Below are 56,507 nucleotides of genomic sequence, written 5' to 3'. Positions count from 1 at the left end.
AAGGGCCCGGCAGCACGCCGTGCCGCATGGTGACGCGGCCGCTCCACACATCGAAGATCAGGTGACGGTGGCCGTAGCCTTCCACATGGGTTGCGCTGCACAGCAGGCGGTGCCGCTCCACCAGCCGCAGGGCCGCCTCCACGTTCTGGCGGCCCACCGACTTCGATGTGGCGCCGCTCACCACACCGGGGAACATGTCGCCGCCGCCAAAGAGCCGCACCCGCACGCCGCTGGTGTCCAGCCCCGCCCGGTGGATCTCGTCGAGCAGCAGCCCGAAGGCCTCGTCGCCGTAGCGCCCGTCGGGCCTGCGGCCGTGGCGCTCACCGCGGGTGGGCAGCATGAAGTGGCACATGCCACCCACCCGCGCCCCGGGATGCCAGAACACCGCCGACACGCAGGAGCCGAGCACGGTGCGGATGCGCGTGTGCCTGTCGCCGAAATACCATTCGCCCGGCTGCAGGAAGATCTCGACGACCCCGTCGGGCATGCGCATGGGTTCAGGCCGCCGGCTTGCGATAGATCGACGGGCGGACGGTCTTCAGCGCATCGGAGACGCCGTTGAGGTTCTCCGAATGGCTGAGCATGAAATAGCCCCCCGGCCGCAGCAGCGGCAGGATGCGCCGGATCACCTGACGCTTGGTTTCCAGGTCGAAATAGATCATCACGTTGCGCAGGAAGATCACGTCGAACTGGCCGATGTCCGGCAAGGCGGCGTTCAGGTTGATCTGGCGGAAGTTGATGCGCCCGCGCAGCTCGGGCTTCATCATGAAAGTGCCGTCCTGGCTGCCGATGCCCTTCAGGCAGTACTTCGCCAGCAGCGGCCGGGGGATGCCCGCCGCGTCGTCCATCGGGTAACGCCCCTCCCGCGCATGGGCCAGCACGCGGGTGGAGAGGTCCGACGCGACGATTTCCCACGGGCGCCCCGCCAGCACCTCGGCCATCACCATGGCGATGGTGTAGGGCTCCTCGCCGCTGGAGCAGGCGCCGCTCCACACCCGCACCGTGCTCTGCCCCTTCAGTTCGGGCAGGGCGTGGCTGCGCAGGAAGTCGAAATGCTTGGGCTCGCGGAAGAAGTAGGTCTCGTTGGTGGTCAGCAGATCCACCGCGACCTGGCGCTCATCGGAATCGGCCTGCACCCGCTTCAGGTAGCTGCCGTAGCCGTCCAGATCCAGCTGGCGCAGCCGGCGGGCCAGCCGCCCGGCCACCAGCTGCTTCTTGGCGTCGGACAGGCTAATCCCCGCCAGCGAGTACATCATCGCGCGGAACTGACCGAACTCCCGATCCGTCAGCTGGCCCTGCAGACCCATGACGTGGCCCCGGACGGCGGTCGTCGTCATGGCTTCAGACCACAACGCTGCTGGCAAGACGCGGCAAGGCGCCGGCGTCCACCGGCTGCCCGTGCCGCGACAGCTCGTCGAGCGCCGACAGCTCGTCCGTGGACAGCACCGCCTCCACGTTGAGCAGGATCACGAAGCCGCCGCCCACCTTGCCCATGCCGCGGATGAAATCCGCCCGGATGCGCGCGCCAAAGGCCGGCGGCGGCTCGATCTCGCCGGGCGGGATCTCCAGCACCTCGCTCACCGTATCCACCACGATGCCCAGCACCTGGCACTCGTCGCTGCCGCTCATCTCGATGATGACGATGCAGGTGCGCCGGGTGACCTCGGTGGGCTGGCCGCCGAAGCGCGCCTTCAGGTCGATCACCGGCACCACCGCGCCACGCAGGTTGATGACGCCGCGGATGCTCCGCGGCATCATCGGCACGGTGGTCACCTGACCGTACTCGATGATCTCCTTCACGCTGAGGGTCTCGACGGCGTACATCTCGCCGCCCAGGGTGAAGGTCAGGTACTGGCGGGGCTCCAAGGCCACCGCTGGCAGGTCTTTCCTGGCAAGCGTGGCCATCGCTCAGCCCTCGAACTGGACAAACTCGGTTTCAAAGATCGGCGCCCGACCGGACTGGCGACGGCTCTCGGCACGGCTGGCGGCCTCGGCGCGGGCGGGCCGTGCCCGATGGCCGCTGGCAAGCTTGAAGTAGGCCATCGCCTTGCTCAGCTGCTCGGCCTGGGCGCTCATCTCTTCGGCGGTGGCCGCAAGCTCCTCGGAGGCCGAGGCGTTCTGCTGGGTGGTCTGGGAGAGCTGGGCCATGGCCGAGTTGATCTGGCCGACACCGGAGCTCTGCTCGTCCGACGCGGAGGCGATCTCCTGGACCAGATCGGAGGTCTTGGTGATGCTCGGGATGATCCCTTCGAACAGCGTCCCGGCCCGTTCGGCCAGGGCCACGCTGCTCTTGGCAGTCTCGGAGATCTCCTGGGCCGCCACCTGGCTGCGCTCGGCCAGCTTGCGCACCTCGGCCGCCACCACCGCAAAACCCTTGCCGTGCTCGCCGGCCCGGGCCGCCTCGATGGCTGCATTGAGCGCCAGCAGATTGGTCTGGTAGGCGATGTCGTCGACGATGCCGATCTTGTCGGCGATGCTCTTCATGGCCTCGACGGTGGAGCGCACGGCCTCACCGCCCTCGATCGCCTCCTTGGCCGCCTTGGCCGCCATGCTGTCGGTAAGGGTGGCGTTCTCGCTGTTCTGGGTAACGGAGGCCGACATCTGCTCCATCGACGCCGAGGTCTCCTCGACGCTCGCTGCCTGCTCGCTGGACGACTGGGACAGGCTCTGGGCGGTGGCGCTCACCTCTTCCGATGCGCTGGAGAGCGAATCGGCCGAGCTGCGCACTTCGGTGATGATGGACGTGAGCCGCTCGTTCATGATCTTCACGTTGTAGAGCAGGCTGGTCGTGTCGCCGGCCTTGGTGTCGACGGTCAGCGTCATGTCGCCTTCGGCAATCTTCGACACCACCTGGGCCGCGTAACCCGGCTCGCCGCCCAGCTGCTGCATCAGGTTGCGGGTGATCAGCACACCGATGAGCGACACCGCAACCAGCGTGGCCGCACCAATCCCCATCGCCACCCAGCGGGCGCTGGCGATGCTGTGGGCAGCGTCCTCGGCGGTCTTCCGGCCCAGTTCGGCGTTGTACTGGCGGTGCTCCTCGAAGGCATCCCACAGGCGGGCCATCGTGGCCTGGTTGGCCATCAGCAGGTCCCGCGCCTCTTCCATCTTGTTCACCCGCGAGAGCACATAGACCCGATCGCGAAGCTGGTCGAACTCGGCGAGCGCAGCCCGGTCGGCCGCGAGCAGGCTCTTGTCCTTCTCGTCACTGAGGAGGCCTTCGTACTTCTTCAGGGCTTCGTCGATCTTGCGGTGGTTGGCGGCGATCTTCTCTTCGAGGCCGGTCATCACCGCCGTGTCGGACGCGGCGATGTGCTGCCACAGCTGGGTGCGGGCGGCAGCCATCGGTGCGAACGCCGCGTCCAGCGTGAGGACGCTGGGCACCACGATCTCATTGGCGTAGTTGGTGGTTTCATAGACCCGGCTCATCTGGGTCAGGCTGACGGTGGCCAGAAGGATGATCCCGAACGCAGCGGACAGGATCAGGGACAGCATTTTCTTGCTGACGGTCATGATGATTCTCCAAAGGGTGGCCGACGGCTCAAGCCGCCGACAGGGTGGAAGACAGGTGACGGGAGACGGGTTGGCGCTCGGTCACCTGCCGAACCAGCCCGGGAACATCGAGGATCAGGGCAACTTCTCCGCTGCCGAGAATGGTGGAACCGCCGATGCAGCGGATATGACTGAAAACCTTGCCGAGCGGCTTGATGACGGTCTGGAACTCGCCGAAGAGCTGATCGACCACCAGCCCGGCGCGCTCCCCGGCGTACTGCACTACCACCACGTTCTCGCGGCGGGGCGCTTCGCCCGGGATGTCGAACAGGTCGCGCAGGCGCACGAAGGGCAGCACCTCGCCGCGCAGGTTGAGGTAGCTCGCGCCCTGCTCGGGTTTGTCCTTTTCGGGCAGCTCGATGCACTCCAGCACCTGCTCCAGGGGCACCACGTAGGACGCGCTGCCGGCCCCGATGAGAAAGCCTTCGATGATGGCCAGCGTCAGCGGTAGGCGCAGGCGCACCGTGGTGCCCTGCCCTTCCACGCTGTCCAGATCCACGGTGCCCCGCAGCGCCAGGATGTTGCGCTTGACCACATCCATCCCCACACCACGCCCCGAAAGGTTGCTGACCTGCGCCGCGGTGGAGAAGCCGGGCTCGAAGACGAGGCCAAAGATCTCCTTGTCCGACAGCACCTGGCCTTCGCCCACCAGCCCGCGCTCGACCGCCTTCTGCAGGATGCGCTCCTTGCGCAGCCCGCCGCCGTCGTCGCTCACCTCGATGACGATGCTGCCCGACTCGTGATAGGCGTTCAGGCTGAGCCGGCCCTGCCGCGGCTTGCCGCGGGCGGCGCGCACGTCGGCCGGCTCGATGCCGTGGTCCAGGGCGTTGCGCACGATATGGGTGAGCGGATCGCCGATCTTCTCGACGACGGTCTTGTCCAGCTCGGTTTCGCCGCCGCGGATATCGAGCTGGATGTCCTTGCCCAGCTCGGCGGCCACGTCCCGGACGACCCGGCGGAAGCGGCTGAAGGTGGCGCCGATCTGCACCATGCGCAGGTTGAGCGCCGAATCGCGCACGTCCTCCACCAGCCGCGACAGCACGCCGGTGGCTTCTACCAGCGCGGGCACCTTGACCCGCCGCGCCACCAGCTGGGCGCCAGCCCCGGCGATGATGAGCTCGCCCACCAGGTTGATGAGCTGGTCGAGCTTGGCGGCGTCCACCCGGATCAGGGTCGGCTCGCCAGCCCGGGCCTTCCGGGCTTCCTGCTGGTGGTCGAGGGCCGCATCCACCAGCGGCGCATCCACCAGCTGCTGCTCGACGAGCACCTCGCCGATCAGCGGGGGAAGCTCGCCAGTGATCTGGCAGGCTTCGGCGCGGGCCTCCTGGGTGCGCAGGGCCAGGGCCAGCTCGTCGGCGGTGAGCGAACCGCAGCGGACGAGCATCTCGCCCAGCAGCAGCTTGTCGTCCGGCAGGTCGCGGACCAACGCCCGGTAATCGTCCAGCGGGCCGTAAGGCGGGATGATCCGGACCAGGCTGTCCTCCCGCACGAAATCGAAAGCGCCATTCACCGTGGCGGCGTCGGCCTGGCTGGCAAAGCTGAGGTCGAAGCCGAGATAGCAGGTTTCGGGATCAAGGGCCGACAGGGGCGGAACGCCACCGATCACGGTCTCGAGGCTGACGATCTCGCCGAGGGTGCCCAGGTAGTTCAGGATCGACAGCGGGTCCATGCCGTTACGCAGCAGGTCGGCACCCGGCCGCATCGACACGTGCCACAGGCCGCTGGCCACGGTGTCCGCGCCCGCAGCCATAAGATGCTCGGCCGGGTTCCCGGCGACGGCGGCGTCGGTCCCCGCCGACTGCGCACCCGGAGTGGCACCCCGGTCGAGGACCGCCTGCAGCCGGGCGGTGAGCGCCGTGCTCCGGGCGCTGATCGCGTCGTCTGGCGCCTCACCGGCGGCCAGGCCGTCGATCAATGCGCCCAGCTGGTCGCAGACTTCCAGAAACAGCGCCCCGAAGGCCGGCTCGAAGGCGAGCTGGTGGGCGCGGATCCGATCAAGCACGCTCTCCGCCACGTGGGTGAAGGCCACGATGTGGTCCAGCGAGAACAGCCCCGCCGAGCCCTTGATGGTGTGCGCCGCGCGAAAGATCGCGTTGATGGTTTCGGGGTCGTCGGCGTTGCCCTCGACTTCCAGCAGCGCGTCTTCCATCTGCTGGAGCAGTTCGCGGCTCTCGGCGATGAAGGTCTGGAGCGGATCTTCGAAATGGTCGGTCATGGTCGGCAGCTCCGCGTGTCAGGCCTGAGCCGCCGGCTCGAGCTCGAAGAATCTAAGCAGGCGACAGAACTCGAACGCCTCCAGAACCCGCTTGCTGGCGGCGCGCACATTGAAGCCCCGGTCGCCGTCGGCCGCCTCCAGGCGCAGCGAGACCAGCAGCTGAATGCCCGCCGCGTCGATGTCGCTGACGCCCGACAGGTCAAGCTCCACATCACCCGGCGCGGCCAGCGCGGCCAGCAACTCGTCACGCCATTCGCGGGCGGTGTAGATGGTCATCTCGCCAGTAATCACGACATGGCTGCTGCCAAGGTTCTTCAGATCGGATGCGTTCATGGTGTTCTCTCCTCCGGCAGGCGGATTCAGGGCAGGACCAGCTTGGCGACCGCGCCGAGCATCTGCTGCGGCTGGAAGGGCTTTACCACCCAGGCCTTGGCGCCAGCCGCCTGGCCCTCGCGCTTCTTGTCCTCGCCGGCCTCGGTGGTGAGCATGATCACCGGCGTGAAGCGGTAGGCCGGAAGCTGCTTAACCGCCTTCACGAAGCTGATGCCGTCCATGTTCGGCATGTTCACGTCGCTGATGATGAGATGCACCTTGCGGCCGTCCAGCTTGCCCAGGGCGTCCCGCCCGTCGCAGCCTTCCAGCACTTCGTAGCCTGCCCCGCGCAGCGCGATGGCGACGACCTGACGCAGGGACGCCGAGTCATCCACGATGAGGATGGTCTTTGCCATGTGTGTTTCCTTAAAAGAATGTGATGCCTGCTGCATCCTGGGCACGGGCCGCAGCCTCGCCCCGATGCAGGGAATGTTGTTCGGGTGTGGTGTAGGCGCGGGCCATCTCCACCATCCACATCCCGACGTCGATCGGTTGCGGGGCGATGCCGGATTGCTGGTCCGCACGCACACCGGCGAGGAGCCCCTTGAGCCGTCCCATGTCGGACTCCACATGCCCGAGCACCTGACTGACCCGGTCCTGGAACTGCAGCGCCACGAGCACCTCGCCGATCTCGCCCGCCACCATCTGCCCCTCGACAGTCAGCGACTGGGAGGCATCGACCAAATTTCCGGCTGCCGTGCGCAGGCGCTGTACCACCTGACCGATCTGCTGGCCGGATTCGCTCACCAGCAGCTGGTCGTCCCGGGCGTTGCGCTCGGAGACCGACAACACCTCATGGATAGCCCGCGTCGCTGAACTCACTGTCTCGCCGATCTTCCTGCCGGTATCGCCCGACGACGAAGACAGCTTGCGCACCTCGTCCGCCACCACCGCGAAACCTCGCCCCGCCTCGCCAGCCCGCGCTGCCTCGATGGCGGCGTTGAGCGCCAGCAGGTTGGTCTGCTTGGCCACATCGGCCACCTCGCCCGCCATCTGCTGCAGCGATTCGGTGATGCTGGCCAGCTGTGCCACCTGCTCGAGCAGCACCTCCTTGTGCGAGAGCGCATCCCGCAGGGCGGCAACAATCGTGTCGAGCTCCGTCTCGCTCATGTTGAGCAGTGCCACCAGATCCTCTCCGCTCGCCCCGCGCGACGTGGCCACCGCGGTCTCGACCCGCGTGGAGATGCCCGCAAAGCGGTTGGACAGCGCAGTGATGGCGTCTTCCGTCTGCTGACGGGCCTGAGCCACCTGCCCGCTCCACACGGGCAGCACTTCCTCGCACAGCGTGTCGAGCCCTTCCACTGGCGCCAGCATGGATTCCTGAGCCCGCAGCACATCGGCAAGCCGGGCCTCCGCCGCACTCAGCGCCTGCCAGTGGCGACGGGCTTGATGGCCACCGAGCAGCGCCACCGCGATCCACTGCAACACCGCCAGCGCCAGCACCTCCGGCCGCAGGCCCCCCACCACGACGAACAGCCCCGCACTCAATCCGCCCAGACCGATCCACGCCCATGGCAGACCGGGCCTTGCAACATTTGCCGCCTGCTCCCGGGCAATCCCTTGCGCCTGCATGTACGACTCCATCACCGCCCCTCCTCCAGACTCTGGCCAGTCCGTTCGTTTTCCCGCCGCCAATTGCGCAGAAATGCCTGCACCATGACCGTCAGCTCCGAGCTGTCGAGCGGGGTGCCCACTATCACCACCTCATCCGGCAGACGCTGGCGTACCCCCACCTTGTCCGCTTCCGATGCCACCAGCACCACCACCAGCATCGCGCGATCCCTGGCATGGGCGATCAGCGCATTGATCATCCGGAAGAAGTCCAGTCCGGTGACACCCAGATCGGTAATCAGCACCGTAGGCGCCATCTCGCCAATGCGGATCAGCCCTTCAAACCCATCCCCCACGCCAACCACGACACAGTCGGACAGCACCTCTTCCAGCCGGCGCTGCAAGGCCTGCCGCTCCTGCGGGTTCTCGCGAAGCACGAGTACGCCGAAGGGCGCATGGCGGGTCATGCCGGCCCGCTGCTGCTCGTCGAGCAGCCGTCCGACCGAACCCATCAGAATCCGGCGATGCCCGCCCGGCGTCTTCCATGCCTGCAACCGGCCGTCCTCGACCCAAAGCTGGGCCGTTCGCACACTGATGCCAAGCAAGCGGGCCGCTTCGCGGGTGGAACATGTCTGGGCGGAGAGAGCGTCTGTGGTCATAATCCTTACCTGTTTTATCGATATTATCATTTTTATTGTTTTAATCAATATTTTGTCGAATTTAACGTTTTTATGTTTCAGCGCAACCGCCGGCAGAACCGTAAAAGAGCGCAGGAATCGCGGTCAATTCAAATTTATCTTTATTTTTCAGTGCAATGCAAAGCCACACCGATCGGTACGACAATCTGACCCTAGGTGTCAGAATCCTGTTTCACAATCCAGGCCGGGGAAAGATGAATCGTTTTTGTTGTTTTTGTTATTAAAATCTTTTGTTTTTAGCGAATACCCCCCTCATCACAGCGAGGTCGCCCTGCCCACCTTGGGTATCAAGGGGCAACTGAAAGCCTTGAAGAACGGAATCTGAAGAAAGAAAAAGCCCCTGACCGGCATTCCGGACAGGGGCTTTGGGGATCACTCATGCGCACCGGCAGCTAACCGGCGGAAAGACAGTTCAACTCACAACGTCAACGAATGCGGCGCGCGGACCGACAGCACGGCATGCAGGAACAACGAACGGGGAACAGCTTCACCAGTCGGCACAACCGCCACCAGAGAATCCGCTGAGTTTGCGTCCGCCCGGGCTCATGGGCACCCGGAGGCCGACAAGCCTACGGGTTGCGCCAAGGTCGTGCGCTTGTGTTTCTGGAGCAGGCCCCAGACGAGGGCTGCCAGTTCGTGTCCGTCAATCGGCGGCTCCACCAGCACCACATCCCCGGGCAGACGGGCGCTCACCGCAGCCCTGTCAACGCCTGATGCCAGAAGAACCACGACCACCATCGGGTGCTCCCGGACATCGTCGAGCAGCGAATGAATCATCTGAAAGAAATCAAGGCCCGTGACGCCCAGATCCGTGATCAGCACATCCGGCCTGATCTCGCCGATCCGGATCAACCCTTCGAAGCCACTCGCCACCGCCCAGACCGTGCAGTCGGAGAGCACGCTGCCCAGCAACGCCTGCAGCGCACGCCGATCCCGGGCGTTTTCCTTGAGGATCAGCACACTTGAAGCATCAGGCCCGGATGTCGCTCCTGCGCGACGCTGCTCGTCCACCAGCCGCTCGACCGACTCGACCAGGATGCGGCGATGTCCTCCGGGCGTCTTCCATGCACGAAGCCGCCCATCCTCGACCCACAGCTGGGCCGTGCGGACGCTGACCCCGAGCAAGCGAGCGGCCTCGCGGGTGGAACAGGTCAGGGACGTCGAGGGGACTGGGTTCATGGGGGCGGACTGTTGTTTTCGTTATTATCGATTTTTATGTTTATTTGCGCAAATACGGCCATTTCACGCACATTCAACAAATACACAACTCAGTCGTCGCCCCTCCGCCAAACATCGGTACGTCGTGTCGTCCAGTCTGTCGGGTGCGCCCAAGAAAAAACCCCGCGCCCAGCAATGCTGGGACGCGGGGTTTGAATGCAGCAGCGCCTTGGGGCGCAGCGGCAGCTCTTACATCTCGACGGTATCCGCCACTTCAACGAAGGACGGGATCTGGTCGAAGTTCATGTAGCGGTAGATGTCGGCCGCCTTGGCGTTCACCACCTTGATGTTCTCCATGTACTCGGCCACGGTCGGGATCTTGCCGAGCAGCGCGCACATCGCGGACAGTTCGGCGGAACCCAGATACACGCGGGTGTCGATGCCGAGACGGTTCGGGAAGTTACGGGTGGAGGTGGACATGGCGGTCGAGCCCTTGCGGATCTGCGCCTGGTTGCCCATGCACAGGGAGCAGCCCGGCATTTCCATACGGGCGCCAGCCTTGCCGAGGACGCTGTAGTAGCCTTCTTCGGTCAGGATCAGGGCGTCCATCTTGGTCGGCGGGGCGATCCACAGACGGGTCGGGATGTCGGACTTGCCATCGAGCACCTTGCCAGCAGCACGGAAGTGACCGATGTTGGTCATGCACGAGCCGATGAACACTTCGTCGATCTTGTCGCCGGCGACTTCGGACAGCACCTTCACATCATCCGGGTCGTTCGGGCAGGCAACGATCGGCTCCTTGACGTCGGCCAGATCGATCTCGATCACGGCGGCGTACTGGGCGTTGGCATCGCCCTTTAGCAGGACGCCGTTGGCGATCCAGTCTTCCATGGCGTTGATTCGGCGCTTCAGGGTGCGGGCGTCTTCGTAGCCTTCGGCGATCATCCACTTCATCAGGGTGATGTTCGAACGCATGTACTCGACGATCGGCTCCTTGTTCAGGGCGATCGCGCAGGCGGCGGCAGAACGCTCGGCGGCGGCGTCGGACAGTTCGAAGGCCTGTTCGACCTTCAGATCCGGCAGACCTTCGATTTCGAGGATGCGGCCGGAGAAGACGTTCTTCTTGCCCTTCTTCTCGACAGTCAGCAGGCCGGCCTTGATGGCGTACAGCGGGATCGCGTTGACCAGGTCACGCAGGGTGATGCCCGGCTGCATCTGGCCCTTGAAGCGGACCAGCACGGATTCCGGCATGTCGAGCGGCATGACGCCGGTGGCGGCGGCAAAGGCGACCAGACCGGAACCGGCCGGGAAGGAGATGCCGATCGGGAAGCGGGTGTGGGAGTCACCACCGGTGCCGACGGTATCCGGCAGCAGCAGGCGGTTCAGCCAGGAGTGGATCACGCCGTCGCCCGGACGCAGCGCAACGCCGCCACGGGTGGAGATGAAGGACGGCAGCTCGCGGTGCATCTTGACGTCCACCAGCTTCGGGTAGGCGGCGGTGTGGCAGAAGGACTGCATCACCAGATCGGCGGAGAAGCCGAGGCAGGCCAGATCCTTCAGCTCGTCGCGGGTCATCGGGCCAGTGGTGTCCTGGGAGCCGACGGTGGTCATCTTGGGCTCGCAGTAGGTGCCCGGCAGGATGCCCTTGCCTTCCGGCAGGCCACAGGCGCGGCCGACCATCTTCTGGGCCAGGGAGTAGCCGGTGCCGGCGTCGGCCGGGTTCTGCGGCAGGCGGAACAGGGTGGACACCGGCAGGCCGAGGAATTCGCGGGCCTTGGTGGTCAGACCACGACCGATGATCAGCGGGATACGGCCGCCAGCGCGGACTTCGTCGAGGATGACGAGGGTCTTGAGCTGGGATTCGGCGATCACGGCACCGTTCTTGGTGGCGGTGACCTTGCCGGTGGCGCCGTCAACCTTCAGTTCGATCTCGTCGCCCATGTCCATCTGGCCGGCGTCGATTTCGATCGGCAGCGCGCCGGCATCTTCCATGGTGTTGAAGAAGATCGGGGCGATCTTGGAGCCCAGGCAGACGCCGCCAAAGCGCTTGTTCGGGACGAAGGGGATGTCTTCGCCGGTGAACCACAGCACGGAGTTGGTGGCGGACTTGCGGGAGGAACCGGTACCGACCACGTCACCGACGTAGGCGATCAGGTTGCCCTTGGCAGCCAGGGCTTCGAGCTGCTTGATCGGGCCACGGGAGCCCGGCTCGTCGGCTTCGATACCCGGACGCGGGTTCTTCAGCATGGCCAGGGCGTGCAGCGGGATGTCGGGGCGGGACCAGGCGTCCGGCGCGGGCGACAGGTCGTCGGTGTTGGTTTCGCCGGTGACCTTGAAGACGGTGAGCTTCTGGGAGGCCGGGACTTCCGGACGGGAGGTGAACCACTCGGCATCGGCCCAGGACTGGATCACGGCCTTGGCGTTGGCGTTGCCGCCCTTGGCCAGTTCGGCGACGTCGTGGAAGTAGTCGAAGACCAGAAGGGTCTTCTTGAGGCCTTCGGCGGCGGGGGCGCCACATTCGGCGTCGCCCAGCAGGTCGATCAGCGGCTTGACGTTGTAGCCGCCGAGCATGGTGCCCAGCAGTTCGGTGGCCTTGACCTTGGAAACCAGACCACAGGCCACTTCGCCCTTGGCGACCTTGGCCAGGAACTCGGCCTTGACCTTGGCGGCGTCATCCACGCCGGCGGGGACGCGGTAAGTCAGCAGATCTACCAGGAAAGCTTCTTCGCCGGCCGGCGGATTCTGCAGCAGTTCGACCAGAGCCTGGGTTTGCTGCTTCGACAGGGGCAGCGGCGGGATGCCGAGGGCGGCACGCTCGGCAACGTGCTGGCGGTAGGCTTCAAGCATGGGTAGATCCTTCCTAGACGATGGTTACATTACGGTGATGCTGTCTTGCGCGTTGGGCCGGGAAAACCCCGGGGCGCGTCTCCCTCACAGACCGGCCTTTGGTTTTTATAAGGCAGAGCCAAGTCTTATATATATTATATTTTAAAACTACCTCGATTGTGCGAACGCACAATCCAATTTTTCCAGCAAGTTCAACGGCTCCCGCACCATGCCGGTGCGTGCATCAAGCCTGGAGCACGCGCTCGACGGCGCCCAGCGTGATCGGCTTGATCAGCAGATCATCAAAACCCGCATCAATGAGCCGCTGCCTCTCTTCCGGGAGCGCATGGGCAGTATAGGCGATGACGCGCAGGCCGCCGAATCGGCCGTCGGCGCGGATGCGCGCGAGCACCTCTTCACCCGACATGCCGGGCATGCTGATATCCAGGAGCACGATGCTGAAGGACTCGGCATCCAGCTTGGCAAGCGCGTCCGGGCCATCCTCGGCCTGATCCGTGGTGTACCCGAGGCGGCTCACGAATGCGATCGCGAGGCGTCGGTTGATCACGTTGTCGTCTACAACGAGAACCCTTTTCAGGGAGGAGGACGAATCGCTCATGGAAAGTGCCTATCGGGACTGCGGGAGGGTGATCGGAAGGAACAGGGTGAATGTCGAGCCAACGCCCATGATCGACTGCACGACGAGATCGCCGCCCAGCAGATGCGCGAGCTCCCGCGCGAGGGCAAGACCAAGGCCGGTGCCACCGTGGTCACGGGTCAGGAATTGGTCCAACTGGCGGAATCTCTCGAAAATGACTTCCTGTGCCTCGGGCGGGATGCCCGGCCCGGTGTCGGAGACGGCGAAGGCAACCCGCTCGCCGTCCAGTGTCACGCGAAGGCCAATCCTGCCATTCTCTGTGAACTTGATCGCGTTGTTCAAGAGATTATTGAGAATCTGTCTTACCCGCTGGATGTCCATCGACAGCGACTCGGGCAGGTTGTCGGCCAGTTCGAGCTCCAGGGACAGCCCCTTGGCCTGCGCATGGGGGCGGTGGGCGCCAACAAGTTCGCGGGCAAGGCCGACCAGACCGTGGTTCGTCGACTTCAATTCGAGCCGCCCGGCCTCGATCTTCGCGAGGTCGAGCAGATCATTGACGATGTCCAGCAGGTGCTGGCCGGAGGACTGGATCGTGGTGGCGTACTCCAGATGGACCGGATCGGCCAGTTCGAGCTGCAGCAGTTCCGAATAGCCGAGGATGCCGTTGAGCGGCGTGCGCAGTTCGTGGGACATGCTGGCGAGGAAATCCGACTTGAGCTTGTTGGCCTCCTCCGCCCGGGTCCGGGCCTCCTCCGAGCGCTTGAACGATTCCTGCACCTCGTCGGCCATGCTGTTGAACGACTGGGCCAGTTGCCCCATCTCGTCGTCGGTCTGCACCTTCAGGCGATAGGACAACTCGCCCGCCTGGAAGCGCCCGAGGCCACCGATCATGGTGGTGATCCGGCGCGTGATGAACTGGGCCATCCAGATCGCCACGACGATCACCAGCGCCACCATCAGCAGCGTGGATAGCGTGAGCGCCCCGGCAGTCTGGGTCAGGTTCTCGGCGATGCCGTCCTGCAGCCCCTGGCGCTGGGCGAGGAGCGACTTGTCCATCTCGGCGATGCTCTGCCCGATGCGCTTGGCCGATTCGGTCGCCGCCCGGTGGAAGTCATCCACGTTGGCGCCGATGGTGACGATGCCGAAACCGCGCGGGGATTGGGCGTACTGGCCGGTGTAATACGGGATCGCCGCCGCGGTGGTCAGTTTCCAGAGGCCCGAGAAGAAGATCGCAAACGAGCCCGAGCCGCCCTTTTCGGTGAGCTGGTTCCAGCCCGCACACTGGGGCGAGAAGTTGAGGTAGCGACAGTCGAGCCCCACGGTGCCGGCCTTGATCAGTGCCACCGCCGGCTTCTTCTTGAGCGACTGCTCGTCGAAGGGTTTGACCGTCTCGAGGAAGTCCCGTGACGACTTGCCCGACGCCTGCCAGGCTTCGTAGAGCGACTGGTCCAGCCACGGCGTCACCGGCTCGCCGGTGGCCGGATCGTAACCGGGGATGAAGTAGTCCCGCGGGTGCGAGATCGCGCGGCTGCGGTGATCCCACATGAAGGCGTAGTTGCCGACGATGGCGTCGTTGATCGGGGTGTAGCGCGAATCGGTCGGGCTGATGTGGTCGGTGAACTCGCGGATGTGGTCGTGGTCGAGGGCGAGGGTCACGTAGCCGACGATCCTGCCGCCCCGCTGGACCGGCGTCGCCCACCGCACGATGCCGCGAAAGCGCTTGCCCACCGGGTTCTCGGTGCCCGCGTAGGCAGACTCCTCGGGCTTGAATTCGATGCCCGCCTTCTTGGCACTGGCCGGCAGATACGCGCCCACCACCTTGCTGCCCACGTAAGCGCCGATCACGTCAGAGACGAAGATCTCGCCCGGCTTGAGCTTCTTCAGCTCGGGCCAGTAGCGCTCGGCCTTCAGGAAGGTGTGGTGCGGATTGCTCACGTCACGCAGTTCGCCCGGCATGAGATCGCCGGTCACCACCTTCACCCGTTCCCTGCCCTGCAGGTCGACGAAGCTCATCTCCACAAACAGCGGACGGGGTTCCGCATGGCCAATGTATTCGGGCGGACGGGCGCTGAACGCCTTCGCGTTGTCGGCCAGCGCCTGGCGGGGGTCGGCCGCCAACGCCTCGTCCCATTCATCCGAAGCCGCGGGCTCCCAGCGGGTGCCGTCCTCGGCCAGCTGCCACTGCCCGTGGCGATGGATCGGCCGCAGCCGATACAGCAGGAAGTTGCGGTACGCGCCTTCGGAGGGCTCGATCAGGGATGCCTGGCGAATGTCCGAATCCCGGTCGTACAGAAAGCTGGCCACCGCCCGCGCGGTGTCGGTGGTGAGCCGCTCGATGGCGACCCGCGCCCGGTCGTCCAGGGCCTTGATCGAATCGTTGGTGGCGCCCTCGCCCACCTGTTTGACCGTCGCCAGCATCGACTCGGCCATTGCGCTCGCCCTGGCGCTCACCGTATCCCCGAGCCGCTGGGCCATCCCCCAGGCCAGCAGCGCCAACAGCAGCAACGGGAGCACCTTGATGACCACGAAGATCGCGATCAGTTTGCCCCGAATACCCATCCCCCGACTTTTCAATCCCATGCCTCCACCTCGCACCGTCCGGCCGGGCAAGCCACGCCCCGACTTCCAGCAACCGGAATGCTGATTATCTGCCCAAGATCGTTGACCTTGTCTCTAACGGCACCCATGCCGGAATCTCAAGGAATGGCATCGCGATTGCTTGCAGAGCCCACCCGCCTCATTCCAGAATGCCGCCTCCTGCTCCAACCGCTGCCCACCCATGGCCCATCCCTGCCCCTGCGGCAAGCCCGCCGAATATGCCGCCTGTTGTGGCCGGCACCTCGACGGCGGCGAACCGGCGCCCACCGCCGAGGCGCTGATGCGCTCCCGCTACACCGCCTTCACCCTCGGCCGGGACGACTACCTGCTGGCCACCTGGCATCCCGATTTCCGTCCGTCCGCCCTGAACCTTGCCGACGATCCGCCCACCAAGTGGCTGGGCCTCGCGGTGAAGCGCTTCGAGCAGGCCGACGACACCCATGCGGTGGTGGAATTCGTGGCGCGCTACAAGATCGGCGGCCGCGCCCACCGCCTGCACGAAACCAGCCGCTTCGTCCGCGAGGATGGCCGCTGGCTGTACCAGGATGGCGACATCCACCCAAACTGAAAAAAAACTCAAGGAGACACACCCATGAAGCTTTACTACTCCCCTGGCGCCTGCTCCCTCTCACCCCACATCGTGCTGCGCGAGGCCGGTTTCGACGTCACCCTCGAAAAGGTGAACCTGCGCACCAAGGAGACCGAGACCGGCGCCAACTACGCCGCCATCAACCCCAAGGGCTACGTGCCGGCGCTGCAGCTGGATGGTGGCGAACTCCTCACCGAAGGCCCGGCCATCGTTCAATACGTGGCCGACCTGGTGCCCGAGAAGAAGCTCGCCCCGCCCGCCGGCACCCTCGCCCGGGCCCGACTGCAGGAATGGCTGACCTTCATCGGCACCGAACTCCACAAGAGCTTCAGCCCACTGTTCAACCCGGCCGCCAGCGACGACATGCGCGAAGCTGCCCGGGCCAACCTGGCCCGCCGCTTTCCGATCGCCGCCGCGGCCCTCGACGCCAAGCCTTATCTGCTGGGCGACGAATTCTCGGTGGCCGACGCCTACCTCTTCACGGTGCTGGGCTGGGCCGGTCTGGTGAACGTGGATCTCAGCCCGTGGCCGAGCCTCGGCGCCTTTGCCGAGCGCATCAAGGCCCGCCCCGCCGTTCAGGCGGCGCTCAAGGCCGAAGGGCTGCTGAAGTAAGAAACTGAAAGACGATCAGCCGGCGGCGACCAGTTCGATGGTCTCGCCGGCAAAGTCGATGCGCTGACCCGGGCGCAGCTTGGCCCGCTTGCGATTCTCGATTTCCCCATCCACGAAGACCGCACCGTCGGCGACGCGCTGCTTGGCTTCGCCGCCCGAGCCGCACAGGCCCGAGGCCTTCAGCAGTTGGTCGAGCTGGATGAATTCGCCTTCGACGGGGAAACGGATGGTCATGGTGGCGGGCTCCGGGCAGATGCCGAAAGATGTGAGGAGCGGCGGATTGTGTCAGACCCGACCCAATCCGCCAATCCGGGCCGCCCGCCGGCAGCCCGTCAAACGCCAGAATCAGGCCGGAATGCGCAGCACCTGACCCGGGTAGATCTTGTCCGGGTGACCGAGCATCGGCTTGTTGGCCTCGAAGATCTTCATGTAGGCGTTGGCATTGCCATAGAAGGTTTTGGCGATGGCCGACAGGGTGTCGCCCCGCACCACGGTATGGAACTGGGCCGGCGGCTCGGGGTTGGTCACGGCAAGCTGGTCGTCCACCTTGTCCACGCCATCCACGTTGCCGCAGCACAGCAGCACTTTCTCCTTGGTGGTCTGATCAAGCACGGTGCCGGCCACCGTCACCGTGCTGCTGGCGCCGTCAAAGCTCACCGCCAGACCGCTGGTGTCGAGGCCCTGCTTGTCGATGTAGGCCACGATGGAGGCGGCGGCCTTCTGGTTGAGTTCAGCCAGCTTGTCGGCGGCACTGGGCTCGGCGGCGGCGGCTTCCACATCCTTGCGGCCGAACAGCTTCTCGCCCGCTTCACGTACGAAACTCAGCAAACCCATATGTCTCTCCTAGTGGTGGTCAAACCGACAGACTAAGCCTGCTGCGAGACAAGGGCATCAAATATATGTTTCTAACTGTCAAACCACCGTCATCAGCGGCAGGAAGTCACTCGCCCAGCGGCTTCATCCCGTGACGGCGCCGGGCACGGGCACAGCCTTCGTCGCCGATGCCCAGCGCCGCGAAGGGCGCAAAATCCCGACATGGCCCGGGGCGGCAGTCGTAGATCGTGCATTTGACCTCCTGGCCGATCTCGCCGGCCAGTGCGATGCAGCGCGGCGGGCCATCGTCGGTGCCGCGCATCCGCGCCAGGGTAGCCGTCACCGGCACCGTCAGGGCCACCGGCACGCAGCCGCCGGGGCAGGTTTCGAGATCGGAAACGTGGAAATCCACCCGAAAACTCGCGCAGCACGCGCCGCAGGTAAGGCAGGGATCGGCCAAGTTCTTGCTCCGTGTCATGACGGGCCCGAGGGCGCCGCCAGTTTGAAAATCTGTCCCGCCACCTTGCGGGCGCCATGCACCGACAGGTGGTCGTCGTCAAAGTAATCCGCCTTGCCCCCGCTGGCGGCCAGACAGACCTTGCCGTCGCACAGGACGTCGGCCGGGTCCACCAGGATCACGCCCGGCGGCAAGTCTGCCAGATGATCACGCACAAACCGCTGACGGCGCATCCACCAACGCTCGGCAACGCCGACGATCCGCTCGCCGCGTTCCAGCAGGATGAGATCGCCGATGCCCTTGCGCAGCTCTGGCGCCTGCTCCACCACCACCACCCGCTTGCCGGCCGCGTGCAGGCGCGTCACCAGATCCACGTAGCTGCGCCAAACCCGCAGGCGCGCCGCCTCGCCCACCGTGTCGGGCAGCGCCGGGTAGATGCCTTCGTGCTCGCCAAAGAGATACAGATTCATCCGGTAGGCCACCACCACCGTATCGACCCCTCGCAGCGACAGCAGATAGGCCAGCGCGGCATCGGACCAACGCCGGCATGGCGTGTCCAGATCGCCCTGCCCGAGCACCGGGCCGCAGCCGCTGAAGCTCAGGTGCCTGAGGCTCTGCCCGTGATCCCGCAGGCCTTCGGCCAGCGCGTAGGCCAGCTCCACCGCGTGGCTGTCGCCAAACACCGCCCAGGTGGTCCGGCCGCTGAAATACGTGCAGCTGCGGGACGGCGGGGTGAAATCCGGTGAATCGAGGTTGTGACAGGCATCGCGCAGCGGGCTGGGCTCGGCCGTCTTGCGCAGGGCGATCTGGCCCTCGTCGAGGCGCGCGGCCTCGTAGCCGCCGGTCATCCGCCCGCCCTGCCCCACGGCGATGAAGAACAGCAGGAACACGCCACTCAGCACGAACACCCCCCGGCGGGGAATCGTCCGCCGCTGGCGGAAAGGCCGCTCGACAAACCGCCAGCTGAGATAGGCCAGCCCCACCGACGCCACCGCCAGCGCCGCCATCAACCCATGACTCGGCGCCCCGATGGCACGCACACGGGCAAAGGCGAGGAGCGGCTGATGCCACAGGTAGGCGCTGTAGCTGAGCATCCCCACGCCCACGAAGAAGCGGCTGCCGAGGATCGCCCCGACGCCGGTCTGCGGCGTGACGAAGAGGATCACCAGCGCCGTTCCCACCGTGGGCAGCAGCGCGTACAGCCCGGGAAACGGAGTGCTCCGGTCAAACAGAAGGACCGACGCGGCGATCGCCCCAAAGCCCGCCAGACTGGCCACCTGCCCCATCCACGCCCGCGGCGGGACGAGCGCTCCGCTCTCGCCGGCCCGGGCCGACAGCACCAGCGCCGCCAGCGCACCGATGAGCAGCTCCCAGCCCCGGGTGGGGAGCAGGTAGTAGGCGGCAGTCGGATCGCGCCGCAGGCCCCATTCGGCGACCACCAGACTGGCCGCCAGCAGCACGGCGAGCATCACCGCGATCCGCCGCCGACCCAGGCGCCAGGCGGCCATCAAAAGGAGCGGGAAGAACAGGTAGTACTGCTCCTCCACCGCCAGGCTCCAGGTATGGAGCAGCGGCTTGAGCTCCGCCGAGCTGTCGAAATAGCCGCTCTCGCGCCAGAACAGCACGTTGGACGCAAACAGCGAGACGCCGATCAGGCTGTTGCAGAATTTTTGCATCTCGGCCGGCGCCAGCCACAGCCAAGCAAAAGGCAGCGTGACCAGCATCACCACAAACAGCGCCGGCAGAATGCGCCGGGCGCGCCGCTCGTAGAAGCCGACGAGGGTGAAGGTGCCGGCCTGGAGCTCGGAAAGCAGGATGGTCGTGATCAGGTAGCCGCTGATCACGAAAAAGACATCCACGCCCACATAGCCGCCGCCGAAAAGGCCGAAGCCAGCGTGGAACAGGATCACCGGCAAGACGGCGACGGCCCGCAGGCCGTCGATCTCGCCGCGATACTTCAGGCCCACAAAACCGGGCCCTCAGGGCTGCGGAGGCTTACTTCCCCTCGCCGCAACATTTCTTGTACTTCTTGCCGCTGCCGCAGGGGCAGGGTTCGTTGCGGCCCGGGCCACTCCTGGCGGCGCCGGTGGCGGCGGTCACGGCCACCGGTTCGGGCGTCGGCAGGCCGAGGGCGCGCCAGTTCTGGTAGAGCCGCTGCACCGCGAGGCCCTTTTCTTCAAGCTCGGCCAGCTGGGCTTCGGCGTCAGGCAGCACGGTGACTTCCTCTTCAGGCCCGAGGATGGTCTCCAGCAGGGATTCGGCGATGGTCGTGTCGCTCACCGCGTCAGGCCATTCCACCGGCCACATCTCGAAGCCCTGCTCGAAGCCGTTGGTCCACTCCTCGCCGATGGCCGGGTCGTCGTCGCCGCCCTGGGCGTAGCAGAACGGCTGCCAGCCTTCGGCCTCGCCCTCTTCATCGCCCAGCTCGTCGCCGATCACCGCCAGCATGTCGTTGTAGTAGCGCAGAACCAGCTCGATGGCCTTCTGCAGCACCGCACCGGAGCCGAAGCCCACCTCGCCTTCGTCGGCGGTCCACACCGCCGGCAGCCATTCTTCCACCTTGATCGGCAGCGGCGACGAGACGATGGCGGCCAGGTAGCCGTCCAGCATCTCCATGTTCATGCAGTCGGCGGGCACATCCTCGGAAACCAGCAGCTCCTCGAGCTGCTCCAGTTCTTCTTCGGTCAGGGGTTCGGATTGAAATTGGGTCATGACGGGTTTTCCTCCAGTTTTGGTTGGCTATCGAGCTCCACCACACACCGGTAAAGGGTCTGGCCGGAATCCCGGTACTTGCGTTCAAAAGGCGTGAGCGGCGATGGGGCCTCGAAGGACTCCCAGCCAACCTCGCGGCCGGTCAGGAGACCGATCGCGAGGGCGAATTCTTCCACATAAATATGCCAGTTGCTGCGGCATTCCAGCCTTCCCCCCAGCCTTGGCACAAAAGGAAACACGGGATGCGCATGCCATCGCCGGGCCAGGTGGCCGATCTTCGGCCACGGGTTGGGGTAGAGGATGTAATGCCGGGCGAGCCGGATGCCGGCCTCGGCCATCAGCCGCCAGAAATCCACCAGATCGGCCCGCACGAAGACCATGTTCTTCGGCATCAGCGCGTCGGGGTAAGGCTTCTTGCGGGACAGCCGGTCTTCCGATTGATCCACGCCGATCACCCAGTGATCGGGAAACGCCCGGGCGAGCTGGATGGTGCTGTGCCCCACCCCGCAGCCGGCGTCGAGGATCAGCGGCGCCTTGCCGTCCCAGCCGGCGAGGCTGGCCTCGAAGGCGGCCTTGTTGTAATCGAGATACGGTTTGCGGAAATCGGAGCGGGCATGTTTGGCAACCCGCTCGATGAGGTGTTCATGAACGCCCGGCTGGGCGCTCTCGGGAATCTTCGAATTGGCGTACATCCCGCAATTCTACGCGGCGGCCATCAGCACCGGTACGCCATGACAGCCCAGGATGTGGGCGACCACCAGCGGATCCTTCTGGGCGCGCAGTTCGGCGTAGAGAATCTCGGCCCGGGGAAAGTTGCGCCGCAGCATCCCCAGCCACTGCTTGAGCCGGCCCGGAGCGTGGCGCGCCTCGACCTTGGCCAGCACCCGCCGCCAGAACTCGCCGATCAGCGGCAGCAGCTCGGCCCACTCGGCCTCGCGATCCGGCTCAGCCTCGCCCCCCGCGCGGATGCGCCGCACCAGGAAAGGATCGGACACCGCGCCGCGGCCCAGCATCACGTCGGCCGCGCCGCTCACCTCGCGGCAGCGCCGCCAGTCGGCCTCGTTCCACACCTCACCGTTGGCCACCACCGGCACATCCACCACGTCGGCGATGCGGCCGACCCACTCCCAGTGGGCGGGCGGACGATAACCGTCGGTCTTGGTGCGGGCATGGACGACGAGATCCTCGATCCCGCCGTCGGCCAGGGCCTGGGCGCATTCCAGCGCACGGCCGGTGTCGCCCACGCCCAGACGCATCTTGGCGGTGAAGGGGATGTGCCGCGGCACCGCCCGACGCACCGCGCAGGCAATTGCATGGAGCACCTCAGGCGTATCCAGCAGCGCGGCCCCGCCGCCGTGGCGATTGACCAGCGGCGCCGGGCAGCCGAAGTTGAGGTCGATCCCCGCCGGGTTCATCTGCGCCAGCTGGGCGGCGTTGTCGCCCATGCAGGGCGGATCGGAGCCCAGCAGCTGCACCCGCACCGGCGTGCCGCTGCTCGTCATGCTGCCGGCGCGTAGCTCCGGCGACACCCGCGCAAAGGCTCGCAGCGGCAGCAACGTGCCCGATACCCGCACGAACTCAGTCACCGCGTGGTCGTAACCCGGCACGCGGGTCAGCACTTCACGCAGCACATCGTCCGCGAGGCCTTCCATCGGAGCGAGCAGCAACCGGGTCATCGTCGAAAACACCTTTTACATCAAAGCCGGGCGCGCAATGTACCGGAGAATCGCCGCCGGCAGAAGCCACCCGTCGGCGCGGCCTGCGCGGGTGCTCGCCGGGCCGGTGCCGGGCGCGGTAAGATTCGCCCCCCACGCCGCACGACGACGACATCCATCATGGGCCGGCCCACCTCCGCCAACGGCGACACCCGCAACCTGCGCGACCTGCTGCTGCTCGCCCTGCCGGCGCTGCTGCTCGTCGCCGCCGCCTTTGCGCTGGCCTGGCAGTTCGTGAAGCCGGCGCCGCCCAAGAAGATCGTCATCACCACCGGCGTGGCCGGCGGCGCCTACCAGTATTTTGGCGAGCGCTACCGGGAGAAGTTCGCCCAGGAAGGCATCGAGGTCGAGCTGCGCCCGTCCAGCGGCGCGGTGGAAAACCTCCGCCGCCTGAAGACCGACGACGACGTGGACGTGGGCTTCATCCAGGGCGGCATCGCCAACGAGCCCGAATCCGACGATCTCGCCACCCTCGGCAGCATGTACCTCGAGCCGGTGTGGGTGTTCTACCGGGGCGACGCCCAGCACGACCGCATCTACCAGCTCAAGGGCCGCAGGATCGCCATCGGCGTGCAGGGCAGCGGCGCCCAGCTCTTCGCCCTCCAGCTGCTGGCCGCCAACGGCTTTGCCACCAACGACCCGAAGCTGCTCGCCATCGGCGGCATGGATGCGGTGGACGCCCTGCGCCGCGGCGAGATCGACGCCTTCTTCGTGGTGGGCGCGCCCCAGGCGCCGGTGGTGGATGCCCTCCTCCACACCGACGGCATCAGCCTGCTCAACTTTGCCCAGGCCGACGGCTACGTGCGCCATTTCCCCCACCTGGTCAAGGTGGTGCTGCCCCGCGGCGCCATCAAGATCCAGGCCGACAAGCCCAACCGCGACATCCAGCTGCTGGCCGCCACCGCCAACCTGGTGGTGCGCGCCGACATCCACCCGGCCATCGTCACCCTGCTCCTCAAGCACGCCCGCGAGATCCACAGCCCGCCCGGCCTGCTCCAGGACGCCAACGCCTTCCCCACGCCCCGCGACCACGCCCTGCCGCTGCACCCCATGGCCCGGCGCTTCTACGATTCCGGCCCGCCGCTGCTCCAGCGCTACCTGCCCTTCTGGCTGGCGGTGCTCATCGACCGGCTGCTGGTGATGGTCCTGCCCTTCTTCGCGGTGGTAATTCCCCTCACCAAGATCATCCCCGGCATCTACAACTGGCGGATGCGCTCGCGGGTGTATCGCTGGTATGGCGAACTCAAGTTCCTCGAAGCCGAGATCGACGCCCTGCCCGAAGCCGCCCGCACTGCCGACGCCCTCGACGCCTTCAACCTGCGCCTCGACCGCATCGAGATGCGCGCCGCCCACCGCAAGCTGCCCCTCGCCTTCAGCAACGAGCTTTACACCCTGCGTGAACATATTGGCCTTGTCCGCCGCCGGCTGGCCCGGCTCGCGGAAACCGTCACGACAATCGCCAAGTCATAGTTTTAGAGTGATCGTGCCGGTAACCCCCGGCACCGGAATCACCGTCTCCCGCCGAGTCTCACCATGAGCCCCCATCTAGATCTCACCGCCCCCTACGCCCCCCTCGTCCGCCGGATCGAATCCGAAGGCAGCATCGACGGCCAGATGCTGGTCATCGACCACTTCCTCAACCACCGCATCGAGCCCGGCTTCATCTTCGAGCTGGCCCATGAGCTCGCCCGCCGGCTGTCCTTCTTCCAGCCCAACGTGATCCTCACCGCCGAAGCCAGCGGCATCGCCCCGGCGCTGATCGTCGCCCAGGCCCTGAGCGTGCCGATGGTGTATGCCAAGAAGTACTCGACGGACGTGGAAGCGCCCTCCATCTGCCGCACCATTCCGTCGCCCACCAAGAAGGGCGTCGAGACGCGGCTGGCGATCTCCACCCGCTACATCCGCCCCGGCCAGCGGGTGGTGATCGTCGATGACTTCCTCGCCAACGGCCGCACCGCCGCCGCCCTCATCGAGATGGCCCGCGAAGCCGGCGCCGACGTGCGGGGCGCCGGCTTCGTGGTCGAAAAACGCTTCAAGCAAGGCCGCGAGCACATCGAAGCCCTGCACGTGCCGGTATCCACCCTCGCCCAGGTCGAACGCGTGGAAGACGGCCGGGTGGTGATGACCCAGGCGCGGGACGCTTGAACCCCATGCCATAACGTCACCCGCTGCGTTATCCTCTCCGACGTCATCGAGGAGAGATGGGAAATGGATAGCGCAAGCCAGCACAAGGTCATCCCGGTGTTCTGCAGTCACCGGGGGGTAGATAAACCGGCCGTCCGGGAGTTTGCCACCCGGCTGCGGCAAGCCGGCATCGACGCCTGGTTCGACCAGTGGGAGATCCAGCCCAGCGACGACATCGTCGCCAAGATGAACGAAGGGCTCGACACCTGCGAGGTCGGTCTCGTGTTCTTCTCCAGCGAGGAGCACGACGGCCCCTGGTTCCGCGCCGAAGTTGCAACGCTCACTTTCGAAATGATCGAGAACGGCAAACGCCTGATCCCGGTCATGATCGACGCCAAAGCCCCCATCCCGCCATTCCTGCGCCCCCGTGCCCGGCGTGGCATCGACGAATTCGACGCCATCGTCGATGCCATCCGCGGCACCACCTCGCGGCCGCCTCTCGCCCCACCGCCCGCCACCGCCATCTGCCACCGGATCGAAATCGAGCTTCGACCGGCGACTCCGGCCGGCACGCTCGACCTCATCGCCCACGAAAACGGCGCGCCAATCGCCCAGCTTGGCGGCCTCACGCTGCCGCCGGAGGCGCTGCAGAACTTCGCCCAGTTCCTTCACGGCGGCTTTTCCACCGCATTCCGCGGCCCCCACGAAGCGGCCGCCCTTTCCCTCGGCGAGGCGCTCGCCCGCCTCGGTCAGCTGCTGGGCGCGGTGCTGTTTACCGGTCCGTTGGGTGCCCACATCGCCCGCCGGCTCGACACCCTCGCGATCGGCGACGAACTGCAGCTCGTCTTCGCCAGCGCCGACGCCACCCTGCTGGGCCTGCCCTTCGAAGCCGCCCGCCTGCCGGATGGGCGCGTGCCGGCGCTGCTGCCAGCCGTTTCCATGCTGCGCCGGGTGATCGACGCCCCCGAGCCCGCTCACGCGCCCCAAGCCGGGCCCCTGAAGATCCTCGTCGCCGTCGGCGCCCCGGACGAAGGCCAGACCCGCAGCGCCGTACTCGACCTGGAAGCCGAACTCCAGCGCATTCTCGACGCAGTGGATGTGGCCAGCCGCCACGGCAACGCCCAGGTCAAGATTCTCGAAGTGGGCCACCCGGACGAAATCCGCAAGGCCCTCGCCGCCGACGCCTTTCATGTGCTGCACCTCTCCTGCCACGGCAGCCCCGGCAGCGTCGAACTCGAAGACGAAGACGGCAAAGCCATCTCGGTGAGCGCCGAGCAACTGGCCGCTGCCCTGCTCGACGCCCACCAGCCGCTGCCACTGGTCTTTCTGGCTACTTGCGATGGCGGCTCGCCGGCCGGCGAAACGGCCAGCTTTGCCCAGGCCCTGGTGCAGAAGGGCATCCCCCAGGTGCTGGCGATGCAGACCCGCGTCAGCGACGACTACGCCACCCAGCTAGCCGCCGCCTTCTACCGCGCCCTTGGCACGCCCGAGCGCCCCACCGCCAGCCGCGCCCTCGCCCACGCCCGGCGCGAGCTGGAAACTCAGCGCGCCCAAAGCCAGCGCCCCACGCCGCCGGAATACGCCACCCCGTCTCTCTTCTGCGCCGGCCTCGAACAGCCCCTACTCGACCGCCGCCTCGCCCAGCAAGACTTGCGCCTGCCGCCCGTCCATCAAGCCGGCAGCCTTGCCGTGCCGCAGCTCAAACTTGGCGACCTGATCGGCCGGCGGGCCGAGCTGCGCCGGAGCCTGCGCATTCTGCGGAGCCACCCCGCCACGGTGGCCGAGCTTGGCGAGCGGGCCGGCGTAGTGCTGCAAGGCATGGGCGGCGTGGGCAAGAGCAGCCTTGCCGGCCGCGTCATGGCCCGGCTCACTGAAGATGGCTGGCTATGCGCCGCTCTCTCCGGCCCCTTCGATGCTGGCAAGCTCATCAACGCCATTGCGGGTGCCGGCCGCAAGAGCAAACACAAACAGTGGAAAACCCTCGCCGCCAGCCTCGCTGCCAGCCTCGGCACCAACGACGATCTGCAACGCATCGAACTCATCTGCGACGCCCTGACTGAACAACGCCTCCTCATCGTCCTCGACAACTTCGAAGACAACCTGGACCCCGCCCCCGCTGGTGCCCGCTTCAAGCAAGCCTTCCACGCCGAACTGCTCACCCAACTGTGCGAAGCCGCCCACTGCGGGCGCCTGCTCCTCACCAGCCGCTACGCCCCGGCGGACCTCTCCCCGTGGCTGGAGACCCTGCCCCTGGGCCCCCTCAGCGCCGCCCAAACCCGCAAGCTCATCCTGCGCCTGCCCAGCCTGCTGGTCCAACTGGAAGCCGATGATGCCAACACCCCCCTCACCGGCGCCCTGCAAACCCTGCTCCTGCGCGTCGGCGGCCACCCGCGCATGCTCGAATACCTGGACGCCGTGCTGCACAACGGCCGCGCCCGCCTGCCCGACGTCACCGCCCGCCTGAAACGCCAGGCGCAAGCCCTGGGCGTAGACGTCAACACCCCACCGGCCGATCTGGACGAAGCCCTTGCCCTCACCCTGCAGCTGGGCACCCGCGACGTGCTGCTGGACACCCTCCTCACCCTCGCCGACGACGACGGGGACCGCCCCACCCTGCTCCAGGCCGCCGCCTCCAACCTACCCATTTCCGTAGCCGGCGTGGCCCACGCGCTGCATGGCGCCGTGCCAGACAAAGCCCTCGTCGCCACCACCCGCAAGGCCCTCACGCGGCTGTCGGTGCTCTCGCTCCTCAGCTTCGTCTCCGAGCAGGAGGTGTTCGTGCACCGCTGGACCGCCGAAGTCCTGCTCACCTCAGGGGCCACGCTGTCGGCCGACACCCGCAACGCAATCCTCACCCGCGCCGGGCACTACCGCTGGTGGCGGGTCGAGCACGAAACCCGTGACCTCGACGACGCCATCGAAGCCACCCGCAACCTGCTCGCCGGCGAGGCCTTCGACGCGGTGAGCGGCATCGCCGGCGGCATTTGCGACTTCCTGACCCAGGCCAATCAACTCGCCAGCGCCGGCAGCTTTGCCGGTGAAGTCTGCACCACCCTCCCGCCCACCCACCCCGGTTTCGCGGCGCTGGCCGACACCGAAGCCAGCGCGCTGCTCGCCCTCGGCTACACCGACGCCGCACTGGCCCGCTATCGTCAGCTGCTTGCACACCACCAGCGGCTCGCCCAGGCCGAACCCCAGCGCGCCGACTACCAGCGCGACCTGTCCGTCTCCTACAACAAGCTCGGCGACCTCATGACCGCCCTCGGCCAGGGCGACGAGGCCCGCGACTACTTCCTCAAGGACCTCGACATCGCCCAGCGGCTCGCCCAGGCCGAACCCCAGCGCGCCGACTACCAGCGCGATCTGTCCATCTCCTACAACAAGCTCGGCGACCTCATGACCGCCCTCGGCAAGGGCGACGAGGCCCGCGACTACTTCCTCAAAGACCTCGCCATCGCCCAGCGGCTCGCCCAGGCCGAACCCCAGCGCGCCGACTACCAGCGCGATCTGATCGTCTCCCTCGTCCGCATCGCTCAGACGGACCCGGCCCACGCGGTCGAGCAGCTGAGGCGCGCCCTCGACATTGCGCGGGCACTCAAGGCCAGGGGGCTGCTGGTCAAGGGGCTCGACAAGATGATTGCCGCGCTCCAGGCCATGCTGGCCGAAGCAGGCCTGGCTTGAGCAACGCAGCCGGGCAATTCGGCGGAATCGACCCTTCTGCCGACTCGCCCCTCAGCGGAACTTGACCCCCACCCCCGGATTCCCCGGCAGCCCGTCGTACTTCACCATCACCCCCATCCCCGGCTTGGGCGGGAAGAGTTTAGTGAAGGAGCCCAGCGACAGCAGGTCGCCACGCTTCAGCGGCGTACCGGCGGCGGCGAGATCGCGGGCGAGCCAGCTGGCGGCGTTGAGGGGGTTGCCGAGGGTGGCGCTGCCCTTGCCGGTGTCGAGCACGCTGCCGGTGCTGTCGGCAAGGGTCACGGTCATGGTGGCGAAGGCGCCGGCCAGCGCAGGCGTCGCCTTGATGGGGATGGCCTTGCCGACCACGCCGGCGCGGGCGCCCACGTTGATCATCGCCAGCATCGGGCCGCCCAGTTTTGACGGGTCGGCCACCATCAGGTCGGGCAGCTCGATGAAGGGGGAGAAGCTCTTGAGCGCCTTGAGGGCCGCCAGGGGCGTATCGGCCTTAGCCAGGGCGGCCGGGTCGGCCACCTCGACGATCATGTCGGCCTCGAACACCGGGCGGGTACCAAAACTCACTGGCAGTTCGGCGCCATCGGCCACCAGCATGGATTTGAACAGCGTGCCGCGCAGGGGCGCGTCGTGGTTGAAGCGCTTCTGCACCGCCGGGTTGGTGAGGCCGGCCTTGTAGCCGACGACCTCGCCGTAGGTCTGGGCGAGGAAGCGCACCACCTTGTCGCGGCCGCACAGGCCATCGGCCATGCTCATCTCGCCGGCCGGCGCGGGAACCGGCTGGCGGGCGACGACGGCGGCGGCCACGGCGGCGGCTTCGAGATCGGTCGGGCAGGCGGCGTGGGCTGCCAGGGGCGCAGCGGCGAGCCCGGCAAGGGCGATGGCGGCGGACAGGGCGGGAGATTTCATGGCAGTTCTCCGGTAAGTAGGCAGGTGGGATTCATCGAACGGATGGGGCACGTCGGCCCATCGATGGGTCTGGCCAGGCCATCGGTGAGTGAAATTGACCCATGCATGGCCGGCCGGCAGTCATCGATGAGCACCAGACCGCCATCGATGACGGGCCGCCGCCCATCGGTGACCAATTTTTGCTCACGCGTGAGTGGCAGACCACCATGCGTGAGTCTCGGTTGCTCACGGATGAGTGAAATTGACTCATCGATGAGTGTCGGAGACTCATCGATGGGTGCCCGCAAGCCACGCCTGGGGCCAGTCAGCTCGGGCGTGTTCAGCGCGCCACCGGCAGCGGATAGAACAGCTGCTCGTTGCCGATCCGGTAGGCCGAGATCGCCCGGCGGCCTTCGGCCGAGGTGATCCAGTTGATGAAGCGCTCGCCCGCTGCGCGCTTGACGTGGGGGTGCCTGGCCGGGTTCACCAGCATCACGCCGTAGGGGTTGTAGAGCTTGGGGTCGCCCGCGCAGAGGATGGCCAGATCCTGGCGGTTCTTGAAGCTGGCCCAGGTGCCGCGATCCGCCAGGGTGTAGGCGCCCATACCGGCGGCCATGTTGAGGGTCGGGCCCATGCCGGCGCCGGCTTCCTTGTACCAGCCCTGCCCCTTGGGCTCGACGCCGGCGCTCTGCCAGAAGCGCAGCTCGGCGGCGTGGGTGCCGCTACGGTCGCCGCGAGACACCCAGCTAGCGCCCTTGCGGGCGATGCGCCCGAAGGCATCCACGGCGTCCTTCGCGCCTTTCACGCCGGCCGCGTCGGCGGCGGGGCCGACCAGCACGAAGTCGTTGTACATCACGTCGCGGCGGTCCACGCCGTAGCCTTCGGCCACAAACTTGTCCTCGGCGGCCCGGTCATGCACCAGCAGCACGTCAGCATCGCCCCGCCGGCCCACGTCCAGCGCCTGCCCGGTGCCGAGGGCCACCACCTTCACCGCGATGCCCGAATCCTTCTCGAAGATCGGCAGGATGAAGTTGAACAGGCCGGATTGCTCGGTGGAGGTGGTCGAAGCCAGCACGATGGATTCGCCGGCCTGGGCGGTGGATGCCAGCGCGGCAAGGCCCAGCACCACGGATTTGAGCAACTTCAGAAAGCCATGCGCCACGGTAGTTCTCCCAGGATGTAAAGCCGCGCGGCCTGGGAGGCCGGGCGGGCGAAAAAGCGCTGCACCGGCGCATGCTCGCACACCCGGCCGGCATCCATGAACACCACGTCATCCGCCAGCCGGGTGGCCTGGCCGAGGTTGTGGGTGGTCATCAGGATGCGGGTGCCTTCGGTGCGGATCTCGCGCACGATGCGTTCGATGGCCTCGACCGAGCTCGGGTCGAGGCTGGCGGTGGGTTCGTCGAGCAGCAGCAGGCGCGGCCGGGTGATCCACGCCCGGGCCAAGGCGAGGCGCTGGCGCTCGCCACCCGAGAGCCCGCGGGCGCTGTCCGTCGCCCGGTGGGCCAGGCCGACCCGTTCCAGCACCGCATGGGCGCGACTGCGCCGCTCGGCCGCCGCCGCGCCCAACGGCCGCAGGGCCAGCTCCACATTGCCGAGGAGCGAATCGCGCAGCATCTTGGGCTGCTGGAAGACCATCGCCACGCCAAAGTCCGGCCGTGGCCCGCCGCCAAAATCGATATGGCCGGATTCCGGCTCGATCAGCCCGCACAGGCTGCGCAGCAGCACGCTCTTGCCGGCGCCGTTGGGCCCCAGCAGGATGGTGATGCCGTCACCGCCGAGTTCGAGGGTCAGGCCATCCAGCACGGCCCGGCCCCCCACGCGCCAGCGCAGGTCGGTCACCTTCAGCGGAAACACGCCGGCCCCCTCATGCGTAACGCCGCATCGCCCACTGGCGCAGGGCGTAGGCCACACCGTTGAGCAGCAGGATCACCGCCAGCAGCACCATGCCCAGGGCCACCGCCAGGGGCAGGTCGCCCTTGCTGGTCTCCAGGGCGATGGCGGTGGTCATAGTACGGGTCGAGCGATCGATATTGCCGCCGACGATCATCACCGCGCCCACCTCCGACATGGCCCGCCCCAGCCCGGCCAACAAGGCCACCAGCAGCGAATGCCGGCAGTCGTAAAGCAGCACCCTAACCCGCCCGGCCCAGCGGAAGCCCATCGCGGTGAGCTCCTCTTCGTATTCGCGCCACGCATCCTCGACCACCTGCCGGGCGATGGCGGCCATCAGCGGCACCACCAGCACGGTCTGGGCGATCACCATCGCGGTGGGTGAATAGAGCAGCCCCAGATACCCCAGCGGCCCGGAGCGCGACAGGGCCAGATACACCACCACCCCCACCACCACCGACGGCAAACCCATGCAGCCGTTGAGCATCACCACCAAGAGCTGCCGGCCAGGAAAGCGCCCCACGCCCAGGCAGGCCCCCAGGGGCAGGCCGATGAGCGTGCCCAGCAGCACGGCCAGCCCGCTCACCTCGAGGGACAGGGTGACGATCTCCGCCACCTGATGATCGAAGCCGGCGAGGAGCGCGAAGGCATCGGAAAACGCCGCACCGAGCCCGCTCATCCGCCCCCCCGCTGCATGGCGCGGTCGATGTGGGCCAGCAGCGCCGCCCGGTCGGGCACGTCGCCGGCAACAAAACGGTAGCGGGCGGCAAGCACCGGCAGGCGGAACTGGCCCAGGCGACGTTCCGGCAGTTCGACAAGATCGATGTCGAGCGTCACCCCGCCCGAGGCCACCCGCAGGCACCCCGGCGACGGCGCCGAGACGCCATCCGGCACGGCCAGCCGTAGCCCACGCTCAAACTCGGCCAGCGTCGCGCCGACCTCCCGGACGAAACCGCCCGGCGCGCTCACATCTTCCGCCATGGGCCGGGTCAGCCTCCGGCGATGGGTGGCCAGATCGCCAGTTCATCGCCCTCGGCCAGCACCCGGTCGGCCCGGGCGGCCGGAGGGATGTAATGGCCATTGACCAGCACCAGGTGAGCGCTCTTCTCGGGCACCCGGTACTGGGTGATGAGGTCGCCCACCGTGGAGCCGGGCGCCACGTCCAGCTCCACGATGTTGCCCCGCCTGTCGGCAGGCAGGTAGTCCGCCAGGGAGGCGAAGAGCTTGAAGACGACTCGCATGCAGGCTTTCAGGCAAAGGCGGCCGCGGCCTGCCGGCGGGCCATGGAATCGGGCTGGGTGGCTGCCAGATACGCCTCGAAGAAACGCTGGGGCGCTTCGAGGAGCACGTCCTTCCAGGGGCCGAGCTTGAGCCGGCCCTGGATCAGCCCGCGCAGCGCGCCCACATGCTGGGTCATGCCGATGGAGGTGGCGCCGATCAGCACGTCGTCCTTGAACTGGAGGCTGAGGTAGCGGAAGGCCGCCTCGTCCACCACCTCGACGCCCTGCCCCTCCGGCTCGCCCCACCACTGCCCGAAGGACGTGGAGATGAGGCCGAGGGTATCGAGCACGTTGATCGCCAGCACGCCAGGCATCCGCCCGTTGCCGCCAGCCATGTTGATGGCGGCGACACGGGCCTGATCGGCCGCGTTGGGCTGGATGGCCGACACCAGGTGAGCACCGGTGAAAAGATCCGGCGCCTCGGCCACGTCGCCGGCAGCAAAGATGCCGGGCACCGAGGTTTCCATCCGCGCATCCACCAGCACACCCTTGGCCACGTGCACCGGGGTGGCGTCGAGGAAGGCCGCGTTGGGCGCCACGCCCGCCGCGACGATCACCAGATCGCAGGCGAGCTTGTCGCCGGTGGAGAGGCTGACGGTGAGCGGCGCATCGCCGCCCTCGGCCCGGTCGATGCGCTCGACGCCGGCGGAGGTGACCACCCGGATACCCTGCTCCTCGACCCAGCGCTTGATCATGCCGCCGGCCTTGGGCGTCATCATCCGCGGCACCATCCGGTCGCCCATCTCGACCACCGTGAGCTGCACGCCGCGCTTGGCGAGGGCTTCCATGATGATGCAGCCGATGAAGCCGGCGCCCAGCTGCAGCACTCGCGCGCCGGGTTTAGCCAGCGCGGCGATGGCGCCGGCGTCGGTCAGGGTCCAGCAGGTCTGCACCTCGGGCAGGTCGACGCCGGGGATCGGCGGACGCACCGGGTGGGAGCCGGTTGCCACCAGCAGCCGGTCGTAGGTTTCAAAGTGGCCGTCGGCAAACAGCACCGTCTGCTTGGCCGTGTCGAGCGCCACCGCGCGGCCCTCCAGCAGCCGCACGCCCAGGGCCTCGAAGTGGCCCGGCGTCTTGCGCAGATAGGTGCCGGATTCGTCGATGTTGCCTTCCAACAGGTAGGGAATCGCCATCCGTGAATAGGACGGCAGGTTCTCGCTGCCGACCATCACGATTTCGTCGCGGGGCGCAGCGCGACGCAGGGCCTCGGCGGCAACCACGCCGGCCGGGCCATTGCCCAGGATCAGATGCTTCATCGGGAAATCCTCATGTCGCAGGCACGACGACGCCGGCCGGAGCCGGCGTCGTGTGCGCTTGGATCAACAGCTCGGGAACCGCAGCGGACGCGGCCCTCAGAGGCCGAGGCGGGACAGCGTCTCGGGCGTGGGTACGCCTTCCTGGGTCCAGCCGCGCAGCTCGTAGTACTCCGGCAGCATCTTGTCGATGCCATTCACCAGGCCCTTGGCCGGGCCAGTCTTGGCCGGTTCGGTCTTGAGGCGCGGCGGCAGGTCGTCATCCTTGCGGGTGAGGCCGGCGGCGTTGTTGAACTGGCGCTCCATGTTCCAGATGCGCTCGCCCATCAGGTTGAGCTTGTCCATCGACCAGTCGCCCTCGCAGGCGGCCTCGATCTGGGGCTGCACGTCGGCCACCGTCCAGGCAAACGAGGTGAACACGCAGATGCCGGCCGAATCGAACACCGCGGTCGCGTCCTGGAAGGCCTTCACCAGCTCGGGCTTGCCATCGGTGGTGAGCGGATCGGTCTTGACCGGAATGCCCAGCACTTCGGACGCCACGGTGTACGAGCGCAGGTGGCACGCACCACGGTTGGAGGTGGCGTAGGTGAGGCCCATGCCCTGGATGGCGCGGGAATCGTAGGCCGGGAACTCCTGCCCCTTAACCGTCATCGACAGCTCCGGGTGGCCGTACCTGGTGCACAGCCGCTTCGAGCCTTCGCCGATTTCCTTGCCGAAGCCTTCGCCCCGGGCGGTCATCTCGGCCAGCCGGGCGAGCGCCTCGGCCGAGCCAAAGGGCGCGTCGATGCCGATCTGCTCCTTGGTGAGCACGCCCATCTCGTAGAGCTCCATCACCGCGCCAACCGTGGCGCCGAAGGAGATCGGGTCCATGCCCTGCTCGTTGCACAGCAGGTTGGCGTACTGCAGGGCTTCAAGATCGCCCACGCCGTTGGCGGCGCCCAGTGCCCAGGCGGCTTCGTACTCGAGGCCGCCGGAGGCGCCCCAGTACTCGGGCTTGTTCACCACCGTGAAGTGGCCCTTGTCGATCTCGGAGATGCGGCCGCAGGCGATGGTGCAGCCAAAGCACGCGGCGTTGGTGACCAGATGCGGCTTGTTGTCGCTGGGGCGCTTCTCGTGCATGGCCTCGGCAGAAATCTTGCCGGCGTCCTCGAACTGCACGTCCCGGTGGTTGCGGGTGGGCAGCGCGCCCATCTCGTTGATGACGTTCATCAGCACCTGGGTGCCAAACTTGGGCAGGCCCTGGCCGGTGACGGCGTTGTCGGCCAGCACCTTCTTCTTCTCGGCGGTGACTTTCATGAAGGCCTTCATGTCCTTCACGCCCGACACGCCCTTGGTGCCGCGCAAGGCCACAGCCTTGAGGTTCTTCGAGCCCATCACCGCGCCCACGCCGGAGCGGCCCGCCGCCCGGTGCAGGTCATTGACGATGCAGCCGAAGAGCACCTGGTTCTCGCCCGCGAGGCCGATGGACGAGACGCGGACCAGCGGATCCTGCAGCTCGTGCTTGATGGTCTCCTCGGTGTGCCAGCAGCTGGTGCCCCACAGATGGGAGGCGTCCTTCAGCTCGGCCTTGTCGTTTTCCAGGTAGAGATAGACCGGCTTTGGCGAACGACCTTCGAAGATGATCATGTCCCAGCCGGCAAACTTCATCTCGGCGCCAAAGAAGCCGCCGGAGTTGGAACACGCAATGGCGCCGGTGAGCGGGCCTTTGGTGACCACGGTGTAGCGCCCACCGGTGGAAGCCATCGTGCCGGTGAGCGGCCCGGTGGACATGATCATCTTGTTGTCGGGGGACAGCGGGTCGACCTTCGGGTCGACTTCGGAGACGAAGTATTTGGTGGCAAGCCCGCGGGAGCCCAGGTAGTCCTGAGCCCATTCCATGTTGAGGGGTTCGGCGGTGCAGGTGCCGGTGGTGAGATTGACGCGCAGCAGTTTTCGGTTCCAGGCCATGGTCGTCTCCTTATTCGGTCACAGCGGTGTTGGCCTTGGCAGCCCAGGCGCGCATCTTGTCGATCCCCGTCCAGTCGGCATCCACATAGGTGATCGCGCCGGTCGGACAGGCCTCTGCACAGGCCGGTTCGCCGCCGCACAGGTCGCACTTCTGGACCTTGCCGCTATCCTGGTTGTAATTGATGGTGCCGAAGGGACAGGCGATGGTGCACACCTTGCAACCGACGCACACATCGTCGAAAACCTGCTTGGCGCCAGTGCCAGCATCGATGCGGATCGCATCGACCGGACAGGCGTTGAGACACCAGGCTTCGGTGCATTGGGTGCAGGTGTAGGGAACCTTGCGGCCTTCCGTCTCGAAGCTGAAAACCTTGATGCGTGACTTCGACGGATTGATCGCCCCAGTGTGCTCGACCGAGCATGCCATCTCACACTGCAGGCAGCCGGTACACTTCTTGGGGTCAATGTGAAGCGATTTCCACATGAATGTCTCCTCGTTTTTATTGGGCCCGCGAGCTGCGAACCAGGGCTGCATCAGTCTCATCCAGCGCACGCCTGCAGGCCGCGCGAGGACTCGCCGTCAGCGCAGCATACGCAGACGTGTGGCGGTGTCAATGCGCACCGCCGCAATGATTCCAGCGGTTCCGATTTGTGTTACTAATCAGGCCTCTCGACCGATAGCCAGGAGCCCCCGATGAGCCTCGACCCAGGATGCGCCGCCCCCCGCCAGACGCTGACCGTCCTTGAAGCACGCCGGACCATCCTCGACGCCGTGGCACCGGTGGGCGGCCACGAATGCGTGGCCCTGCGGGCCAGCCTGGGCCGCCCCCTCGCGCGGGACGTGATCGCCCCGTGCAACGTGCCGGCCCACGACAACTCGGCGATGGATGGCTACGCCGTGCGGGCCGAAGACCTGCCGGCCGACGGCGAGGTGTCGCTCCAGGTGGTGGGCACGGCCTACGCCGGACGGGGTTTTTCCGGCATCGTCGGGCGCGGCCAGGCGGTGCGGATCATGACCGGCGGCGTGATGCCGATGGGCGCCGACAGCGTGGTGGTGCAGGAGGTCGTCCGCGTCGACGGCGAGCGCATCACCGTGCCCAGCGGCCTGCGTCGCGGGCAGAACGTGCGCCGCGCCGGCGAGGATCTGGCCGAAGGCGGCGTGGCGATCCCCCGCGGCAAGCGCATGGGCCCCGCCGAGCTGGGCCTTGCCGCATCCCTCGGGCTGGCGGAGGTAGCCGTCACCCGGCGCCTGCGGGTGGCGTTCTTCTCGACCGGCGACGAGCTCGCCAGCATCGGCCGCCCCCTCGCCCCGGGCGAGGTCTATGACTCCAACCGCTACACCCTCCACGGCGCCCTCGCCCGCCTGGGCTACGAGCTGATCGACATGGGCGTGGTGCCCGACCGTCCGGACGAACTCGAGGCCGCCTTCCTCACCGCGGCCGGCAGCGCCGACGTGGTGCTCACCACCGGCGGCGTGTCGGTGGGCGAAGCCGACTTCATCCGCGATCTGATGCAGCGCCTGGGCGAAGTGGGCTTCTGGAAGATCGACATCAAGCCGGGCCGTCCGATGGCCTTCGGGCGCATCGGCAAGGCCTGGATGTTCGGCCTGCCGGGCAACCCGGTGGCGGTGATGGTGACCTTCTACCAGTTCGTGCAGGACGCCCTGCTCAAGCTATCCGGCGTCGATCCGCTGCCCGAGCGGCCGATGATGCCCGCCGTCTGCGTGGCACCGGTGCGCAAGCTGGCTGGCCGCTGCGAGTTCCTGCGCGGCCGGCTGTTTGCCGAGGACGGCGTGTGGAAGGTGAAACCGGCGTCGGCCCAGGGCTCGGGGGTGCTGCGCTCGCTCTCCGAGGCAAACTGCTTCATCGTGATCGACGAGAACCGCGGCGACGTGAAGGCTGGCGAGACCGTGCCGGTGCAACTCTTCGAGGGCCTGATCTGACGCCGCTCAGGGGTTGCGGCAGGCGCCCACGACGCGATCGCCCCGCCGGCCGCAGGGCGTGACGGCGCCGGCGGCGGGAGACGGCACGCCTTCGCCATCCATCCGCGCTTCAAAGGTGCGCCAGGCAGCCACGCCGCGGCGGTCGAGCTCCAGCCGCAGCAGCCAGCCCACCCGCCCCGCGGGCAGCTCGTCGAAGCCATCGAAGACAAAGTTGCCCAGGCTATAGACGATCGGGCGCCCCCGGTACAGCTCCGCCCCCTGGGTGACGTGGGGATGGCCGCCCACCACCGCCGCCGCACCCGCGTCGATCATCCGCCGGGCGAGTGCCCGCTGGCGGGCCGAGGGCTTGGGCTCCCGCTCCCAGCCCCAGTGCATGAAGGGAATCACCAGATCGGCTCCTGCCTTGCGGGCGGCGCGGATGTCGGCGATCACGTGGCTGTCCTCGCTCCAGGCGATACCGGGGTGGTCAGCGCCAGCCTCGAACACCCGCGGTTTGAATTCGTTATAGCCGAGCACGGCAATGCGCAGCCCCTTGCGCTCGATCCACAGGGGCGCGTGGGCCTCGACCAGATTGCGCCCACCCCCGAAACGGCGGATGCCGGCGCCATCCAGCAGGGCCATCGTTTCGGTGAAGGCCACCTGGCCATAATCGCCCGAGTGGTTGTTGGCCAGCGACACCGCATCGAAGCGCCCCTGCAGCACTGACAGCACCCGTGGATGGGCGCGGAAACTGTAGATCTTGTTGTCCAGCGGCGTGCCGGTGGTGGCCACCGGGCATTCCAGATTGGCGATGCGGTAGTCTGCACCCGCCAGCATCGGCGCGACCCCCGCGAGGGGATCGCGCCCGTCAGCCACCACCCGGCCCGGGCCATCGTCGAGCATCACGTCGCCGGCGAAGATCAGGCTCAGGCTTTCGGCCGCGGCGGCCGGCGCCAGGGCGATCAGCGCGGCGGCGGCCAGCAGGCTTCGAAGGCTCATTTCCGACCTCCCTGCGCAGTTTCGCACCAGTATTCGAGTTCGCTGTCCCGCCGGGGCTCGTAGACCCGCTGCAGCCCGGTGAAGCCGTACGCGCCGCGATTGGCAAGGGGCAACGGATGGGTGGACTGGTGGATGAGCGTCGGGCCGTGATCGAGATCGGCGTAGGTGTAGATCTTGACCGCCGCAAGCTCGCGGGGTTGCCCTTCGAACACCACCCGGAACAGGAAGTGACTGCCGATCGGCTCGCTCCCGACACCGTAGGGCGAGGCCACCGGACGGGCCACGTGCAGGCGTGTTTCGCCCCCGTAGGTGGTGTGGCAATGGATGCGCGCAGCGGCATCGGCCATGCCGGGCGCGACGCTGACGGCCAGGGCGAGGAGCGGGAACGGGAGTCGGAGCATGTTTTGCATTGCCAGGAAAAAAAAGCCGACCGCGGCTTGGGCGGTCGGCTTTTCGTGCTGCGTGGAAGCGGGATCAGGCGGTGAGGGCTGCCTTGATCTGTTCCAGGGTGCTCGGGTCTTCGATGGTGGTCAGATCGCCCGGGTCGCGGCCTTCGGCCAGGGCCTGGATCGAACGACGGAGCATCTTGCCGGAGCGGGTCTTGGGCAGACCGGAGATGAAGTGCACGCGGGCCGGACGGGCGATGGCGCCGAGGCTGCCGTCCACGATCTTCATCACGGCCTTTTCGAGGGCCACGACCTTTTCGGGGGTGTCGATGGTGGTCGGATCCTTGACGACGGCGAAGGCCATCGGCATCTGGCCCTTGAGCTGATCGGCCACGCCCACCACCGCCACTTCGGCGATCGCCGGATGGGACTGCACCGCTTCCTCGATCTCGCGGGTGCCGAGACGGTGACCGGCGACGTTGATCACGTCATCGGTACGGCCGAGGATCTTGTAATAGCCGGCGTCGTCCTTGATGCCCCAGTCGAAGCTGGAGTAGACCATCGGGTCCTGGAACAGCGTGAAGTAGGTGGACACGAAGCGCTTGTCGTCGCCCCACACGGTGGACAGGCAGCCCGGCGGCAGCGGCGGCACGACGCCGACGATGCCCTTCTCGTTGGGGCCGCACTCGGAGCCGTCGTCGCGGAACAGACGCACGTCGTAGCCGTAAACCGGGAAGCCCGGGGAGCCCAGCTGCACGTCGTGCTTTTCGACGCCAGGCATCAGCGACAGCATCGCCCAGCCGGTTTCGGTCTGCCAGTAGTGGTCGATGACCTGGATGCCCAGCTCGTCCATCATCCACTGGTGGGAGGTTTCGTCCATCGGCTCGCCGGCGCAATACAGGGCGCGCAGCTTGGAGAGGTCGTACTTCTTGAGGAAGGCCGGGTCCTGCTTCTTGAGCACGCGGATGGCGGTCGGTGCGCTGAACATCACGGTGACTTCCTGCTCCTGGCAGATCTTCCACCAGATGCCGGCGTCCGGGCGCAGCGGCGTGCCTTCGTACATGATCGTGGCCATGCCGGCGATCAGCGGGCCGTAGATGATGTAGCTGTGACCCACCACCCAGCCGATGTCGGAGGTGGAGAAGAAGGTCTCGCCCGCGTTGCCGCAGTAGATGTGCTTCATCGAGGCGGCCAGCGCCACGGCATAGCCGCCGGTGTCGCGCTGCACGCCCTTGGGCTTGCCGGTGGTGCCGGAGGTGTACAGGATGTAGCTGGGTTCGGACGACTCGAGCCAGGTGACCGGCACGTTGGCATCCATGTGGGCGGCGCGCAGGGTGGCGTAATCCACGTCGCGGCCTTCGACCACGACCATTTCCTTGTCGAGGCCACGGTTGACCATCAGCACCTTGGCGGGCTTGTGCTCGGCCAGGCTGATGGCTTCGTCCAGCAGGTGCTTGTAGGGCACCGGGCGGCCGCCGCGCATGCCGGCGTCGGCAGAGACGATCACGGTGGGCTTGGCATCATCGATGCGGGTGGCCAGCGAGTGGGAGGCGAAGCCGCCGAACACCACCGAGTGGATCGCGCCGATGCGGGCACAGGCCAGCATCGCGAAGCAGGCTTCGGCGATCATCGGCATGTAGATCAGGACACGGTCGCCCTTCTTGACGCCGAGGCTTTGGTAGATCGCCGCCATGCGCATGACTTCGGTGCGCAGTTCGGAGAACGAATAGGTTTTCTCTTCGTCCGTCTCGGTGGAGATGTAGACCAGCGCCTTGCCGTTCGGGTTGCTTTCCGCGTGACGGTCGACGGCGTTGTAGCAGAGGTTGGTTTCACCGCCCTTGAACCACTTGACGAACGGCGGGTTGGAGAAGTCGTAGATCTGCTCGGGCTGCTTGTTCCAGTGGATCAGCTCGGCCTGCTCGCCCCAGAAGCCGTTGCGGTCTTCGATGGAGCGCTTGTGAAATTCCTTGTATGAAGCCATGGGTTCCTCCCCCAAATAAAGTCCGAACATGGGCAGCGGCGGCGGTGCGTCATGGCGCCCGCTCAGTCGTTGTGCTGCGCTGCCGTTTCCAGGCCGGCTTCTGCGACGCGTGCGAGGGTGGCAAGCGGCAGACCGGACGGGTGCTCGGATTCTATCAATTCCAGCAGAGGAAGGAGGGTCCGGATGGCATCCGGGAGTTTACTGCGCAGCGCGGCATCCGGCCCGGTGGTGGCCAGGTGCTGCAATAGTTGGTCGATGCTCACCGGCGGGCGGGCCGGCGGTGCGAGCATGTCGGGGGTCACCTCGCCGCTGTCACCGATCACCCGGTTGCCGCCGGCAAGCTGCCCGGCGGTGAGGCGCTCGACGGCGATGCCGATCAGGTGGCTGACAGTCTGCTGCAACTCGGGATCGGCGGCCGCGATGCCCATGGTCAGGCGGATGCGGATGCGCTCCTCCCGATAGGTCATCACGATGTGCTCGATCGCCCCGCGCAGGCGCATCGCAAAGCCGCAGGCGCCGAGCATGTCGGTGCTGGGCGAGACCACCGCAAAGCGCGCCGGAGCCAGTTCGGCCACGGTGTCTTCCTTGCGCAGCTTGGTGGCCATGATCTTCGAGAGCTTGCGATTGACCAACTGCGCCACGTGGGCGCCGTAGCGCGCCACGAGGGTGTCGAACTGGTCGATCTCGATGACCATCACCGACAGGGCGCCATGCTTGCGCTGGGCGAGGGACAGCTCCTGGGAGGCGTGGTAATGCAGGTAGGACTGGGTGGCGAGCCCGGAGGCCGGATCAACCGGACTGGCGGTGGCCAGGGCCGCGCGGCTTTCCTCGAGATCGCGCTGGGTGCGGGCGAGCTGGGTGAGCGCCTCGAGGCGCGCCAGGAGCTCGATGTTGCCGATGCTCTTGGAGATGAAGTCGGTGGCGCCGGCGCTCTTGGCCTTGACGCGCACGTCCGGCTCGTCATCGCCGGAGATGACCACCACCGGCAGGGTATTGATTCGTGACAGGCGCGAGGAACGGATGCGCTCCAGCAGGCCGTAGCCATCGAGATTGGGCATCCCGATGTCGGTGATCACCGCCTGGATGGTCGGGTCGACCAGCAGCGTCCGCCAGCCGGCCTCCCCGTCCGCTTCCTCACGTACGTCGAAGCGGTCCCTTACGTGCCGGATGATCGATGCTCTGACCATCCGGGAGTCGTCAATGATCAGAACACGCGGCAGGGCCTGATCGGTTGAATCGTTCATGCTGGGGACTCGCTGTTGGGGACTTCACCCCTTAACGGCAATCACCGTGCGCCCCTTGACCTTGCCGGCGATGAAGTCGTTAAAAACGCCCGGCAGTTCGGCAAACGGCACCGTGCGGGTCATGGATGCAAGGTGGCGCGGTTTGAGATCGCCGGCCAGGCGCTGCCACACGCGGGTACGGGTCGGCTCGCCCATGTAGCCGGAGTCGACGCCCAGCAGGCTGACGCCACGCAGGATGAACGGGAACACCGTGGTGTCGAGCTTGATGCTCTGGGCGTTGCCGATGCTGGCCACGGTGCCGGCCTGCTTCATGGTCGAGAGCACCCAGGCGAGGATGTCACCACCCACGTTATCCACCGCGCCAGCCCACAGGCCCACGTCCAGCGGGCGGGTCTTGGCCGGGTCGATGGTGTCGCGCAGCTTGATCTCGGCCGCGCCCAGATCCTTGAGGTAAGCCTCTTCGTGGGCTTTGCCGGTGAGGGCCACCACGTGATAACCGAGGCCTGCCAGCATGTCGATGGCGAGGCCGCCCACGCCACCGCTGGCGCCGGTGACGATCACCGGGCCGTTGGCGGGCGCCAGGCCGTTGTCTTCCATCCGCACGATGCCCAGCGCCGCAGTGAAACCGGCGGTGCCCAGCGCCATCGCGTCGAACAGCGACAGGCCGTCGGGCAGCGGCACCACCCAGCCGGCCGGCACGCGGGCGTACTGGGCGTAACCGCCATGGTGAGCCACGCCGATGTCGTAGCTGGTGGCGATCACGGCGTCGCCCGGCTTGAAGCGCGGGTCGGCGCTCTCGACCACCGTCCCGCTCATGTCGATGCCGCCCACGCACGGGAAGCGCCGGATGATCTTGCCGGCGCCGGTGGCGGCCAGCGCGTCCTTGTAATTGACGCTTGAATACGCCACCTCGATGAGAACCTCACCGGCATCGAGCTGGTCGACGGTGAGCGGCTCCATCGCGGCGAGCACCTTGCGGTTCTCGTCCTGCCGCAGAACAAAGGCCTGGAACGGGTTCGGGACGCTGGACATGGTTTTGCTCTCCTCTGGAACGGGATGCGCGACGGCAACCCTTTGTGTTGGTCGGCCGATTATAGCCTTGGCTGCCAGCCTGCTTGCCTCGACTTCCGCCCTGGGACTCAATCCCGCGACCGTCCTGCCGTAAATGAGGTCATCACCCGCCGGAGCATGACAATGGCCCTGATCCCACAGCCGTTCGACACCATCGACAGTTACATCGCCTTCTTCAGCCAGGAACCCCTGCCCGTGCTCAAGCACACGGTCAAGGAGCTCCAGGCGATGCTCGAACAGGAGGACAGCATCAACGGGCGGACGGTAGCCGCGCTGGTGCTGTCGGACCCGATGATGACGCTGAAGGTGCTGATCCACATCGAGGCCAACCGGCGCGCCCGGCAGAACCACGACATCACGACGATCGAGCGGGCGATCATGATGATGGGCATCTCACCGTTTCTGCGCGACTTTGCCGACCAGCCGACCATCGAAGGCCAGATTGCCCAGCATCCGAAGGCTCTGGTGGGCGTGCTGCGGGTGATCAGCCGCGCCCGACGGGCGGCCCGCTACGCCCGCGACTGGGCGATCGTGCGCCATGATCTGGATGTGGATGAGGTGACGGTGGCGGCGCTGCTGTCGGAGGTCACCGAGATCCTGTGCTGGTGTTTCGCCCCAACCCTCACCCAGCAGGTGTATGAACTCCAGCGGGTCGACCGCGGGCTGCGCTCGGCGGTGGCCCAGCGCTCGGTGTTCAATTTCTCGGCCAAGGAACTGCAGCTGGCGCTGGTGCGCCACTGGCACCTGCCAGACCTGCTGGTGTCGATGATGGACGAGCGCTACATCGACAACGCCCGGGTGCGCACCGTGCAGCTGGCCAACAGCCTCGCCCGCCACACCGCCCAGGGCTGGGACAACCCGGCGATTCCCGATGACCTGTCGGCCATCGAGAAGCTGATCCACATCAGCCGCGAGAACCTGCTGGCCCGCCTGCAGGTGCCCCACGAGTCGATCGAGAACCTGCTGGACGCCGGCGGAGACCCCGACCGCGCCCTGCCCCAGGCCTGACCGGGCTTACTTTCCGCCCGAACGGGCCTCGAGCGCTTCCCAGCGCAGCATCGCTGCCTCGATCTCGCCCTCCAGCGCCTGCAGCCGCGCGTTGAGCTGTGGCACATCCTGGGGCGCATCCCGGTAGATGGCCGGGTCGTTGAGCCGGGCCTGGATCGTGCCCTGCTCGTCCTCCAGCGCAGCGATGCGGTCTGGCAGTGCTTCCAGTTCACGCTGTTCCTTCCAGCTCAGCTTGGCCGGCTTGTTGGCGGCAGCCGGCGCAGGCGCAACGTCCTTCTTTGGCGCAGTGGGCTTGGGCGTCGCAGCTGTTGCTGCGGCTTCGCTGGTCTTGCGCACCCGCAGCCAGTCCTCATAACCGCCGGCGTATTCCTTCCAGCGGCCGTCGCCTTCGGCGGCGATGACCTGGGTCACCACGTTATCCAGGAAGGCCCGGTCGTGGCTCACCAAAAACACCGTGCCGTCGTACTGGGCCAGCAGGTCTTCGAGCAGATCGAGAGTTTCAATGTCCAGATCGTTGGTCGGCTCGTCGAGCACCAGCACGTTGGCCGGCCGGGCGAACAGCCGGGCCAGCAGCAGCCGGTTGCGCTCGCCACCGGAGAGCGACTTGACCGGCGAGCGGGCGCGCTGGGGCGAGAACAGGAAATCCCCCAGATAACCGATGATGTGGGTGCGGTGACCGGCGATCTCCACGTAGTCGGAGCCCGGGCTGATCACCTCGGTGAGCGGCGCTTCCGGGTCGAGCTGCTCGCGCAGCTGGTCGAAGTAGGCCACCGTCTGGCGCGTGCCGCGGCGGACGCGGCCGTCGTCCGGCTCCAGCCCGCCGAGGATGAGCTTGAGCAGTGTCGTCTTGCCTGCGCCGTTGGGGCCGATCAGGCCGATCCGGTCGCCCCGCAGGATGCGCGTCGAGAAATCGCGGACGATGGTGCGCTCGCCAAAGCGCTTGTTGACGTTCTCCAGCTCGGCCACCATCTGGCCACTGCCTTCACCCCGATCCAGCGCCAGCTTGACCGTTCCCAGCCGATCACGCCGCGCGCCACGCTCGCGGCGTAGCGCCTCCAGCCGGCGCACCCGGCCTTCATTGCGGGTCCGCCGCGCTTCCACGCCCTTGCGGATCCACACCTCCTCCTGGGCCAGCAGCTTGTCGAAGCGGGCGTTGGCCTTCTCTTCGGCGTCCAGTTGGTCGGCCTTGCGAGCGAGGTATTCGGAAAAGCGCCCGGGGTGGCTGGACAGGATGCCGCGATCCAGCTCGACGATCCGCGTCGCCACATGGTCGAGGAACACCCGGTCGTGGGTGATGACCACCACCGCGCCGGCAAAATCGCGGATCAGCTCTTCAAGCCACAGAATGCCGTCGATGTCCAGGTGGTTGGTCGGCTCGTCCAGCAGCAGGATCTCCGGCTCGCCCACCAGCGCCCGGGCCAACGCCACCCGCTTGATGCCGCCGCCCGACAGGCTGCCCACCACCGCCTCGCCCGACAGCTTGAGCTGCCCCAGCACCTGCTCGACACGCTGCTCGAGCCGCCAGGCCTGGGCATCCTCGATCCGGTGCTGCAGGTCTTCGAGCCGGGCCAGCGCGGCCTCGCTGGCATCCTCGGCCACCGCCAGCGTCGCGGCGTGGTAATCCACCAGCAGCTGGGCCACGTCGCCCAGGCCGTCGGCCACGGTGGCGAACACGCTTCGCTCGAGGGGGAAATCCGCCTCCTGGGGCACGTAGGCCACCCGCGCGCCGGGCTGGCGCCACAGTCGCCCATCATCCAGCGTCGCCTGCCCCGCGAGCGCCTTCAGCAGGCTCGACTTGCCGCTGCCGTTGCGCCCGATGAGCGCAACCCGCTCGCCGGGGTCGAGCTGGAAGGCCGCCTTGTCGAGGAGGGCAACATGGCCGAAGGCAAGGCAGGCATCGTCGAGGGTGATCAGGGGCATGGCGAATCCGGGGGGCTGAAGCGGGAAAGCTGCGGATTCTACCCTGCCAGGCCCCCCGGGGCCCTTTTCGGCGGATACCGGGCAGCGCGACGGGTGTCTACAAGTGCGTCACACACCCCGCAAAACATGCTTGACGAACGACTGGTCAATCTGTTTAATACGAATTGTTCTCATTTGCTTTAACAACTACCGTGACACCCCCTGACGAAACAGCCAAGGCTGCACAACCCCCAGAGGCCCCACGGGTACAAGCCGGTCACATGGACACGCCAATCCGTAGCAAGGATCTGTTCGATAACCGCAGCTGCATCTTCATCGAACACGAAGGCATGATTTATGCATTGCGTACTACACGTGCCGGCAAACTGATTCTCACAAAATGATGCTCACCACTCATCACCGCCATTCCGTGCTTCCGGTCTCCACCGCCGCGCCGCGGCTCTCTACCCCGAGCGTCGCGCTACTGCTGGCGATCGGACTGGCCGGCGGGTATGCGGCGATCGAACTGGTGCTGCAGCTCTATCCGATCCACTGAACGCCTGGCTGTCCAGAAGCGCTGGAGGAAACAGGACAATGTACGTTTGTGTTTGTCGTGCAATCACCGAAAAACAGATCGAATCCGCCGTCGCCGGCGGCGCTCGCCGACTCCGTGATCTTCGGGTAGAGTTGGGCGTCACCGAGGAATGCGGGCGGTGTGCCCGGTGCGCCAAGCAGTGCCTGCACGAGGCCCTCGACAAGCAGCACCCGCCCCAGCTCCTTCCGCACGGCATCCGTACATTTCCATTGATCCAGGAGGCAGCATGAAAGGCGACAAGAAGGTCATCCAGCATCTGAACAAGCAACTCACCATCGAGCTGACCGCCATCAACCAGTACTTCCTGCACGCGCGCATGTATAAGAACTGGGGCCTCGGCAAGCTGGGCAAGCACGAATACGAAGAATCCATCGAAGAAATGAAGCACGCCGACATGCTGATCGAGCGCGTGCTGTTTCTTGAGGGCCTCCCCAACCTGCAGAACCTCGACAAGCTGCTGATTGGCGAAAACGTCCCGGAATGTCTCCAGGGCGATCTGAAGCTGGAGCAAGGCGGCCACGCCCACCTCAAGGACGCGATCGCTTACTGTGAATCCGTCCGCGACTACGTGAGCCGCGACATCTTCCAGCACATCCTCGACGACACCGAAGAGCACATCGACTATCTCGAAACCCAGCTTGAGCTGGTCGAGAAAGTCGGCATCCAGAACTACCTGCAATCCCAGATGGACGTCAGCTCGTCCTGATCCGGCCTCACCCCGACACCGCGGAAAGCATGAAGACGTGGCATTTTCCGGCGCTGCCGGGATAGAATGCCGCCCTCCTCTCTCCGTAGTTCAATGGATAGAACGGGCGCCTCCTAAGCGCCAGATACAGGTTCGATTCCTGTCGGGGGGACCAGACCCGGCAAGGCCCTCCTCGTGAGGGCCTTGTTCTTTTTGGGGCGCACTCCGCGTCACCGGTTCGATTCCCCCGACAGGAATCACACCGATTCCCGGGCAACCGCACAAAAAAAGAGGCCGGCATCTCAGCCGGCCTCTTTCTGCAGCAATACAACGCAGGTCAGTGCTTCACGACCTCACCGTTTTCAGTCGGCTCGGCCGGCTTGGCGACGGCGACATCCGCCGCGGGGACTTCCGGCAGCGCCTCGGGCATGCGCTCCAGCGCGTGCTCGAGCACCTGGTCGATCCACTTGACCGGGATGATCTCCAGCTCGTTCTTCACGTTGTCGGGGATCTCGGTGAGATCCTTGACGTTTTCCTGGGGAATCAACGCGCGGGTGATGCCACCACGTACCGCCGCCAGCAGCTTTTCCTTCAGGCCGCCGATCGGCAGGACTTCGCCACGCAGCGTGATTTCGCCCGTCATCGCCACGTCGCAGCGCACCGGGATGCCAGTGAGCACCGACACCAGACCGGTGCAGATCGCGATGCCGGCGGACGGACCGTCCTTGGGAATCGCGCCTTCCGGCAAGTGGATGTGGATGTCGGACTTCTGGTAGAAATCCTCCTGGATGCCCAGCGACTTGGAACGCCGACGCACCACCGACAGGGCCGCCTGGATGGACTCCTGCATGACCTCGCCGAGCTTGCCGGTGGTCATGATCTTGCCCTTGCCCGGCAGCGCCACGGCTTCAACGGTCAGCAGTTCGCCACCCACTTCGGTCCACGCGAGGCCGGTCACCTGGCCGATCTGGTTTTCCTTCTCGGCCACACCGAAGGTGTACTTCCGCACGCCCAGGTACTTGTCGATGTTCTTGGCGTTCACCACCACCTTCGCCTTGCGCTTGCCCAGGACCAGCGCCTTGACGACCTTGCGGCAGACCTTCGACACCTCGCGTTCGAGGCCTCGCACGCCCGCCTCACGGGTGTAGAAGCGCACGATGTCGCGGATGGCGTCTTCGGTCACCGACAGCTCCTCGCGCTTGATCCCGTTGTTCTTCATCTGCTTGGGAACAAGGTAGCGCTGGGCAATGTTGACCTTCTCGTCCTCGGTGTAACCCGACAGACGGATGAGTTCCATCCGGTCGAGGAGCGGTGCCGGGATGTTGAGGGTGTTGGCAGTCGCCACGAACATCACGTCCGACAGGTCGTATTCCACTTCGATGTAGTGGTCGACGAAGGTCGAGTTCTGTTCGGGGTCGAGCACCTCCAGCAGCGCCGACGACGGATCGCCGCGGAAGTCCTGGCCCATCTTGTCCACTTCATCCAGCAGGAACAGCGGATTGCGCACGGCAACCTTGGACATGTTCTGCAGGATCTTGCCCGGCATCGAACCGATGTAGGTGCGACGGTGGCCGCGGATCTCGGCTTCGTCACGCACACCGCCGAGGCTCATGCGCACGAACTTGCGGTTCGTGGCGCGGGCCACCGACTGGCCGAGGGAGGTCTTGCCGACGCCCGGGGGGCCGACGAGGCACAGGATCGGCGCCTTGAGCTTGTCGACGCGCTGCTGCACGGCGAGGTACTCAAGGATGCGTTCCTTGACCTTCTCGAGGCCGTAGTGCTCGGTGTCGAGCACCTTCTCGGCTTCGGCCAGATCCTTACTGATGCGGGATTTCTTCTTCCAGGGCAGGCCGACCAGGGTCTCGATGTAGTTGCGGACCACGGTGGCTTCGGCCGACATGGGCGACATCAGGCGCAGCTTCTTCAGCTCGGCCTGGGCCTTGGCCATGGCCTCCTTGGTCATGCCGGCGGCCTTGATCTTCTTGTCCATCTCCTCGAGATCGGCGCCGTCCTCGCCTTCGCCGAGTTCCTTCTGGATTGCTTTGACCTGTTCGTTCAGGTAGTACTCGCGCTGGCTCTTTTCCATCTGGCGCTTGACGCGGCCACGGATGCGCTTTTCAACCTGAAGGATGTCGAGTTCGGTTTCGAGCTGGTTGAGCAGGCGCTCGAGGCGCTCGCCCGGATCGAACATCTCGAGGATTTCCTGCTTCTGTTCGAGCTTGAGCGGCAGGTGGGCGGCGATGGTGTCTGCCAGCCGGCCCGGCTCCTCGATGCCCGACAGGGAGCTGAGGATCTCCGGCGGGATCTTCTTGTTGAGCTTAACGTACTGGTCGAACTGGCTGATGATCGCCCGGCGCATGGCCTCGACCTCGTTGTCCGGCGTCTCGGCGGCGGGCATCGGCTGGGCCTTGGCGACGAACAGGGTGCGCAGGTCTTCGACCGACACCACGCGGGCGCGCTGCACGCCTTCAACCAGCACCTTCACGGTGCCGTCGGGCAGCTTGAGCATCTGCAGGATGTTGGCGATGCAGCCCAGATCGTAGAGATCGTCAGCCGAGGGTTCGTCCTTGGCGGCAGACTTCTGGGCGACCAGCAGGATGCTCTTGCCGGCCTCCATGGCGTTCTCGAGCGCCTTGATGGACTTGGGGCGACCCACGAACAGCGGGATCACCATGTGCGGGAAGACGACGACGTCGCGCAGCGGCAGCAGCGGCAGTTCGACTTGGTCTTCGGAGAGGTCAAGCGTGCTCGACATGATTATTCCTTTAAAGGCACTAAGGCCCCATATGGGGCCTCAGCGACATCAATTCAAGCAGTCGGATGAAACTTCTTCTGCCTGATTTCAGTTGGAGCCGGAGACCTTGGGTTGATCGGCGTAGATCAGGATCGGCTGGGCGCCGCCATCGATCATGCCTTCGTCGATCACGACTTTGGACACGTTTTCCATGGACGGCAACTCATACATGGTGTCGAGCAGCGTCGCTTCAAGGATCGAACGCAGACCGCGGGCACCGGTCTTGCGCTTGAGCGCCTTGCGGGCAATGGCCTGAAGCGCCGCCGGCCGCACCTCGAGTTCGACGCCTTCCATCGAAAACAGTTTCTGATATTGCTTGATCAGGGCGTTTTTCGGTTCGATGAGGATCTGGATGAGCGCTTCCTCGTCGAGCTCCTGCAGCGTGGCGACCACCGGCAGACGACCGATGAGCTCGGGGATGAGGCCGAACTTGATCAGATCTTCGGGTTCGACATTGCGCAGAGATTCGGAGACGTTCCTGCTCTCGCGGCTCTTCACCTCGGCGCCGAAACCAATGCCGACCTGCTCGGTACGGTTGCGGATCACCTTGTCGAGACCGTCGAAGGCGCCGCCACAGACGAACAGGATGTTGGTGGTATCCACCTGCACGAAATCCTGGTTCGGGTGCTTGCGGCCACCTTGCGGCGGCACCGACGCGATGGTGCCTTCGATGAGCTTGAGCAGCGCCTGCTGCACGCCCTCGCCGGACACGTCGCGGGTGATCGACGGGTTGTCGGACTTGCGGGAGATCTTGTCGATCTCGTCGATGTAGACGATGCCCTGCTGGGCCTTGTCCACTTCGTAGTCGCACTTCTGGAGCAGCTTCTGGATGATGTTCTCGACATCCTCGCCCACGTAGCCGGCCTCGGTGAGGGTGGTGGCATCCGCCATCACGAAGGGCACGTTGAGCAGGCGGGCCAGGGTCTGGGCAAGAAGGGTCTTGCCCGAACCGGTCGGGCCGACCAGCAGGATGTTGCTCTTCGAGAGTTCGACTTCGTCGTGGGTCTTGGACAGGTGGCGCAGCCGCTTGTAGTGGTTGTACACCGCCACGGAGAGGATGCGCTTGGCCGCGCTCTGACCGATCACGTACTGGTCGAGGATCTCGGAGATTTCGCGCGGGGACGGGAGTTCACCCTTGATGCCCTTGGCGCTTCCGGTGTCCGCAGTAATTTCGTCGCGAATGATGTCGTTGCACAGCTCGATGCACTCGTCGCAGATGAACACGGACGGACCCGCGATCAGCTTGCGGACCTCGTGTTGGCTCTTGCCGCAGAACGAGCAATACAGGAGCTTTTCGCCGCTCGTTTTCTTGTCCGCCATTACTGCCTTCCTCTCTGTACTGGATGCTTGAAACCGATCAAGCCACGTCGGCGCGGCTGGTGAGAACCTTGTCGACGATGCCGTAACGCACGGCCTCTTCCGCCGACATGAAGTTGTCGCGATCCGTGTCCTTTTCGATGGCTTCGACAGGCTGGCCGGTGTGCTTGGCGAGCATGTCGTTGAGCTTGGCGCGCAGGGACAGGATCTCGCGGGCGTGGATCTCGATGTCCGAGGCCTGGCCCTGGAAACCACCCAGCGGCTGATGAATCATGATGCGTGAGTTCGGCAGCGAGAATCGCTTGTCCTTGGCTCCGGATGCAAGCAGGAAGGCGCCCATGCTGGCCGCCTGCCCGATGCACAGGGTGCTCACGTCCGGCTTGATGAACTGCATGGTGTCGTAGATCGCCATGCCGGCCGTGACCGAGCCACCCGGAGAGTTGATGTAGAAGAAGATGTCCTTGTCCGGGTTTTCGGATTCAAGGAACAGCAACTGGGCCACGATCAGGTTGGCGGTCACGTCATTGACGGGCCCGACCAGAAACACCACCCGCTCCTTGAGCAGGCGCGAGTAGATGTCGTACGAACGCTCGCCGCGACCGCTCTGCTCGACCACCATCGGGATCAGGCCGAGACCGACCGGATCCCAGTCACTACGAGAAAACGGGGGTGTCAATGGATTCATTTCCTGTCGCTTTCCGCGGAATTAAGCCGCATTGCCCATAAGTTCGTCAAAAGAGATGGCCTTGTCGGTCGTCTTGGCGTTGCTCACGACCCACTCCACCACATTGTCCTCGATCACCAGCGCTTCGGCCTGGGCCAGACGCTGGGGCTGGGAGTAGTACCAGCCGACCACTTCGCTCGGATCTTCGTAGCTGGCTGCGAAGTCTTCAATGGTGGCACGGATCTGTTCCGGCTTGGCAAACAGCTCCTTGCTCTTCACGAGCTCGGACATGATCAGGCCGAGCTTGACGCGGCGGGCCGCCTGCTCGCCGAACCAGCTGGCGTCGATCGGGAGGTCCTTGGTCTGCATGCCGCGGGCTTCGAAGTCACGCTTGGCATTTTCGGCAAGCGTCTGGGATTCCTGAGCGACGAGGGCCTTCGGCACTTCGATCGGGTGGGTCTCGATCAGCACGTTCATGACGCGCTCCTTGATCTTGGCCTGGATGCGACGCTTCACTTCGCGCTCCAGGTTGGCCTTCACCTCTTCGCGCATCTTGGTCACGTCGCCGTCGGCGATGCCCAGGGACTTGGCGAACTCGGCGTCGACTTCCGGCAGCTGCGGCGCTTCAACCTTCTTCACGGCCACGTCGAACTGGACGGTCTGGCCGGCCAGGTTAGCGGCGTGGTAGTCAGCCGGGAAGGTCATGTCGAAAGTCTTGGACTCGCCGGCAGCGAGGCCCAGGGTGGCGGTTTCGAAATCCTTGAGCATCTGGCCGCCGCCGATCACGAAGGCGAAATCGGTCGCCTTGCCACCTTCAAACTCGACACCGTCCTTGCGGCCGGTGAAATCGACCACCACGCGGTCGCCGTCCTGGGCGGCACGCTCGGCCTGCACGAAAGTGGTGCGCTGCTTGCGCAGGACGTCGAGGGTCTTGTCCACTTCGGCGTCGGTCACTTCGAGTTGCGGGCGCTCGACTTCCTGGCCGCTCACGTCGGCGATCACCACATCCGGGTAGACCTCGAAGACGGCGGTGAATTCCAGGGCTTCGGAGCCGGTGGCTTCCTTCGGCTCGATGTTCGGGTAGCCGGCAACGCGCACGTTCAGGGCGCGGATCTGTTCGCCAAGGACGCGCTCGACAGCGGCGCCGATGGCTTCGGAACGGGCTTGCGGGCCGTAGGTCTGCGCGACCATCCGGAACGGGACCTTCCCCGGACGGAATCCCGGCATCTTGACGGTGCGAGCCATCTTCTTCAGACGGGCATCCACGTCCTTGTCGATTTCAGCCAGCGGCACGGACATATCGATACGGCGCTCGAGTGCGCTCACCACGGTTTCCTGGTTGCTCATGAAAATTCCCTGATCGTTCTTGACAATAACGCCTCACGACACAGGCAGAGAACACAGAGCAAGACTCGTGCCTTCTCAAACCCGACTGCCATGAAGTCGTCGGAAAAACCTTTAGTCTAACACAGCACAGGAAATGGCTTGCAGCACAGCCTGCAATGCCGCGCCGATGCGTCGTCTCGGCGCTACTGCCGTGACAAACTCCCGCTCGATCAACGGAACTCCAATTGATCTTCAGCTATCACACAAACTGTAATGACCCGAACTCCGAAGCCTTGATGGGATGCCCACAAGCTGACGAGGTGCTCAGCTCAACGTTCTGCGTAATGTGTCGTTATCCAGGCTGTTGGACGACGACGAAACCGGCACCCGCGCCTGGTGCCCTGCCCCCGGGAGACATCAGATGAGTATCTTCACCAGCTTTCAGACCCGTTACGAAACAACACGGGAAGAGGAAATGTCGGTCCAGGAATACCTGGAACTGTGCAAGTCCGACAAGATGGCTTACGCCAGCTCCGCCGAGCGGATGCTCCAGGCGATCGGCGAGCCGGAGCTTGTCGATACCCGTCTCGACCCCCGCCTCTCGCGCATCTTTTCCAACAAGATGATCAAGATCTATCCGGCCTTCCGGGATTTCTACGGAATGGAGGAATCGATCGAGAACATCGTGTCGTATTTCCGACACGCAGCCCAGGGTCTGGAGGAAAAGAAACAGATCCTGTACCTCTTGGGGCCGGTGGGCGGCGGCAAGAGTTCGCTCGCCGAGAAGCTCAAGTCGCTGGTCGAGAAGATCCCCTTCTACGCCATCAAGGGCTCGCCGGTGCATGAGTCGCCCCTCGGGCTGTTCAGCATGGAGGAGGATGGCGCGATCCTCGAAGACGACTACGGCATCCCCCGGCGCTACCTCAACACCATCATGAGCCCGTGGGCGGTCAAGCGCCTGCACGAGTTCAATGGTGACGTCACCAAGTTCAAGGTGGTCAAGCTGCGCCCGTCCGTGCTGCGCCAGATCGCCGTGGCCAAGACCGAACCCGGCGACGAGAACAACCAGGACATCTCGTCGCTGGTGGGCAAGATCGACATCCGCAAGCTGGAGCAGTATTCCCAGGACGATCCGGATGCCTACTCCTACTCCGGCGGCCTGTGCCTCGCCAACCGGGGGCTGCTTGAGTTCGTCGAGATGTTCAAGGCACCGATCAAGGTGCTGCATCCGCTCCTAACCGCCACCCAGGAAGGCAACTACAAGGGCACCGAAGGCTTCGGCGCGATCCCCTTCGACGGCATCGTGATGGCCCACTCCAACGAGTCCGAATGGGCAGCGTTCAAGAACAACCGCAACAACGAGGCCTTCCTCGACCGCATCTACACCGTCAAGGTGCCGTACTGCCTGCGGGTGTCGGACGAGGTGCGCATCTACGAGAAGCTGCTCACCAACAGTTCACTGTCCCACGCCCCCTGCGCGCCCGACACCCTAAAGATGATGGCGCAGTTTGCGGTACTGTCGCGGGTCAAGGAACCCGAGAACTCCAGCTTGTTCTCCAAGATGCGCGTCTACGACGGCGAGAACCTGAAGGACACCGACCCGAAGGCCAAGAGCTATCAGGAATACCGCGACTACGCCGGCGTCGACGAAGGCATGAACGGCCTCTCCACTCGCTTCGCCTTCAAGGTGCTGTCCAAGGTGTTCAACTTTGACCACCGCGAAGTGGCTGCCAATCCGGTGCACCTCATGTACGTGCTCGAGCAGCAGATCGCCCAGGAGCAGTACCCGCCCGAGAACGAAGCCAAGTACCTGGCCTTCATCAAGGAATTCCTCGCCCCGCGCTACGCCGAGTTCATCGGCAAGGAGATCCAGACCGCCTACCTCGAGAGCTACAGCGAGTACGGCCAGAACATCTTCGACCGCTACGTGACCTACGCCGACTTCTGGATCCAGGACCAGGAATACCGCGACCAGAACACCGGCGAGATCCTCGACCGCAACGCGCTCAACGACGAGCTCGAGAAGATCGAGAAGCCGGCCGGCATCAGCAACCCGAAGGACTTCCGCAACGAGGTGGTGAACTTCGTGCTGCGCGCCCGCGCCAAGAACAACGGCAAGAACCCGAGCTGGACCAGCTACGAGAAGCTCCGCGCGGTGATCGAGAAGAAGATGTTCTCCAACACCGAAGACCTGCTGCCCGTCATCAGCTTCAACGCCAAGGCCAGCGGCGACGAGCAGAAGAAGCACCAGAACTTCGTCAATCGCATGATCGAAAAGGGCTACACCGAGAAGCAGGTCCGCTTGCTCTGCGAGTGGTATCTGCGCGTCCGCAAGTCGTCCTGACCGCACGACCGCCGGCCCCGTCGGGCTGGCGGCACGTCAACAGTTCGCGAGGCCCGAATGGTCCGAATCATCGATCGCCGGTTCGACAGCAAGAACAAGAGTGCTGTGAACCGGCAGAGGTTCATGCGCCGTTTCAAACACCAGATCCGCGAGGCGGTGGCCGATGCCATCTCCGGCCGCTCCATCAAGGATCTGGATAACGGCGAGAGCGTCTCCATCCCCGCCAAGGATCTCTCCGAGCCCCAGTTTCATCATGGGCGCGGCGGGGTGTGGGAAACCATCTTCACCGGCAACGACCAGTTCTCCACCGGCGACCAGATCAACCGGCCGCAAGGCGGCGGCGGTAGCGGCACCGGCAAGGGCAAGGCCAGCAACGAGGGCGAAGGCGAGGACGATTTCGTCTTCAACCTCTCCCGCGAGGAGTTCCTCGACGTCTTCTTCGACGATCTTGCGCTGCCCAACCTGGTCAAGACCCAGCTCGCCCGCATCCACGAATACAAGAGCCAGCGCGCCGGTTTCACCAACGACGGCACGCCAGCCAACATCAACGTTGTGCGCTCCTTGCGCGGCGCGCTGGGCCGCCGGCTGGCGCTCTCGTCGCCCTACCGCGGCAGCCTGCGTGAGTTGCAAAAGCAACTTGAAGAGTTGCTTTTGACACATTCAGAAGACGACCCCGAAGTCGTCAAGCTGAAGGACGAGATCGGCATTCTCCGTGCCAAGATCGAGGCG

52 protein-coding genes and 1 tRNA gene (2 of these 53 only partly in view) are annotated in these 56,507 nt (G+C 65.9%); 14 read left to right on the top strand and 39 right to left on the bottom strand.

The genetic code is table 11. From position 1 onward, the window contains the following. The 13 genes from GH681_RS08785 to GH681_RS08725 form a co-directional block, all read right to left on the bottom strand. On the bottom strand, positions 1-493 hold the 5' portion of the coding sequence (locus tag GH681_RS08785; protein WP_153161086.1) for a chemotaxis protein CheD. It extends 47 nt beyond the left edge of the window; only the first 493 of its 540 coding nucleotides appear in the window; it begins with the start codon at positions 491-493; its stop codon lies off the left edge, out of view. A 4-nt stretch (positions 494-497) separates the two neighbouring features. Beyond that, positions 498-1,337 (bottom strand): protein-glutamate O-methyltransferase CheR, encoded by an 840-nt coding sequence (locus GH681_RS08780; RefSeq protein ID WP_228111833.1) that lies wholly within the window; start codon positions 1,335-1,337, stop codon positions 498-500. Between the two features lie 4 nt (positions 1,338-1,341). Further along, complete coding sequence (locus GH681_RS08775; protein ID WP_153161085.1) at positions 1,342-1,905, bottom strand: chemotaxis protein CheW; 564 nt, start codon at positions 1,903-1,905, stop codon at positions 1,342-1,344. A 3-nt stretch (positions 1,906-1,908) separates the two neighbouring features. After that, positions 1,909-3,513: a methyl-accepting chemotaxis protein gene (locus GH681_RS08770; protein WP_153161084.1), complete on the bottom strand. Its 1,605-nt coding sequence runs from the start codon at positions 3,511-3,513 to the stop codon at positions 1,909-1,911. 28 nt (positions 3,514-3,541) lie between these two features. Then, positions 3,542-5,767 (bottom strand): chemotaxis protein CheA, encoded by a 2,226-nt coding sequence (locus GH681_RS08765; protein ID WP_153161083.1) that lies wholly within the window; start codon positions 5,765-5,767, stop codon positions 3,542-3,544. Between the two features lie 18 nt (positions 5,768-5,785). Continuing rightward, on the bottom strand, positions 5,786-6,100 hold the full coding sequence (locus GH681_RS08760) for a lipid asymmetry maintenance protein MlaB (protein WP_153161082.1): 315 nt from the start codon (positions 6,098-6,100) through the stop codon (positions 5,786-5,788). Between the two features lie 26 nt (positions 6,101-6,126). Further along, entirely contained in the window at positions 6,127-6,495 is a 369-nt protein-coding gene (locus tag GH681_RS08755; RefSeq protein WP_153161081.1) for a response regulator, read from the bottom strand. A gap of 10 nt (positions 6,496-6,505) precedes the next feature. Next, positions 6,506-7,723 (bottom strand): methyl-accepting chemotaxis protein, encoded by a 1,218-nt coding sequence (locus GH681_RS08750; protein ID WP_153161080.1) that lies wholly within the window; start codon positions 7,721-7,723, stop codon positions 6,506-6,508. Next, the gene (locus tag GH681_RS08745; RefSeq protein ID WP_153161079.1) at positions 7,723-8,349 is read right to left on the bottom strand and encodes an excisionase family DNA-binding protein; all 627 of its coding nucleotides are present in this window, start codon (positions 8,347-8,349) and stop codon (positions 7,723-7,725) included. Before GH681_RS08745 ends, GH681_RS08750 begins: the two co-directional genes overlap by 1 nt. 582 nt (positions 8,350-8,931) lie before the next feature. Next, positions 8,932-9,567 (bottom strand): helix-turn-helix domain-containing protein, encoded by a 636-nt coding sequence (locus GH681_RS08740; protein WP_153161078.1) that lies wholly within the window; start codon positions 9,565-9,567, stop codon positions 8,932-8,934. A gap of 228 nt (positions 9,568-9,795) precedes the next feature. Then, on the bottom strand, positions 9,796-12,393 hold the full coding sequence (gene acnB / locus GH681_RS08735) for a bifunctional aconitate hydratase 2/2-methylisocitrate dehydratase (protein ID WP_153161077.1): 2,598 nt from the start codon (positions 12,391-12,393) through the stop codon (positions 9,796-9,798). Positions 12,394-12,616: 223 nt separating this feature from the next. After that, positions 12,617-12,991, bottom strand: coding sequence for a response regulator (locus GH681_RS08730; RefSeq protein WP_194271183.1), 375 nt, complete (start codon positions 12,989-12,991; stop codon positions 12,617-12,619). Positions 12,992-13,000: 9 nt separating this feature from the next. After that, positions 13,001-15,550 carry a HAMP domain-containing sensor histidine kinase gene (locus tag GH681_RS08725; RefSeq protein ID WP_153161076.1) on the bottom strand — a complete coding sequence of 850 codons (2,550 nt, stop codon included), beginning with the start codon at positions 15,548-15,550 and terminating at the stop codon, positions 13,001-13,003. Positions 15,551-15,749: 199 nt separating this feature from the next. On the opposite strand from GH681_RS08725, the gene GH681_RS08720 reads away from it, so the two are divergent. Both GH681_RS08720 and gstA read left to right on the top strand, forming a co-directional pair. After that, positions 15,750-16,136 carry a YchJ family protein gene (locus tag GH681_RS08720; RefSeq protein WP_153161075.1) on the top strand — a complete coding sequence of 129 codons (387 nt, stop codon included), beginning with the start codon at positions 15,750-15,752 and terminating at the stop codon, positions 16,134-16,136. Between the two features lie 24 nt (positions 16,137-16,160). Next, entirely contained in the window at positions 16,161-16,769 is a 609-nt protein-coding gene (gene gstA / locus GH681_RS08715; protein ID WP_153161074.1) for a glutathione transferase GstA, read from the top strand. 15 nt (positions 16,770-16,784) lie between these two features. On the opposite strand, the gene GH681_RS08710 is transcribed toward gstA, so the two are convergent. The 7 genes from GH681_RS08710 to GH681_RS08680 form a co-directional block, all read right to left on the bottom strand. Next, entirely contained in the window at positions 16,785-17,003 is a 219-nt protein-coding gene (locus GH681_RS08710) for an RNA-binding S4 domain-containing protein (RefSeq protein ID WP_153161073.1), read from the bottom strand. Positions 17,004-17,114: 111 nt separating this feature from the next. After that, positions 17,115-17,603: a peptidoglycan-binding protein LysM gene (lysM, locus tag GH681_RS08705; protein WP_153161072.1), complete on the bottom strand. Its 489-nt coding sequence runs from the start codon at positions 17,601-17,603 to the stop codon at positions 17,115-17,117. Between the two features lie 106 nt (positions 17,604-17,709). Continuing rightward, positions 17,710-18,042 (bottom strand): YkgJ family cysteine cluster protein, encoded by a 333-nt coding sequence (locus tag GH681_RS08700; protein WP_228111832.1) that lies wholly within the window; start codon positions 18,040-18,042, stop codon positions 17,710-17,712. Positions 18,043-18,056: 14 nt separating this feature from the next. Beyond that, positions 18,057-20,006 (bottom strand): acyltransferase family protein, encoded by a 1,950-nt coding sequence (locus tag GH681_RS08695; RefSeq protein ID WP_228111831.1) that lies wholly within the window; start codon positions 20,004-20,006, stop codon positions 18,057-18,059. Between the two features lie 28 nt (positions 20,007-20,034). Continuing rightward, positions 20,035-20,751, bottom strand: a complete 717-nt coding sequence (locus tag GH681_RS08690; RefSeq protein WP_153161070.1) for a UPF0149 family protein — start codon at positions 20,749-20,751, stop codon at positions 20,035-20,037. Then, positions 20,748-21,443, bottom strand: coding sequence for a tRNA (guanosine(46)-N(7))-methyltransferase TrmB (locus GH681_RS08685; protein WP_153161069.1), 696 nt, complete (start codon positions 21,441-21,443; stop codon positions 20,748-20,750). The genes GH681_RS08690 and GH681_RS08685 overlap by 4 nt, the downstream gene beginning before the upstream one ends. A gap of 9 nt (positions 21,444-21,452) precedes the next feature. Continuing rightward, complete coding sequence (locus GH681_RS08680) at positions 21,453-22,427, bottom strand: tRNA-dihydrouridine synthase (protein WP_153161068.1); 975 nt, start codon at positions 22,425-22,427, stop codon at positions 21,453-21,455. A gap of 159 nt (positions 22,428-22,586) precedes the next feature. On the opposite strand from GH681_RS08680, the gene GH681_RS08675 reads away from it, so the two are divergent. From GH681_RS08675 to GH681_RS08665, 3 genes are all read left to right on the top strand, one after another. Next, the gene (locus tag GH681_RS08675; RefSeq protein WP_153161067.1) at positions 22,587-23,936 is read left to right on the top strand and encodes a TAXI family TRAP transporter solute-binding subunit; all 1,350 of its coding nucleotides are present in this window, start codon (positions 22,587-22,589) and stop codon (positions 23,934-23,936) included. 63 nt (positions 23,937-23,999) lie between these two features. Then, complete coding sequence (locus tag GH681_RS08670) at positions 24,000-24,611, top strand: phosphoribosyltransferase family protein (RefSeq protein WP_153161066.1); 612 nt, start codon at positions 24,000-24,002, stop codon at positions 24,609-24,611. Positions 24,612-24,674: 63 nt separating this feature from the next. Then, complete coding sequence (locus GH681_RS08665) at positions 24,675-28,271, top strand: CHAT domain-containing protein (RefSeq protein WP_153161065.1); 3,597 nt, start codon at positions 24,675-24,677, stop codon at positions 28,269-28,271. Between the two features lie 51 nt (positions 28,272-28,322). Here the strand turns inward: GH681_RS08665 and GH681_RS08660 are convergent, their stop codons facing one another. The 9 genes from GH681_RS08660 to GH681_RS08620 all read right to left on the bottom strand — a co-directional run bounded on the left by GH681_RS08660 (position 28,323) and on the right by GH681_RS08620 (position 36,028). Further along, positions 28,323-29,192 carry a 2-keto-4-pentenoate hydratase gene (locus GH681_RS08660; RefSeq protein WP_153161064.1) on the bottom strand — a complete coding sequence of 290 codons (870 nt, stop codon included), beginning with the start codon at positions 29,190-29,192 and terminating at the stop codon, positions 28,323-28,325. 319 nt (positions 29,193-29,511) lie between these two features. Then, positions 29,512-30,333: a substrate-binding domain-containing protein gene (locus GH681_RS08655; RefSeq protein ID WP_153161063.1), complete on the bottom strand. Its 822-nt coding sequence runs from the start codon at positions 30,331-30,333 to the stop codon at positions 29,512-29,514. Then, positions 30,315-31,028, bottom strand: a complete 714-nt coding sequence (locus tag GH681_RS08650; protein WP_153161062.1) for an ATP-binding cassette domain-containing protein — start codon at positions 31,026-31,028, stop codon at positions 30,315-30,317. The genes GH681_RS08655 and GH681_RS08650 overlap by 19 nt, the downstream gene beginning before the upstream one ends. 10 nt (positions 31,029-31,038) lie before the next feature. Then, positions 31,039-31,743 carry an ABC transporter permease gene (locus tag GH681_RS08645; RefSeq protein ID WP_153161061.1) on the bottom strand — a complete coding sequence of 235 codons (705 nt, stop codon included), beginning with the start codon at positions 31,741-31,743 and terminating at the stop codon, positions 31,039-31,041. After that, the gene (locus tag GH681_RS08640) at positions 31,740-32,045 is read right to left on the bottom strand and encodes a hypothetical protein (protein ID WP_153161060.1); all 306 of its coding nucleotides are present in this window, start codon (positions 32,043-32,045) and stop codon (positions 31,740-31,742) included. Before GH681_RS08640 ends, GH681_RS08645 begins: the two co-directional genes overlap by 4 nt. A gap of 8 nt (positions 32,046-32,053) precedes the next feature. Next, the gene (locus tag GH681_RS08635; RefSeq protein WP_153161059.1) at positions 32,054-32,305 is read right to left on the bottom strand and encodes a MoaD/ThiS family protein; all 252 of its coding nucleotides are present in this window, start codon (positions 32,303-32,305) and stop codon (positions 32,054-32,056) included. Between the two features lie 8 nt (positions 32,306-32,313). Next, complete coding sequence (locus tag GH681_RS08630) at positions 32,314-33,600, bottom strand: NAD(P)/FAD-dependent oxidoreductase (RefSeq protein WP_153161058.1); 1,287 nt, start codon at positions 33,598-33,600, stop codon at positions 32,314-32,316. Positions 33,601-33,696: 96 nt separating this feature from the next. Beyond that, positions 33,697-35,544, bottom strand: a complete 1,848-nt coding sequence (locus GH681_RS08625) for an aldehyde ferredoxin oxidoreductase family protein (RefSeq protein WP_153161057.1) — start codon at positions 35,542-35,544, stop codon at positions 33,697-33,699. A 10-nt stretch (positions 35,545-35,554) separates the two neighbouring features. Then, entirely contained in the window at positions 35,555-36,028 is a 474-nt protein-coding gene (locus GH681_RS08620; protein ID WP_153161056.1) for a 4Fe-4S dicluster domain-containing protein, read from the bottom strand. A 210-nt stretch (positions 36,029-36,238) separates the two neighbouring features. On the opposite strand from GH681_RS08620, the gene glp reads away from it, so the two are divergent. Beyond that, positions 36,239-37,486, top strand: a complete 1,248-nt coding sequence (glp, locus tag GH681_RS08615; protein WP_153161055.1) for a gephyrin-like molybdotransferase Glp — start codon at positions 36,239-36,241, stop codon at positions 37,484-37,486. 6 nt (positions 37,487-37,492) lie between these two features. Here glp and GH681_RS08610 read toward each other — a convergent pair whose 3' ends face one another. The 5 genes from GH681_RS08610 to GH681_RS08590 form a co-directional block, all read right to left on the bottom strand. After that, complete coding sequence (locus GH681_RS08610) at positions 37,493-38,464, bottom strand: CapA family protein (RefSeq protein WP_153161054.1); 972 nt, start codon at positions 38,462-38,464, stop codon at positions 37,493-37,495. Then, the gene (locus tag GH681_RS08605; protein ID WP_153161053.1) at positions 38,461-38,865 is read right to left on the bottom strand and encodes a hypothetical protein; all 405 of its coding nucleotides are present in this window, start codon (positions 38,863-38,865) and stop codon (positions 38,461-38,463) included. Before GH681_RS08605 ends, GH681_RS08610 begins: the two co-directional genes overlap by 4 nt. 73 nt (positions 38,866-38,938) lie before the next feature. Further along, a complete protein-coding gene (locus GH681_RS08600) occupies positions 38,939-40,831 on the bottom strand; it encodes a propionate--CoA ligase (protein WP_153161052.1) in 1,893 nt (630 codons plus the stop codon). Positions 40,832-40,893: 62 nt separating this feature from the next. Continuing rightward, the gene (locus GH681_RS08595) at positions 40,894-42,075 is read right to left on the bottom strand and encodes a response regulator (RefSeq protein WP_153161051.1); all 1,182 of its coding nucleotides are present in this window, start codon (positions 42,073-42,075) and stop codon (positions 40,894-40,896) included. Between the two features lie 24 nt (positions 42,076-42,099). After that, the gene (locus tag GH681_RS08590) at positions 42,100-43,107 is read right to left on the bottom strand and encodes an oxidoreductase (protein ID WP_153161050.1); all 1,008 of its coding nucleotides are present in this window, start codon (positions 43,105-43,107) and stop codon (positions 42,100-42,102) included. A 162-nt stretch (positions 43,108-43,269) separates the two neighbouring features. On the opposite strand from GH681_RS08590, the gene GH681_RS08585 reads away from it, so the two are divergent. Next, a complete protein-coding gene (locus GH681_RS08585; protein ID WP_153161049.1) occupies positions 43,270-44,154 on the top strand; it encodes an HDOD domain-containing protein in 885 nt (294 codons plus the stop codon). Between the two features lie 6 nt (positions 44,155-44,160). Here GH681_RS08585 and GH681_RS08580 read toward each other — a convergent pair whose 3' ends face one another. After that, positions 44,161-46,074: an ATP-binding cassette domain-containing protein gene (locus GH681_RS08580; RefSeq protein ID WP_153161048.1), complete on the bottom strand. Its 1,914-nt coding sequence runs from the start codon at positions 46,072-46,074 to the stop codon at positions 44,161-44,163. A gap of 260 nt (positions 46,075-46,334) precedes the next feature. Here GH681_RS08580 and GH681_RS08575 point away from each other — a divergent pair, with 260 nt between their 5' ends. The 5 genes from GH681_RS08575 (at position 46,335) to GH681_RS08555 (ending at position 47,508) form a co-directional block, all read left to right on the top strand. Then, positions 46,335-46,457, top strand: a complete 123-nt coding sequence (locus tag GH681_RS08575; RefSeq protein ID WP_153161047.1) for a hemin uptake protein HemP — start codon at positions 46,335-46,337, stop codon at positions 46,455-46,457. Continuing rightward, a complete protein-coding gene (locus tag GH681_RS08570) occupies positions 46,454-46,609 on the top strand; it encodes a hypothetical protein (protein ID WP_153161046.1) in 156 nt (51 codons plus the stop codon). Before GH681_RS08575 ends, GH681_RS08570 begins: the two co-directional genes overlap by 4 nt. 38 nt (positions 46,610-46,647) lie before the next feature. Then, on the top strand, positions 46,648-46,878 hold the full coding sequence (locus GH681_RS08565) for a (2Fe-2S)-binding protein (RefSeq protein ID WP_153161045.1): 231 nt from the start codon (positions 46,648-46,650) through the stop codon (positions 46,876-46,878). Continuing rightward, positions 46,875-47,354, top strand: coding sequence for a bacterioferritin (bfr, locus tag GH681_RS08560; protein ID WP_153161044.1), 480 nt, complete (start codon positions 46,875-46,877; stop codon positions 47,352-47,354). Before GH681_RS08565 ends, bfr begins: the two co-directional genes overlap by 4 nt. Positions 47,355-47,433: 79 nt before the next feature. Then, positions 47,434-47,508 (top strand) — tRNA-Arg (locus GH681_RS08555). 162 nt (positions 47,509-47,670) lie between these two features. On the opposite strand, the gene lon is transcribed toward GH681_RS08555, so the two are convergent. The 4 genes from lon to tig all read right to left on the bottom strand — a co-directional run bounded on the left by lon (position 47,671) and on the right by tig (position 53,455). After that, on the bottom strand, positions 47,671-50,088 hold the full coding sequence (gene lon, locus GH681_RS08550) for an endopeptidase La (RefSeq protein ID WP_153161043.1): 2,418 nt from the start codon (positions 50,086-50,088) through the stop codon (positions 47,671-47,673). Positions 50,089-50,175: 87 nt separating this feature from the next. After that, positions 50,176-51,447 carry an ATP-dependent Clp protease ATP-binding subunit ClpX gene (clpX, locus tag GH681_RS08545; protein ID WP_153161042.1) on the bottom strand — a complete coding sequence of 424 codons (1,272 nt, stop codon included), beginning with the start codon at positions 51,445-51,447 and terminating at the stop codon, positions 50,176-50,178. Between the two features lie 37 nt (positions 51,448-51,484). Beyond that, positions 51,485-52,129, bottom strand: coding sequence for an ATP-dependent Clp endopeptidase proteolytic subunit ClpP (gene clpP, locus GH681_RS08540; RefSeq protein ID WP_153161041.1), 645 nt, complete (start codon positions 52,127-52,129; stop codon positions 51,485-51,487). Between the two features lie 21 nt (positions 52,130-52,150). Then, positions 52,151-53,455: a trigger factor gene (gene tig / locus GH681_RS08535; RefSeq protein WP_153161040.1), complete on the bottom strand. Its 1,305-nt coding sequence runs from the start codon at positions 53,453-53,455 to the stop codon at positions 52,151-52,153. Between the two features lie 400 nt (positions 53,456-53,855). Between tig and GH681_RS08530 the strand changes: the two genes are divergently transcribed. Beyond that, positions 53,856-55,778, top strand: coding sequence for a PrkA family serine protein kinase (locus tag GH681_RS08530; protein WP_153161039.1), 1,923 nt, complete (start codon positions 53,856-53,858; stop codon positions 55,776-55,778). 57 nt (positions 55,779-55,835) lie between these two features. Next, positions 55,836-56,507 carry the 5' portion of a YeaH/YhbH family protein gene (locus GH681_RS08525; protein ID WP_153161038.1) on the top strand. Its footprint extends 597 nt past the window's final position, so the window shows 672 of its 1,269 coding nt (coding positions 1-672); the start codon lies at positions 55,836-55,838; its stop codon lies beyond the right edge, outside the window.

Source organism: Zoogloea sp. 1C4, assembly GCF_009469605.1.
Taxonomy (GTDB): domain Bacteria; phylum Pseudomonadota; class Gammaproteobacteria; order Burkholderiales; family Rhodocyclaceae; genus Zoogloea; species Zoogloea oryzae.
Note: the sequence above shows the minus strand (reverse complement) of the source record. Positions and strands in the feature narration are given on the sequence as shown.

Coding starts and splice junctions, on each gene's coding strand:
- GH681_RS08600 (WP_153161052.1), bottom strand. CDS start 40,831: ATGGCTTCATACAAGGAATTTCACAAGCGCTCCATCGAAGACCGCAAC.
- GH681_RS08605 (WP_153161053.1), bottom strand. CDS start 38,865: ATGCTCCGACTCCCGTTCCCGCTCCTCGCCCTGGCCGTCAGCGTCGCG.
- GH681_RS08690 (WP_153161070.1), bottom strand. CDS start 20,751: ATGACCCAATTTCAATCCGAACCCCTGACCGAAGAAGAACTGGAGCAG.
- GH681_RS08765 (WP_153161083.1), bottom strand. CDS start 5,767: ATGACCGACCATTTCGAAGATCCGCTCCAGACCTTCATCGCCGAGAGC.
- GH681_RS08750 (WP_153161080.1), bottom strand. CDS start 7,723: ATGGAGTCGTACATGCAGGCGCAAGGGATTGCCCGGGAGCAGGCGGCA.
- acnB (WP_153161077.1), bottom strand. CDS start 12,393: ATGCTTGAAGCCTACCGCCAGCACGTTGCCGAGCGTGCCGCCCTCGGC.
- GH681_RS08675 (WP_153161067.1), top strand. CDS start 22,587: ATGGGCCGGCCCACCTCCGCCAACGGCGACACCCGCAACCTGCGCGAC.
- gstA (WP_153161074.1), top strand. CDS start 16,161: ATGAAGCTTTACTACTCCCCTGGCGCCTGCTCCCTCTCACCCCACATC.
- GH681_RS08725 (WP_153161076.1), bottom strand. CDS start 15,550: ATGGGATTGAAAAGTCGGGGGATGGGTATTCGGGGCAAACTGATCGCG.
- GH681_RS08590 (WP_153161050.1), bottom strand. CDS start 43,107: ATGTCCAGCGTCCCGAACCCGTTCCAGGCCTTTGTTCTGCGGCAGGAC.
- GH681_RS08685 (WP_153161069.1), bottom strand. CDS start 21,443: ATGTACGCCAATTCGAAGATTCCCGAGAGCGCCCAGCCGGGCGTTCAT.
- GH681_RS08660 (WP_153161064.1), bottom strand. CDS start 29,192: ATGAAATCTCCCGCCCTGTCCGCCGCCATCGCCCTTGCCGGGCTCGCC.
- bfr (WP_153161044.1), top strand. CDS start 46,875: ATGAAAGGCGACAAGAAGGTCATCCAGCATCTGAACAAGCAACTCACC.
- lon (WP_153161043.1), bottom strand. CDS start 50,088: ATGTCGAGCACGCTTGACCTCTCCGAAGACCAAGTCGAACTGCCGCTG.
- GH681_RS08780 (WP_228111833.1), bottom strand. CDS start 1,337: ATGACGACGACCGCCGTCCGGGGCCACGTCATGGGTCTGCAGGGCCAG.
- GH681_RS08775 (WP_153161085.1), bottom strand. CDS start 1,905: ATGGCCACGCTTGCCAGGAAAGACCTGCCAGCGGTGGCCTTGGAGCCC.
- GH681_RS08610 (WP_153161054.1), bottom strand. CDS start 38,464: ATGAGCCTTCGAAGCCTGCTGGCCGCCGCCGCGCTGATCGCCCTGGCG.
- GH681_RS08760 (WP_153161082.1), bottom strand. CDS start 6,100: ATGAACGCATCCGATCTGAAGAACCTTGGCAGCAGCCATGTCGTGATT.
- GH681_RS08730 (WP_194271183.1), bottom strand. CDS start 12,991: ATGAGCGATTCGTCCTCCTCCCTGAAAAGGGTTCTCGTTGTAGACGAC.
- GH681_RS08620 (WP_153161056.1), bottom strand. CDS start 36,028: ATGTGGAAATCGCTTCACATTGACCCCAAGAAGTGTACCGGCTGCCTG.
- GH681_RS08645 (WP_153161061.1), bottom strand. CDS start 31,743: ATGAGCGGGCTCGGTGCGGCGTTTTCCGATGCCTTCGCGCTCCTCGCC.
- tig (WP_153161040.1), bottom strand. CDS start 53,455: ATGAGCAACCAGGAAACCGTGGTGAGCGCACTCGAGCGCCGTATCGAT.
- GH681_RS08745 (WP_153161079.1), bottom strand. CDS start 8,349: ATGACCACAGACGCTCTCTCCGCCCAGACATGTTCCACCCGCGAAGCG.
- GH681_RS08680 (WP_153161068.1), bottom strand. CDS start 22,427: ATGACCCGGTTGCTGCTCGCTCCGATGGAAGGCCTCGCGGACGATGTG.
- GH681_RS08630 (WP_153161058.1), bottom strand. CDS start 33,600: ATGAAGCATCTGATCCTGGGCAATGGCCCGGCCGGCGTGGTTGCCGCC.
- glp (WP_153161055.1), top strand. CDS start 36,239: ATGAGCCTCGACCCAGGATGCGCCGCCCCCCGCCAGACGCTGACCGTC.
- GH681_RS08635 (WP_153161059.1), bottom strand. CDS start 32,305: ATGCGAGTCGTCTTCAAGCTCTTCGCCTCCCTGGCGGACTACCTGCCT.
- clpX (WP_153161042.1), bottom strand. CDS start 51,447: ATGGCGGACAAGAAAACGAGCGGCGAAAAGCTCCTGTATTGCTCGTTC.
- GH681_RS08640 (WP_153161060.1), bottom strand. CDS start 32,045: ATGGCGGAAGATGTGAGCGCGCCGGGCGGTTTCGTCCGGGAGGTCGGC.
- GH681_RS08740 (WP_153161078.1), bottom strand. CDS start 9,567: ATGAACCCAGTCCCCTCGACGTCCCTGACCTGTTCCACCCGCGAGGCC.
- GH681_RS08670 (WP_153161066.1), top strand. CDS start 24,000: ATGAGCCCCCATCTAGATCTCACCGCCCCCTACGCCCCCCTCGTCCGC.
- GH681_RS08720 (WP_153161075.1), top strand. CDS start 15,750: ATGGCCCATCCCTGCCCCTGCGGCAAGCCCGCCGAATATGCCGCCTGT.
- GH681_RS08770 (WP_153161084.1), bottom strand. CDS start 3,513: ATGACCGTCAGCAAGAAAATGCTGTCCCTGATCCTGTCCGCTGCGTTC.
- GH681_RS08585 (WP_153161049.1), top strand. CDS start 43,270: ATGGCCCTGATCCCACAGCCGTTCGACACCATCGACAGTTACATCGCC.
- GH681_RS08530 (WP_153161039.1), top strand. CDS start 53,856: ATGAGTATCTTCACCAGCTTTCAGACCCGTTACGAAACAACACGGGAA.
- GH681_RS08580 (WP_153161048.1), bottom strand. CDS start 46,074: ATGCCCCTGATCACCCTCGACGATGCCTGCCTTGCCTTCGGCCATGTT.
- GH681_RS08755 (WP_153161081.1), bottom strand. CDS start 6,495: ATGGCAAAGACCATCCTCATCGTGGATGACTCGGCGTCCCTGCGTCAG.
- lysM (WP_153161072.1), bottom strand. CDS start 17,603: ATGGGTTTGCTGAGTTTCGTACGTGAAGCGGGCGAGAAGCTGTTCGGC.
- GH681_RS08595 (WP_153161051.1), bottom strand. CDS start 42,075: ATGAACGATTCAACCGATCAGGCCCTGCCGCGTGTTCTGATCATTGAC.
- GH681_RS08565 (WP_153161045.1), top strand. CDS start 46,648: ATGTACGTTTGTGTTTGTCGTGCAATCACCGAAAAACAGATCGAATCC.
- GH681_RS08570 (WP_153161046.1), top strand. CDS start 46,454: ATGATGCTCACCACTCATCACCGCCATTCCGTGCTTCCGGTCTCCACC.
- GH681_RS08665 (WP_153161065.1), top strand. CDS start 24,675: ATGGATAGCGCAAGCCAGCACAAGGTCATCCCGGTGTTCTGCAGTCAC.
- GH681_RS08575 (WP_153161047.1), top strand. CDS start 46,335: ATGGACACGCCAATCCGTAGCAAGGATCTGTTCGATAACCGCAGCTGC.
- clpP (WP_153161041.1), bottom strand. CDS start 52,129: ATGAATCCATTGACACCCCCGTTTTCTCGTAGTGACTGGGATCCGGTC.
- GH681_RS08710 (WP_153161073.1), bottom strand. CDS start 17,003: ATGACCATCCGTTTCCCCGTCGAAGGCGAATTCATCCAGCTCGACCAA.
- GH681_RS08625 (WP_153161057.1), bottom strand. CDS start 35,544: ATGGCCTGGAACCGAAAACTGCTGCGCGTCAATCTCACCACCGGCACC.